Source organism: Paraburkholderia metrosideri, assembly GCF_904848625.1.
Taxonomy (GTDB): Bacteria; Pseudomonadota; Gammaproteobacteria; order Burkholderiales; family Burkholderiaceae; genus Paraburkholderia; species Paraburkholderia metrosideri.
This window is the reverse complement of the sequence record NZ_CAJHCP010000006.1, coordinates 402,935-459,268: the sequence shown is the minus strand read 5'-3', so window position 1 is coordinate 459,268 and position 56,334 is coordinate 402,935. Positions and strand designations below refer to the sequence as shown.

The following is a 56,334-nucleotide window of genomic DNA, read 5'->3' as shown; positions in this document are numbered from 1 at the left end:
GAAGCGAGAATCGATGCATTTCATCGTGCATTGATCAGTCAGGATGCGACCTCGTTCGATGTGTTGCATGCGCAGGACAGTATCAGCGGGAACGCGCTGGCGGAATTGAAAGCGCAAGCGCGTATTCAGGGTTTCGTGCGCACTGTGCATCATCTTGATCATTTCGATAATCCACGTCTGGCTGCATGGCAGCGGCGTGCGTATCAGGACGCCGATCAGGTGCTGTGCGTAAGCGATATCTGGACGTGTGAATTGCGATCGTTGTGCGGCATTCACGCGATCACGGTGCCGAACGGCGTGGACATCACACGCTTCTCTCCGCGCGCGGACCATCACGATGTGCCAATCAGACGACGTTTCGGTATCGGCGTCGGTCCGGTCGTTCTGGCAGTAGGCGGTGTCGAAGCGCGCAAGAACACCCTGGCGCTGCTCGAAGCTTTTGCGTCGATTCGCGACGTGAAGCCCAATGCGCAACTTGTGATCGCTGGCGGCGCGAGCCTGCTCGACCATGACGCTTACACCCGCAGCGTGCTCCAACGAGCCGCGGAACTGGATCTTTCTGTCGGCCCACACAACAACGTGATCGTGACCGGCCCACTGGAAGACGCCGCAATGCCGGCGCTATTTCGTGTCGCCGACGTGTTGTCGATGGTTTCGCTACGCGAAGGATTCGGCCTCGTCGTATTGGAGGCGCTCGCCAGCGGAACGCCGGTCGTAGCCTCGGCAATTGCGCCATTCACCGAATATCTCGATGACGCGACATGCTGCTGGGCCGATCCCACGGATATCGATTCGATCACGTCCGCGTTGCTCGACGCGCTCAACAAAAACACGCTCGATTTCGCTCACGCGGTCCCAGCGTTGCTCGCCCGATTTAGCTGGCATGCGAGTGCGCAGCGTCACGTCGATGCGTATCGCCATTTTCTGGCGAAGCATGCTTTGCCTATTAACTGATTTGAGGAATTGCGATGCCTGTCATGCACTTTCGAATTCAATGGCCGGACGGCGACGAAGCGAATTGTTATTCGCCGTCACTCGTCATTGGCGACTTTTTTAAGCCGGGCGAAGCCTATCAACTCGACGATTTCGTCACCCGCTCGCGACAGGCACTGAATATCGCATCCGAACGTGTGCGGGAGAAATACGGCTTCGCGTGTTCAGCGGCGATGGACCAGTTAGCGCAGATCGAGCACGACGCCGAGCGCTTTCGCGATCAACCGGATGCGACGGTCAAGGTTATCGAGTTCAGCTAGACAGTTATTTTTTTAGAGGACGCATCATGTCGAATCCAGCACATCACGCACACGCCGACGGGCACTACGGCGTGCTCGTTGTCGGCGGCGGACAAGCGGGTCTGTCGGTCAGCTATCACCTGAAACAGGCCGGTATCGACCATCTGGTTGTGGAAAGAAACACAGTGACGCACACGTGGCGCGAGCAACGCTGGGATGCGTTCTGTCTGGTCACGCCGAACTGGCAATGCGCGTTGCCGGGTTATCCGTATCAGGGCGACGACCCGCACGGTTTCATGAAGAAGGACGAGATCATCCAGTACCTCGACGGCTTTATCGCGCACGTCGATGCACCGGTGCTCGAGCGTACGGAAGTCAGGCGGGTGAAACAGCGTGACGACGGCGTGTACGCGATCTCGACAACGCGCGGAGATTTCACCGCTGATCAGGTCGTCGTAGCGTCAGGGGGATATCACACGCCGATCGTGCCGCGTCTTGCTGAACGTTTGCCGGCTCATATCGTGCAGTTGCAATCGTCCGCCTATCGGAATCCGCAGTCGTTGCCCGAAGGTGCGGTGATGGTGGTCGGGACCGGCCAATCCGGCGCGCAGATCGCGGAGGACCTGCATCTGGCAGGACGCAAAGTCGTGCTCGCCGTGGGCGAAGCGCCACGTTGCGCGCGTTTCTATCGGGGTCGCGACGTGGTCGACTGGCTCGCCGACATGCAATATTACGACATGCCGGTCGAAAAACACCCGTTGCGCGAAGGCGTGCGCGACAACACCAATCACTATGTGACAGGCCGCGACGGCGGACGCGATATCGATCTGCGCAAGTTCGCTGCCGAAGGCATGGAGCTATACGGTCGGCTCGACGATCTGCGCGAGGGGCAATTCTATTTCGCACCTACACTCGGGTCCAATCTCGATTCGGCCGACGACACGTATAACCGGATCAATGCCAGCATCGACGGCTTCATTGAGAAGCACGGCATTGCGGCGCCAGAGGGTGCCGCGTACGAACCGGCCTGGCGGCCAGCGGAAGAACGGACCACGCTGGATGTCGAGACGAGCGGCATTGCGGCGATCATCTGGTGCATCGGCTTTACGCCGGACTTTAGCTGGCTCGATGCACCCGTGTTCAACGGACGCGGCTATCCGGCGCATACGCGCGGTATCACGCCAATCGACGGTCTGTACTTCGTCGGCTTGCCGTGGCTGCATACGTGGGGTTCTGGACGCTTTTCCGGCGTTGCGCGCGATGCGGAGTTCATCGTGCACGCGATTCGTGAGAAGGCGCAGGAGCGCGCTTCGTTGACAGCCGCGGTTGCCGCATGAAAGGACATCGGCAAACGCTTGCAGAACAACAATAAAACGGCCGCGCGCAAAGCGTAGCGGCCGTTGTTATCTATCAAAACGCTTAACAGAATCTCAGCTACCCAACGCCGGATCGCTCACGCTGCTCCTGCCGGTTTCGACGTGCCCCGCCAGGCGCCGCATGAATGACGAATCCGTATCGACGGTAATAGTCAGGTCGTACCAGCCATGCGCATTTCGCAGATCGAGATAAAGCTGCCCGGTATCCCCGCCGCGTACCGAATTCCTGATCACGTTATTCGCGTCGTACGCATTCACGATGGTGAACTGGCAACGCGCACTGCCCACATTTTCCAGCCGCAATTGCAGATTGCCATTCGACACGTCATAGCCTTCGGCAACTTCCGGCCGGGCCGTTTCCGATCCGCCCCACCCGTTGTGCGCGACCACTTTGCCCGCAAAGCGGCGCAGAAAGCCGTTCGGTCCGTACACCGTGTAGTCGTAGCTGCCGTCCGCATTGAGCGGCAACTGATCCTGCAAGCGCTTGCCGGCTTCGACGGTATAAGTGAGCGGGGCGTTCAGACCTTGCGCGGCGTAGACGAGAAACACTGCACCGGCGCGACCCGTGTTGATGAAGCGCATCGTGAGCTTGCTGGCCGAGCCTTCGCCTTGCACGTGCACGAATAATTCATACGGGAGCGCGCGAGCGGGACGGACGCCCGGTTCCTGCTGCGGCACCGCTTGTACAGCAGGTGGAAGCGGCACGTAATCCGCGTGACGATTCTGATCGGGCGGCACGTAGCCGCTCGTGTCTGGCAATGTCGGCACAGCGTCGTTCGGGTTGCTGAAGTTGAACGCCGACATCAGATCGCCGCAAACTGCGCGACGCCACGGCGTGATGTTCGATTCGCCGAGGTTGTGCTGCTGGCCAAAGCGCTTTTCGATAAAGCGGATCACCGACGTATGGTCGAACAATTCCGAGCACACGTAGCCGCCTTTTGACCATGGCGACACGACGATCATCGGCACGCGAGGACCGAGGCCATAAGGCGCGGCAGGCGTGGTCGAATTGCCGGGAAAGATCTCGTTGCTGGTGTCGACGGTCGACAGACCGTTCGCGCTCGTGGACGGTGCGAACGGCGGCGGCATGTGATCGAAGAAGCCGTCGTTCTCGTCGTAGTTGACCAGCAGCACGGTCTTGCTCCACACATCGGGATTCGACGTCAGGATCTGCAACACCTGGTCGATGTACCACGCGCCGTAATTCGTCGGCCAGTTCGGATGCTCGGAATACGCTTCGGGCGCGACGATCCACGAGACTTGCGGCAGTGCATTGTTCTGCACGTCGCGTTTGAGTATGTCGAAGTAGCCGTCGCCCTTGGCGGCATTGGTACCGGTGCGCGCGTTGTCGTATAGCGGGTTGCCCGCTTGCGCGTTGCGATACTGATTGAAGTAGAGCAACGAGTTATCGCCGTAATTGCCGATGTACGGGTTTTGTGTCCAGCCCCATGAGCCATTTGCATCGAGACCGGTGCCCATGTCCTGGTAGATCTTCCACGTGATGCCCGCGTTTTGCAGCACTTCCGGATACGTGGACCAGCCATAGCCGAGTTCCGAGTTGTCGATCACCGGACCGCCGCCGCTGCCGTCGTTGCCGACCCAGCCGCTCCACATGTAGTAGCGGTTCGGGTCAGTCGGTCCCATCAGCGAACAATGGTAGGCGTCGCAGATGGTGAATGCGTCGGCGAGCTGGTAGTGAAACGGAATGTCGTCGCGCGTGAGGTAGGCCATCGTCGTGGTGCCTTTAGACGGCACCCATTGGTCGTAACGGCCGCCGTTCCATGCGGTATGCGTCGTGCCCCAGTCGTGCGCCAGGTCTTGCAGGAATTGCAGGCCCAGATTCGGCGCGGTGGGCCGAAACGGCAATACGTAGCCGGAATCCGCTGCGAGCGGTTGATACCAGACCGGCTTGCCGTTGGGCAGATTGATTGCGCGCGTGTCGCCAAAACCGCGCACGCCTTTGAGTGTGCCGAAGTAGTGATCGAATGAACGGTTTTCCTGCATCAGCACGACGATATGCTCGACGTCCCGAATCGTGCCGGTCTTGTTGTTGGCGGGCAGAGCCAGCGCGTTGCGAATGCCCAGCGGCAACATGCTCAACGCGGTGGCGGAACCTGCTGCGTGAGCGGCAGAGCGCAGAAAATCACGGCGATTTTTTGAAGTCATGGTGATGGCTCTCGATCTTCGGTGGAGGAGCAGCACGCCACGCACGCGAGCATGAGCGGCGCGACACTCAATCGGCAGTATGGATGATGGGTGTGGCGAGCGGCGTGGATGCAGCGGCGGACAACGCTGCGTCAGCGCCAGATGCGGGTAATGCGGGTAGTGCGGGAGACAGAATCGTGACGGCGGCAGGTACGGGTGATGCGGCTAGCGGATTGTCTTGCGCAGACATCTGCGCGCTGGGGTTGTCCGCGGGACTATTGGAAGAACTCGGATTCGCTGTGGTGGTGCCGGTGGGCTGGTCGTCGTTGCCGCATGCACCGATCAATGGGCAAACTGATGCGGCGATCATGACGGCAGCCAAACGTTTGCGCTTTCGCGCAGGAGCGGGCTTCGACACCACGGGCATAACACTGTCTCCGGCATGGGAAGGGCTTGCCAGGGCATGCGTGTGCCGAGGTCAGCGATGCAGCAGCTTAATCGCTGACCTGTGTAAGTTTTGTGAATAGGTCGTGAGGAATGGGAAGGCGGTCAGCCTTGGATCGGGACGATCGTCTTGATCCCGACGGTAGCATTGCCCGATAAGAAACCGGCACCGACGGCCGAACGCGTGGGGTGACTGGCGTCGCTGTTGGCGCTCGGTTTGTCGACGTTGCTCTGAGCGCAGGCCGCTAACGCAAAACAAATGCCGCAATCGCTTCGTTCAATTTTTCCGGGGCGTCGCGATGCGGTGAGTGTCCGCACGCGTCGAGCCTGACCAGACGTGCATGCGGTACGTGGGCGGCGATCGTGTCGATCTGGGCCATCGTGCCGTAGTTGTCGTCGTGTCCCTGTATCGCCAGCAGCGGCTGGCGAATGGACGATAGTTCTGCGGTCATCGTCCATTGCCGGAAGGCTGGATTCAGCCAGATGTCGTTCCAGCCGTAGAACGCGGAATCGACATCGGCGTGATAGCGCGCGAGCCTGCTGCGCAGGTCGGTGGTCTCGTATAGGTGCTTTGTTTGAGCAATACTTTCCACCGAAATATCTTCGACAAATACATGCGGTGCAATGACGACAACGCCGGCCAGCGCGTCGGGATACAGCGCCGAATACAGCAACGCGATCGAGCCGCCGTCGCTATGGCCGATCACCCACATCTGCTGGCGCCCGGACACGCTGATGTCGAGTGCGTCGAGCAATGCGGGGAGGATGTCGCGCGCTTGCGCTGTCATGAAATCGATCGGCCATTTCACTTCGTGCGGGCGTGGCGTAGAGCGCCCATAGCCGGGCCGCGAATAGACGAGCCCACGCATGCCGAGTCGCTCGCATAACGCTTGCGGCCAGTCGCGCCACATCTCAATCGAGCCGAGTCCTTCGTGCAGAAACACGGCAAGCGGCGCATTCGCCGCCGCTTCATTGAGCCAGCGGTATTCGATACGCAATGGGCCATGAGAAGCCGTAGCGGGCAATTCGACGAAACTGTTGGCTGATGAGGTATTGGCGCTAGCGGCAATGGTGCCGGCGGCTGGGTTGTGCATGAATCACCTTATGACTGTTCGCGCAGCTTGAAACGTTGAATCTTGCCGGCGGCGGTTTTTGGCAAATCGTCGGCGAATACGATGTCACGCGGATATTTGTGCGGCGCAAGCCGGTCTTTGACAAAGGCCTTCAACTCATCCGCGAGTATCTCAGACGGCGCGAACTCACGCTTCAAGACGACGAACGCGCGGGTCTTCACGAGACGCGCGGGGTCTCCTCATAAGATTTAACGTGAACGATCATCGTCATCGTCATTCCGCGAACGCAATGACGATGACGGCGACACCGCCCCGCACGCGCGAATCACCAGTTGGACCACTTCCTCGGTCGTGACTTCAAACGCTTTCTGCGTCAATGCACGCTTACCCTTTAGCGCGCGAATCTGCGCGTCGAAGTCAGCGTAATGCTGGGTTGTCGCCCAGATCATATACATCAGCGTCTGTGCATTCACCGGCGCAAGCAGACCGCGCGCAATCCAGTCGTCGATCACTTTCACGCGGCTATCGAGCCATGGCTTCACGCGCCCCGTGAGAATGTCTTCCATATGCTCTGCGCCGTGGATGATCTCGCTTGCCCACACCTTCGAGCCTAACGGGCGACGTCGCGACAATTCCATTTTCGCGCGCACATATCCGCCGATCGCTTCAACCGGATCGTCGCTGCACTCGAACGTATCCGCTGCTCGGTGCCAGTCCTCGAACAGGTCTTCCAGCACGCGCCGGTACAGCGCGAGCTTGGTCGGAAAGTAGTAGTGCACGTTAGCTTTCGGTAAGCCAGCACGTTCGGCGATCATGGCGGTGCTGGTGCCGTCGAGTCCCCGTTCGGCGAAAACCGCCTCCGCGCACGCCAGAAGATGCGCTTCATTCGACTCACGAATGTGCGCCTTGCGCCGCCGCAATGGCGCGCGCGTTTCGTCGTTTTCGATGATCTCGGCCGCCACGTCGTCGTCTCTCATGTTTGCCTTCGCCGGCATCTGCGCCGCGTCGCGCTTCATTCTAGTCGTTTGGCACGACGCTCACACGCGCAATCGTCGTCGGCAATGACGACGTGCTGCGGTGCAATGGCACGCTTCTCGCTATGTTTCTCACCGTACAAAAGGCATTGATTTGGCGGGCTTAATCGTCTACAACCTGTCCAACTGGACAGGATTGGAAGAGCGGCCGATGCACCAGGGTTTGCCCTTTGCAGTAAAGGCGATCCGGTGCATCGAGGGTGCACCGCCGCCGTGCGGCGACGCCCCAAAACCCGTCGCCGATGCACCAGTTTCATGTCGGTTCACCGAAAGGAGCGAGACGAATGAATGCGGTATCCGAAGCATTAAAGCGCGCAGAACTGACGACGTCGCTGAAGGTCGACGGCAAGCGGTTGTGGGATAGCCTGATGACGATGGCGAAGATCGGTGCGACGCCCAAAGGCGGCGTGTGCCGTCTTGCGCTCACCGACCTCGACAAGGAAGGACGCGATCTGATCGTGAGTTGGGCGAAGGAAGCCGGTTGCACGGTCACCGTCGATCAGATGGGTAATGTGTTCATGCGCCGTGCCGGACGCAATCCCGCTGCATTGCCAGTGATGACCGGTTCGCATGCGGATTCGCAACCTACAGGCGGCCGTTTTGACGGCATTTACGGGGTACTGGGTGGCCTCGAAGTGATCCGGAGTCTGAATGACCACGGCATTGAAACCGAGCACCCGGTTGAAGTGGTGATCTGGACCAACGAGGAAGGCTCGCGTTTTGCGCCGGCGATGGTCGCTTCAGGGGTATTCGCCGGCGTGTTTTCGCTGGAATACGGACTCTCGCGCAAGGATGTCGACGGCAAGACTATCGGCGAAGAACTCAAGCGGATTGGTTATGCGGGCGATCTTCCATGCGGTGGCCGGCCGTTGCATGCGGCGTTCGAATTGCATATCGAGCAAGGGCCGATTCTCGAAGCTGAACAGAAAACCATTGGTGTCGTCACCGACGCGCAAGGTCAGCGCTGGTATGAAATCACGCTGACGGGTCAGGAAGCGCATGCAGGTCCGACGCCAATGCCGCGCCGTCGCGATGCATTGCTCGGTGCTGCGCGCGTCGTCGATCTGGTCAATCGTATCGGACTCGATCACGCGCCGCTGGCCTGCGCGACGGTCGGCATGCTGCAGGTCTATCCGAACTCGCGCAACGTGATTCCGGGTCGCGTGTTCTTCACCGTCGATTTCCGTCATCCGGACGACGCGGTGCTCGCCAAAATGGATGCGGCGTTGCGTCAGGGCGTGGCCGAGATCGCAGGCGGCATCGGTCTGCAAACCGAACTCGAACAGATCTTCTATTACGCGCCGGTCGCATTCAACGAAGACTGCGTGAAGTCAGTGCGCGCGGCAGCCGAACGTTTCGGTTATCCGCATCGCAATATGGTGTCCGGCGCAGGGCATGACGCGTGTTATCTGTCGCAGGTCGCACCCACTTCGATGGTGTTCGTGCCGTGCGTCGACGGGATCAGCCACAACGAGATCGAGGACGCCACCTTCGAATGGATCGAAGCGGGCGCGAATGTATTGCTGCATGCAATGCTCGAACGGGCTTGCGAGCCGGTTTCATAACGCCGTAGCGGTCCAGGCCCCGGTCCGCATCATGGTCCAGGCAGGCAGTCAACGTAGTGCCCATAAAACATGCCGTCCCGGCTCCGCTTGCAGCGCAGCCGGCAGGTACGGCTACGTCCTCACATCGAAGAAGGAACGTGTATGGCCATCAAGCAAACTGGCGATATTGCGGCTCAGCGGCTGTCGCCCGACCAGCTTTCGTGCGAGTTCTCCGACATCGCGCCGTTGCTCGACGCAAGCGCGGCGGCGGCTGCAGCGAGCCGTTGTCACTACTGTTACGACGCGCCTTGCGTGAATGCGTGTCCGACGCAGATCGATATTCCCAGCTTTATTCGCAAGATCGGCAACGGCAATCTGAAGGGTGCCGCGGTGGATATTCTGTCGGCGAATCCGCTGGGCGGCATGTGCGCGCGCGTGTGCCCGACCGAGATTCTTTGCGAAGGCGCTTGCGTGCGCAATCACCAGGATGCGAAACCCGTCGCGATCGGCGCGTTGCAACGGCATGCAACCGATTGGGCGATGGCGCGCGGCGAGCCATTGTTCAAGCGCGCCGCTGAAACAGGCCGTCATGTCGCGGTGATTGGCGCGGGGCCGGCGGGACTTGCCTGTGCGCACCGGTTGGCACTGTCGGGTCATCGCGTGACGATTTACGACGCGCATGAGAAAGCCGGTGGACTGAACGAATACGGTATTGCCGCCTATAAAACTGTCGACGATTTTGCGCAGCGTGAAGTCGCATGGCTATGTTCTGTCGGCGGCATTGAAATTGAACATGGCGTCGCACTGGGGCGCGATATTCAGCTCGATACATTGCGTCAGCAATACGATGCGGTGTTTCTTGCCATTGGGCTGACGGGCGTACGGTCACTCGCGATGGAAGGCGAGGACCTGAGCGGCGTGATGAACGCGGTCGACTTCATTGAACAGATCCGTACCGCGAGCGATGTGGGTACTGTACCGGTGGGTCGTCGCGTCGTGGTGATCGGCGGTGGCAATACCGCGGTGGATGCCGCGGTGCAAAGCCGCAAGCTCGGTGCAACCTCGGTGACGATGGTGTATCGGCGCGGCGTCGAATCGATGAGCGCGACATGGGCCGAGCGCGATTTTGCGCAGACCAATGGCGTCACACTGGTCACCCATGCAACGCCATCGCGGTTGATGAGTGAAGAAAACGGGGTGACGGGTGTCGAATTCGAACGCACGTCGAGCGACGGCACCCAGGAACGCTTCGTGATCGCAGCGGACATGCTGCTCAAGGCGATTGGGCAAACGCTGGTAGCGGTGGGTCTCGAACGTGAGTTGTTGACGCTGGACGGCAGCCGCATCGAGGTCGATGCGAACGGACAAACGTCGCTGCCCGGCGTGTGGGCGGGCGGCGATTGCGCCGCTACGGGTGGCATCGATCTGACCGTGCAAGCGGTACAGGACGGCAAGATCGCGGCCGCCGCTATCGACGCGCAATTCGCCCGCACCGCAGTCAAGGCGGCATAGATAGCGCCGAGCCAAAAAGCACGAAACACGAAACACGAAACACGAAACACGAAACCCGCATCAGCAGGCATACAAAAAACAGCAGTCCCCAAGGAGCCGAACATGGCCGATCTGCGCTGTACGATTGCCGGCATCACTTCGCCGAATCCTTTCTGGCTCGCGTCTGCGCCGCCGACCGACAAAGCTTATAACGTGAACCGCGCGTTCGAGGCGGGCTGGGGCGGTGTGGTATGGAAGACGCTCGGTCTCGACCCCCATGTGGTGAACGTCAGCTCACGCTACGGGGCGGTGCAATGGAACGGCCAGCGGATCGCCGGCCTGAACAATATCGAACTGATCACCGACCGTCCGCTCGACGTCAACCTGCGCGAAATCGCGCAAGTCAAACGCGATTGGCCGGATCGCGCGATGATCGTCTCGCTGATGGTGCCGTGCAATGAGCGCGACTGGAAATGGATTCTGCCGCTCGTCGAAGACACCGGCGCCGATGCGGTCGAATTGAATTTCGGCTGTCCGCACGGGATGAGCGAACGCGGAATGGGCGCGGCAGTCGGTCAGGTGCCCGAGTACATTGAAATGGTCACGCGCTGGGTCAAGGAGGGCTCGAAGCTGCCTTGTCTGGTGAAGCTCACGCCGAACATTACCGACATCCGGGTCGGCTCGCGAGCGGCTTATCAAGGCGGCGCGGATGGCGTGTCGCTGATCAACACGATCAATTCGATCGTCGCGGTGGATCTCGATGCGATGGCGCCTTTACCGATGGTCGATGGCAAAGGCACGCACGGCGGCTATTGCGGACCCGCGGTCAAGCCGATTGCATTGAACATGGTGGCTGAAATTGCTCGTGACCCGGAAACGCCGAATTTGCCGATCTCCGGAATTGGCGGCATTTCCACGTGGCGCGACGCTGCCGAGTTCATGGTGCTCGGCGCGGGCAGCGTGCAGGTCTGCACGGCTGCGATGCACTACGGATTCCGTATCGTCTCCGATCTCGCCGACGGCCTGTCGAACTGGATGGACGAGAAAGGCTACGCGACGCTCGACGACATCCGCGGTCGTGCCGTGCCCAACGTGACCGACTGGAAGTATCTGAATCTCAAATACGACATCAAGGCGCGCATCGATCAGGACAAGTGCATTCAGTGCGGCCTGTGCCATATCGCATGCGAGGACACAGCCCACCAGGCCATCATGAAAGAAAAAGATGGCGTCCGGCATTTTGAAGTGGTGGACTCCGAGTGTGTCGGCTGCAATCTGTGCGTGCACGTGTGTCCGGTCGAGCAGTGCATCACGATGGAGCGCGTGGACAACGGTGAATATGCGAACTGGACCACGCATCCGAACAATCCGGCGCGCGTGGGTGCTGCGCCAGGCGTGTCGACGGCTGCCGAAGCTGAAACGGCGGCGCACGCACACGCAGATCCTCATCCGGCAAAAGCAGCCTGAAACACGCAACCGTTTAGCGAAGCGGCTGTACTGAACCTGTCGTTCTTAATAGCCCGACGCGCCACCAGAAGCGAGGCGGGCTTCAACGATCATGTGGAGATCTTTCGATGAAGCAGACAGCGCAATCCGTCGATCCGCAGTTCGCGGCCGGCGTGCAAGGCAGCGATCTATATAACGACGACCTTGCGCCGACCGGGCCCGCGCAGCGCACGTGGCGGTGGTATCACTTCGCCGCGTTGTGGGTGGGAATGGTGATGAACATCGCGTCGTACATGCTGGCCGCGGGCTTGACGGAGCAGGGCATGTCGCCCTGGCAGGCCGTCGCGACCGTGTTGCTCGGCAACCTCATCGTGCTGGTGCCGATGCTGTTGATCGGACACGCGGGCGCGAAGCACGGCATTCCGTACGCGGTGCTGGTGCGTTCATCGTTCGGCACGCGTGGCGCGAAACTGCCTGCGCTGTTAAGGGCGATTGTCGCTTGCGGCTGGTATGGGATTCAAACGTGGCTCGGCGGCAGCGCGATTTATACGTTGTTGAATATTCTCACCGGTAACGCGTTGCAAGCAGACGCGCTGCCGTTTCTCGGCATCTCGATTGCACAACTCGCGTGCTTCCTCGTCTTCTGGGCTCTGCAGATCTACTTCATCGTGCACGGTACCGAAGCCATTCGCCGACTCGAAAGCTGGTCCGCGCCGATCAAGATCGTGATGTGTATCGCGCTGGTCTGGTGGGCGACTTCGAAAGCGGGCGGACTTGGCTCGATGCTGTCGGCGCCGTCGCAATTCGTGCCGGGCGGCAAGAAGGAGGGCATGTTCTGGGTGACATTCTGGCCGAGTCTCACGGCAATGGTCGGTTTCTGGGCGACGCTCGCGCTGAACATTCCCGACTTCACGCGCTTCGCCAGAACCCAGCGCGATCAGATCATCGGCCAGACAATCGGCTTGCCGGTGCCGATGGCATTGCTGTCGGTTATCTCTGTCGTCGTGACGTCGGCAACCGTGGTGATTTACGGCAAGGCAATCTGGGACCCGATCGATCTGACCAGCCGCATGACCGGCATTGGCGTCGGCGTCGCGCTGATCATTCTCACGCTCGATACGATGTCATGCAATCTCGCTGCGAATCTCGTCGGTCCCGCCTATGACTTTTCGAGCCTGTGGCCGAAGGGTATTTCATATCGTGTTGGCGGCATGATTACCGCGACTATCGCGATCGTGATGATGCCGTGGAAGATTCTCGCGACCACGCAAGGGTATATTTTCACGTGGCTGGTCGGCTACTCGGCGCTACTCGGCCCGGTAGCGGGCATTCTGATGGTCGACTATTTCCTGATTCGCGGCACGCGGCTCGACACCCGCGAACTATTCGACGAGCAGGGTGAATATAGCTATACGGGCGGCTGGAACATCGGCGCCGTGGTCGCGTTGCTGATCGGCGTTCTGCCGAATCTGCCGGGCTTTCTGCATACCGCGTTTCCGGCTTCGTTTCCGAACGTGCCTGCGTTCTTCAACGTGCTTTATACGTATGCATGGTTCGTCGGACTCGCGTTAGCGTCGATCGTATATAGCGCATGGATGAGACTGAGCAAAGGACCGAGTGCGCGAGTGGCACGTGCATGATGCCTGGCGCAATCGCAGCAGCACTTGCAGCACGTAGCATCGAAACCAGTAGTTCATAAGGAGGCGGCAACATGACGACCCTGATTCGCGGCGGCACGATTATCGACGCGGAGAACACGTATCGTGCGGACGTGTTGTGTGCGGACCCGCAGGACGGCGGCACGATCCTGCAGATCGGCGTGGACCTGGACGCGCCAGCGGGTGCGACGATTGTCGATGCGGGCGGCCAATATGTGATGCCTGGCGGCATCGACCCGCATACGCATATGGAATTGCCGTTCATGGGCACCACGGCGAGCGACGATTTCTATACAGGCACCGCGGCAGGTTTGTCGGGCGGCACGACCAGCATCATCGACTTCGTGATTCCGAGTCCGAAGCAATCGCTGATGGAAGCGTTCAGGGAGTGGCGCGGCTGGGCGGAGAAGGCCTCGGCGGATTACGGGTTTCACGTGGCGGTGACGTGGTGGGACGATTCGGTCTATCGCGACATGGGCACGCTGGTGCACGAACATGGCGTGTCGAGCTTCAAGCATTTCATGGCCTACAAGAACGCGATCATGGCCGACGACGAAGTGCTCGTGAACAGTTTCTCGCGTTCACTCGAACTCGGTGCGCTGCCAACCGTGCATGCGGAAAATGGCGAACTGGTGTTCCAGTTGCAACGTCAGTTGCTGGCGAAAGGCTTTACAGGTCCGGAGGCGCATCCGTTGTCGCGGCCGCCTGAAGTGGAAGGGGAAGCGGCCAATCGCGCGATCCGTATTGCTCAGGTGCTGGGTGTGCCGGTGTATATCGTGCACGTGTCCGCGAAAGATGCGGTCGACGCAATTGCACGTGCCCGCAGCGAAGGTTTGCGGGTGTTTGGCGAAGTGTTGCCGGGGCACCTGGTCATCGACGAAGCGGTTTATCGCGACCCTGACTGGACTCGTGCCGCTGCGCACGTGATGAGTCCGCCATTCCGTTCCGCCGAGCATCGTGAGGCCTTATGGCGCGGATTGCAGGCAGGGCAGTTGCACACCACGGCAACCGATCACTGCGTGTTCTGCGCATCGCAGAAGGCCATGGGCCGCGAGGACTTCACGAAGATTCCAAACGGTTGTGGCGGGGTCGAAGACCGCATGGCAGTCCTCTGGCATCACGGCGTGAATTCAGGGCGTCTTACACCGAATGAGTTCGTGCGCATTACCTCGACGAACGCCGCGCAAATCTTCAATCTCTATCCGCGCAAGGGTGCGGTGCAGGTGGGCGCCGATGCCGACATCGTGGTGTGGGACCCGAACGCCAGTAAAACGATTTCAGTGAAGACGCATCATCAGAAAGTCGACTTCAACGTCTTTGAAGGAATGACCGTGCAGGGCGTCGCGATGCATACGCTCACACGCGGTGCACTTGCGTGGACGAAGGGCGAATTGCGCGCAGAGCGCGGCGCGGGACGTTATTTGAAGCGGCCGCCCAATCCGGCTTATTTCGATGCGATCCGTGTCGCCAACAAGCGTAAGGAGCCGCATCCGGTGGAGCGCTAGCGCGCGTCGCGCTGGTGGAGCCGCGGCTGTCGCGACGCCGCGGCTCGCCTTTATTCGTCTGGCCCTCTATCGATCCATCAGTCGGTTCTTTGTCAAAATCCGTCTGGTTTGCTACAGTCCGCCCATTTTGCCGGCCGTGCGTGTCGGCAGATTTTGCCTACGACATAGCAAACTGACGGAGCCTCCTGATGAAGTCGATTCGTTGCATTCTGCTGATCGCATTACTGCAGGCGGTGACGATCAGTCCGCTTTTCGCAGCCGACGACCTCGAGAGAGTCAAAACTTCCGGTGTGTTCAGAATCGGCACCGAAGGCACCTATGCGCCGTTCACGTATCACGACGAAGCCGGCGTGCTGACCGGGTTCGACGTGGAACTCGGCACGGCGATCGCGAAGCGTCTCGGCGTCAAGCCGCAATTCATCGAGAGTCAGTGGGACGGTCTGATCGCGGGCCTCGACGTGGATCGCTATGACGCGGTGATCAACGTGGTATCGATCACCGCCGCGCGCAAAGCCAAATACGATTACTCCGATCCGTACATCACATCGCATCCGGCGCTGATCGTCGCGTCGAACAACACCAGTATCAAATCGTTCGAGGATCTGAAAGGCACGAAGTCAGCCAACTCGCTGACCAGTCACTTCGGCACGGTCGCAACCGCTTACGGCGCCCAGGTGATTCCCGTGCAGGGTTTTAACGAAGCGCTCGATCTGTTGATGTCGGGCCGGGTCGATGCAACCGTCAACGACTCGCTGTCGTTTTACGACTTCATGAAGCGCCGTCCGGATGCGCGGGTGAAAATCGTCGCGTTCGATAACGCGCCCGGCAGCAGCGATGAATCCGCGGTGTTGATCCGCAAAGGGAGCCCGAAGCTACGCGCTGCGATCAATGCCGCGCTCGCCACGATGATGAAAGACGGTACCTACGAGAAGATCTCGCTAAAGTACTTCGGCAAAGATGTCCTTCATTAAGTGAATACGCTGAACGAAAAAGGGGGAGCGTCGGAACGCTCCCCCTTTTCAATGCACTGGATCGTCAGTGCATGCTTTAAGCCAATCGATACTGCAAATAGGCCTCGGTCTCATCAAAACCCGGATAAGGTCCAGATGAACCTCCGGTCAAAGCCCTGGTAGGGACTTAAACCGCCACACGTTCCGCTGCATCGTTCAATGCAACTTCAAAGAAGCTTTCTTTCGCACTGGCATTGGCGCGTGCATAAGCACGATTGACGCCGCTGATCACCGCGCGGATCGAAGCGGTCACCAGATTCGCATCGATACCGACGCCGAACGCGCTGCCCGTCACATCGGCGCCCGCCATTTCGGCGATCGCCACGGCGCGAGCGTCGGCACCTTGCGTCAGTGCGCGTTCTTCATAGTGCTGAATCCGCACCGGTGCGCCGATTGCATGCATCAACGCGTCGAGCGGGCCATTGCCGGCGCCGTTCAACACGCGCGGCGTGCCGTTGATTTCGACCGTGAGCTTGATGTGTTCGCGGCCGTCATGCTCGGACAGGCTGTGGCCGATATAACGAATCGGGTTGGTGTTCTGCACGTATTCCTGCTGGAACAATTCGAAAATCTGCGAAGGCGTGACTTCGCCACCGCTGTCGTCGGTGAAGTGCTGCACGGCCGAGCTGAAATCCACCTGCAAGCGGCGCGGCAACACGACGCCGTACGACTGTTCGAGCAGATACGCAATGCCGCCTTTGCCCGACTGGCTGTTCACGCGAATCACGGAGTCGTACGTGCGGCCGAGATCGTTCGGATCGATCGGCATGTACGGCACTTCCCAGACCGCGTCCGGCTTCTGCACGGCGAGGCCCTTCTTGATTGCGTCCTGATGCGAGCCGGAGAACGCCGTGAACACCAGATCGCCGACATACGGATGACGCGGATGCACCGGCAATTGCGTGCATTCTTCGGCGGTACGGGCGACTTCGTTGATGTTCGAGAAGTCGAGTTCAGGATCGACGCCCTGCGTGTACAGGTTCAACGCCAGCGTAACGAGGTCGACGTTGCCGGTGCGCTCGCCATTCCCAAACAGGCAGCCTTCGACGCGGTCCGCGCCGGCCATCACGGCGAGTTCCGCAGCGGCGACAGCAGTGCCACGGTCGTTATGCGGGTGCACGGAAACGATCAGCGAATCGCGGCGCGCGAGATTGCGGTGCATCCACTCGATCTGGTCTGCGTAGACATTCGGCGTCGCCATTTCGACGGTGGCCGGGAGGTTGACGATGGCCTTGTGTTGCGGCGTCGGTTCCCAGATGTCGAACACGGCGTCGCACACTTCCTTCGCGAAATCGAGTTCGGTGCCGCTGAACACTTCCGGGCTGTACTGCAACGTGAAATGCGTTTCCGGCGCGGCGTCGGCGAAACGCTTCATCGTGCGGGCAGCCTTTTGCGCGAGTTCTTTCACGCCGCTCTTTTCGAGGCCGAACACGATCTTGCGGAATTCCGGCGCGGTCGCGTTGTACAGGTGGACGATGGCGCGCGGTGCGCCCTTCAACGATTCAAAGGTGCGTTCGATCAGATCGTCGCGCGCCTGGGTCAACACTTCGATCGTGACGTCATCGGGGATATGGCCGCCTTCGATCAACTCACGTACGAAATTGAAATCGGTCTGCGACGCCGACGGAAACGCGACTTCGATTTCCTTGAAACCGATCTGTACCAGTGTCTTGAACATGCGCATCTTGCGTTGCGCGTCCATCGGCTCGAACAATGCCTGGTTGCCGTCGCGCAGGTCCGTGCTCATCCAGATCGGGGCACGCGTGATGACGCGCGATGGCCACTGGCGATCCGTCAAATTGATCGGCTTGAACGAACGGTATTTGGTAGCAGGGTTTTTCAACATTTTCATCATCCGTGAGTTGGACCAGGAGGCTGGTGTCGACCGGACGACGAAGAGGTGATGCTGTGCCGCCGGTCGGGAACCGGGGCTGGGTCAGTTACTGGGGAATCAAGCGATGCTTCGGTGTATCAGATGGAAGCGCGCAGCAGCAGACCTAGCCCGGAAGAGGGGGCTAGTAGTAGCGATAGGATGGTCTGGGCGCGGTACATAGGGCGCAATAGGAACATATTATCGAGACGGCGTCAAGCGCCGTCCTTGATCACTGCACGGGTTTGACAAAGCGCAAGGTCATGCGATCCGACTCGCCGATCGCCGCATACCGCGCCCGGTCAAGGTCTCCGCCTTCGTAGCTGGGCGGCAGCGACCACACGCCGTGCGGATAATTTTTCGTGTCGCGCGGATTGCTGTTCACCTCGCTTTTGCCGATCAGTTCGAAGCCTGCTGCCCTGGCGTGGGCGATCACGTAGTCTTCGGTGACGTAGCCGGTGTCGATGGTCTGCTGCAGCGACGTGCCCGGTGCCGCCCGATGCTCCTCGACACCAAGGATGCCGCCCGGTTTCAGCGCCGCATAGAACGCGCGCAGATTCGCGTCGATCTCGCCGTCCTTGATCCAGTTATGGATGTTGCGGAACGTCAGCACGCGGTCGACGCTGCCGTCGGCGGGAAAACCGGTGAACTGGCCGTCATGCAGCGTGCCGACCACCACGTTGCCGTAGACCGCTGGCGTGGCCGCCAGTTTGCGCGCAAACGCGGCCCGGCCAGCCTGGGCTTCCGCCGATGGCGCAGCGTGCGGACCGTCGTATTCGGCCTCGTAGAGCGTGCCGTGATCGTGCAGATACGGCGCGAGTATTTCCGTGTACCAGCCGCCGCCGGGCGCGATTTCAAGCACGGTGAGCGATGGCGTGAGCTCGAAGAACTGCAGCGTCTGCTGCGGATGGCGGTAGATGTCTCGCTCACGCGCTTTCTCACTGCGCTGGGGCCCGGAAATTGCGGCATCGAGTGAGGCCGGATTGGGGGCGCCCGAGGACGACGGGACGGTCGATGCTGTCGGGCTCGCGCACGCGGCCAGTAGCAGTGCCGCGGCCAGGGCCGCGAACCTCGTACGCAGTGCGCCGGGGCTGGATTTGGATTGAGCGTTCATGGCACCCATTATCGGGCGCGATCGGGACGGACGGAAGCCGCCGATTGGCATAAAGATAGATGGCGGAAGAATTTGCTTTCCGTGCTTTCTGATGAAGCCCGTGAGGTCGGCGTCCGTGGGCAAGCGTCTGGTTTGTTGTGCCGGTCGCGGGACTTGCCGAAACCGAAGGGCCGTGTCGTGCGTATAACTGAGGTGATCAGCGTTTGCCACGCTTCGGCGCATTGGCACCAGGTTGCGTGGCCGTGGTCCCTTCATTTCACTTTGCCGGAGGCAGGTATGAAACGAATATCGAGGACATCGGGAGCGGTGCGGATCCTGCTCTGCGCGGCTGCTGTGTGCGGGCTCGCCGCGCAGGCCGATGCGCAGGGCTTGAATCCGCAGGACGACATGAACGCGCCGCAGAACAGCACGCGGTTAATGCCCAATGCGGCACGCGGCAGCGAATATCCGACCCATGGCAATCAGCAGGCGGGCGAGATGAATCTGAATCCCACCGATCCACGGGCGCAGCTGGTCAACGGCTTGCCGAATCACACCAATGCGGGCGGCTATGGCGCGCCGCTGGCCGGCGTGCGCACTTACGTGCAGCCGCAGACACCGGCGCCGTCAAACTGACGGTTCGCAGCGTCGACGGTCGTGACTGCATCGCTCGCCGAACGGCGGCGCATCCTGGCACGAACCGTGGGGTTTTCAGGCGATCCTCAGCTTTTTGTACCGGTTCAAAGCCCAAAAACGATTCGCAACGTATCGTTCTGCGTGATCACCGACACGCCGATCACCAGCAGGATCAGCGGCAGTAGGGCCGTGCCGTAACGCCGGATCGGCGCGCCCAGCAGCGGATGTTCCACGAGCTGCACTGCCACGGCGCACCACAGCCCGGTCATCACCACGAACACCAGCGAGATGAACGCGCGCTCGCTGTGTGAGTGACTCGCATACAGCGGCACATAGACGGCGACGTTGTCCGAACCGTTGGCGAGCGCCACGCACGCCACGGTCCACCACGAAGAACCCCGGCCGCCTGGCGCGGCGCGGTCTTGCTGGACCGGTCCGGCGGATGCTGGCTTGCTGCCAGCTTCATGCGCCGCGCTTTGCCTGACCCGCGTATTGCCGGGACCAAAGCGCTCCCACGCCTGGCTCAAGCCCACGCCGATCGGCAGGATACCTAGCAGCCCGACATAACCGGCGGGCAGCTGCGTCAGCAACGCCGCGAGCACCAGCGACCCCGCCATCAGGATCAATGAGCCGACATACTGCCCGACGATCACCCGACGCCGGCCGGCCCCCGCTTGCGCCAGAAAGGCGAGCAGGACGAACAGGTTGTCGATGTTGGTAGCGGCATAGGCCGCGATGGCGAGCAGGGCAACGCTAAGCATGCAGGGGAAACCGGTCGATGCAAAAGGGAACACGGCGGCGCGTCATCAACATCGCCGCGGCGGGAAGTACGACGGGGGCCAAGCCCGCGTCGCCGGCCAACACGATGCCGACGCAAGCCGCCGAGGTCAAGCGATGTGCTGCCTTACGTTCGAAAGGTTGGGACAGCGAGTCTGGCGCGTTCCGCAAACCGCGTGCGGGGACGAAGCCGGCGCCGCCCGTTATGCGGATAGCCGATCCGGCGCCCGATGGCGACCCCGTAAGCTACAATTCCCGACGGCCTGAAAAATGGAACATCAATGAAGATCCGGATTCTCTCCATCGCCTGCGTCATGGCTTCTGTTGCGTTGCTCGCGGCCTGCACGGCTGGCTTCAGAAATTCGGATGCGTGCGAGCAGTTGATGCGAAGCAAGCTGGCCGACACGTCGTCGGATACGTTGCGGGTCGACCATCGCGGCGCTGCCATCCACGGCTCGCGGGTGGTGATCGAAGGTTCGATCGAGCATGTGATCACGGCGTCGGAAGCAGCGGCCACGGCAGCTTCTTCCGCTCAGGTTGCGGCTGCGGCGCAGGCGGCTTCGGCGTCGTCGTCGTCGTCGTCGTCGGGGGTTGGCTCGGCGTCAGCGGCGTCAGCGGCTTCGGCCACGTCGCCGGCCTCGGCGGCATCGGTGGACGGTGTGGACGCCGAGGGTGCGTCGGAAGCAGCGGCAACCCTGGCGGCGTCAGAGGCCGCGCCTGTCCCTGCGAAACCAGCGAAACCAAAGACCGTTGTCACGGCAGCGGCCGCCGAATGCACGTTTCACGGCGAGGAGCTGGATGTTTTCCGTTGGTTGGCGCCGGCGAAGTTCGCGACACCGGCTGACGAAACGGCTAGCGCGCCGATCAATTAACGAGCGTCGTTGCCGCGTGAAGGTGCCGGCATCATCGCTGACGTAGTCGATCTCGGCGGAATGTGAAGTGGCCGGTGGGTCCGCGCGGATCACTATCACGTGTGACGTGGTCCGCATGACCGGTGCGGCGGCGGGAAAACCGGGCTGATCCATTCATGCAGTGGTTTAAGTGGATCGGCCCGGGATTAAAGATATGCATCACTAACCGGTTAAAAAAGATGAGCCGAAAAACTGCCGATTAGCGCCGCCGGTAATGATCCGATTTTCCCGCGCCAACAAATGTGCGAATTTCCCGCAGCAAAAGAAATGGCTCGCCTAGAACGCGTAATAAGGCCCCGGCCCTGCCGAGGTGTCGCGCCCGGAAATCGCGGTGTAGACACGTCGTCCGAAGAAGAACGGCAGGCCCCAGCCAAAGCTTCCGGTGGCAACGCCGGCGAGATCGTTGAACGCGTTATTCGACGACGCAAACAGTGAACTCGAGTTGCCGACCGCAAACGAGATCGCGGCCGATGCGCCGTCCGTGCCCAGAATCGTCGCGCTCTCCATCGTCATCGAACTGGGGCAGTACCAGTAGCCGCACTGCGGCAACTGGGCCGTGCGAAAGAAGATGCCGTTCGAGCCGCTGTCGATATAACTGCGCGAATTGGTATAGGTGGCCGTCTTCGTACTCACATAGCCCGTCGCCGCATTTGCCTTGATCACGCTCGCGGCGCCAAGCATGTTGTTTGGCTGGGTGTCGATACCGAAAATCATCGAGCCAGACACGCTGGCGGCGCCGTCGTCTGCAATGGCTGGCAGGTCGATCACGACACCGTTGTTATCGAGCGGGAAGCGGCTGACCGGGTTGGTTACCTGCTGCGCAACCGCCTGCGTGCTGGACGCGCAGGCGCCGCTGGCGTCGCAACCGTAGTACCAGCGCGGCGCGGCGGTGCTGGCGCAGGCGCTGCCGCAGTCGGCCGCAAACAGGCCGACCCCGAGAATGCCGTTGGAGCGCAGACTGGCGACCGTTTGCATCGCCGAAGCCGCACTGGCGCAGTCGTCGGGTACGTTGGGCACGGCAGGGTCGGCGATCACCTGGATCGGGAGCGACGCGGCCAGCTGACCCGCCATGCGCACGTCGGCCGTGCGCACGGCACCCCACGTATAGCCACCGCCGAACACCGCGCATTCGCCTGCGACGCCGCTGCCCGAGGCGGTTGCCGGAAGCCCGAGGCTCGCCGGCAACGCCGAGGCCAGAATCCGCAAGCCGTGCGAGCCGGTGTCGACCTGAATGTTGTCGATCGTCGCGCAGTTGCTGGTGCCGGACTGGCAAACAGTGACGCTCGTCGTCAGCATATTGCGGGTCAGGCCGGGTGCGAGGCCAACCGCAATTGCGTGAACGTTGGGCGTAGTCGACTTTGGCACACCCGCGCTCGGGCTGGCGTCGCCGCCCGTTGGCGCGTCGGCTAATGGGGTGCTCGCGGCGCCGGCCGGGGTGGACGCATTCGGTGTGCTGGCGCTGCTGGCCGGCGCCGCAGGCGAGGCCGGGGTAGCACGTGAGGAACTGGCGGAGGCGCTGTCGTCGCCGCCTCCGCCGCCGCCGCAACCGGCGAGAGTGGCGAGAGTGGCGCAGAGGAGCAGCAGGGTACGGTGTCGGCAGGACAGGGAAAAGGGCTTCATTTTTTGATCGACCGAAGAAGGTTGTCCGGAGCGGCGCGCATTATTGGAAATCGTCGGCTGTGACGCCGGGCGGCAACGCCTCGGGCAACCAGGCGCGACCCACGTAGCCGCGCATCGGGCCGCCGGATTCCACGATCAGGTCGGGACGCACGATTCGCGAGTCGTGCAGATTGCTGTCCCGGGTCGCAGTCGCCACGCCCGTCTGGTAAGACGCGATGTATTTGCCGAGCAAAGCGCGCAGGTTCGGCATGGTAGGGCCCGACCACGAATACGCGACGATCCGGCCGGTGCTCGTCGCGTACTCGTTGATGGTGGTGCCGCCGGCGTCGGTGAGCGTGCGCATGCGCAGTGCGCCGTTCAGCAGCGTGCGCTGGACGTCAGCGGCGCCCGACGCGGCCGCCGGCGTGGCCTGACTGGCGGCCGCCGGCATCGCACCGTCCAGTTCCGCATGCACGTCGGGGCTATGACCCAGCACGGCGAGCGCGATCGATATAGCGGCGAAAGCCGGCGAAAAATGGGACTTGCTGAAGGCGATGGGTTTCATCGGTAGGGCACTCACGTGGTCTTGAAAAGGGCCAATTCAAGATAACACTCAGGGTTCCTGATCGTTATCTGAAGCGCTTTTCCGGGCGATGTGATATATCAAAATTGACAGGCGAAGCGCCCCGGAAGTCTCTTTTAAAACAAAGCTCTGTCAGATTTTTCCGACTAGTCCTATTGACGATTGGGAAATGTTGTCAAGTGTTAAATGGGCGTCGCCGGCAACGCGCGGAAGCGAACCGCGCGGGACTTTTCCGCCTCGAAAAATGTGTCGAAAGAATCCGGCTGGCACGACTCCCGACGCCCCGCCACGGCGCGTTTGCGCCGCCTCAGGCGCTGCTCATTTCCCGGGCAAACCCCAGTTTTTGCACATGACTCGCCGGGATCGGTAAAATGTTGGGTTGATCCACGGAAACTTGCCGTGGCGTACGTAGCGGAAGGATTCCCCGAACATGACTGATCTTCGTCTTACCAAGCGGTTCGCAGTAATGCTGATGGCGGGCGGGCTGGTCGCCGGCTGCGGTACTTCGTCGCCGACCAAAGTTGACTACAAGAGCGACTCGAAATCCAAGCAGGTCTCGCTTGCCGTTCCGCCGAACATGATCGACGAGACGGCCGATCAGCGTTCGCTGCCCCCGCAAGGCGGCGAAACCTCGTTGTCCGCGCTCAAGCAGGTTCAGGCGCAAGCGCCGGCCGGCAGCAACACGCTCACCGTGGTCCCGCAGGTCAGCAACATGCACATTCAGCGTGACGGCACGGAAAGCTGGCTCGTCATCGACAATAAATCGCCGGAGCAGGCGTGGGCGCAGATCCGCCGTTTCTGGCAGGAACAAGGCTTCCTGCTGGTGGTCGACCAGCGCGACAAGGGCGTGATGGAAACCGACTGGAACGAGTCGCACGCGCAGATCAACGACGGTCTGATCCGCAACACGCTGTCCAAAACCATGGGCACGAGCTACGTGACGTCGGAGCGCAACAAGTACCGCACGCGTCTCGAAGCCGCGCCGAGCGGCGGTACCTACGTGTTCATCAGCCAGAAGGGCATGCGCGAAGCGCTGACCGGCACGAACAACGATTCGAGCAAGTGGGAACCGAAGCCGAACGATCCGGGCCTCGAACAGGAATACCTGAAGCGGCTGATGGCGTCGCTGGCATTGGCCGATCAGCGCTCGTCGGGCGATACGCAGAACGCCGAGCTGTCGCCGGCTGGTGCGCAAGTCGCGCCGAACTCGGCTACCGCCGGTGCGAACTCGGCGGCGGCTGCGAACGCGGCGCGCAACGTGTCGCTGTCGGCGCAGCAACCCATTCCGGATCTGGACGCCGGGAACTCGCCGGCGCAGGTTACGTCGACGGAACTTACGCTCGGCGAGCCTTATGATCGCGCGTGGTTGCGTGTAGGCGTCGCGCTCGACCGCAGCAATTTCACGGTCGACGACCGCGATCTGAGCCGTGGCCTGTATTTCATCCGCTACGTCGATCCGAAAGATCTGTCGTCGGCTGAACAGGGCTTCTGGAGCCAGGTGTTCCACGGCAAGAAGGAAAAAATTGCCAAGCAGTATCGCGTGAACGTGCGCGCGATCACGCCTGACCAGACGCGCGTGGCAGTGGTCGACGATAAAGGTGCGGTCGACGAAAGCCAGCAGGCCAAACAGATCATGAGTCTGGTGGTCGACCAGTTGCACTGAGCGAGGCCTTTGGCAGCACGGCTTCGGCGCCAGCCGTCTGGTAACGATGCTCGTGTAGCTACGCCGCCGTTGAAAGAAAAGCCGCCCGGGAGATTTTTCCGGGCGGCTTTTTTTATCGGCGCTCGTCGGGACACCGCAGCGGTTCAACCGGCTTAGAGCGCCCCGCGAAGAGCGTGCCAACCGCGCACACGTTTTGCTTGAATTCCGCTGAGCGGTACTAACCTGACCTTCGGCGGAGTCGGCTATGTTCGATGTGACCCCCTACTGGATGTGGGCTGCAAGCCTGCTCATCCTCGCGCTCGTGTGCGGCGCAGCATTGAATCCGCGTGACTCGCGGAAGCGGGCGGGATGGGTGGCCCGGCAGACCCACGGCGCACACCAGCGCGCGAAGTGGCCGGTTCATTGAGCGCGCCCTTGCAAGCGGGGCGATTCATACAACGCGTACGGTCGCCCCATGCGGCCGTACGTAACGTGACGTTACGCCGGTGACGTAACTTTCAAAGCCCTTCCAGTAGCCTCAATTAGCGGTGCTCGAGCTCCCGCCATCAAGTTAAATTCTGATAATAATCAACGGTTTGCGAAAAATTACCTGAATTTTTTCGAAACTGGCATACAAGCTGCTTTTATAAGCTCATGGGGCCGGATTAAATCACCCGACCTGAGTTTGCAGCGAGTCCTCGATCAAACGTCCCCAACCGTTCCGGCACCGGCTGACAAGCCTGTGCGTCGCTGAATGTCGGCCTGCGCGCGCAGCACGCGCGCGGCCCCGGTGGCCCCGTCGCCTATCCTCGTAGGGCGACGGTTTCGCCCGCGCTCCAATAGGAGCGCGGGCTATTTTTTTGTCCGGAGTGTGAGTGGGGGCGGAAGCGGGCAGGAACGCCGCGGGGGCCAATCGACCAGCAGAGCGCTGAAGCTGGCGATGCCCGGGAAGGCATCGCACGAGAACGCGTATCGGCTTAGGTATCTGCGTGACGTGTGCCGATCCACGGCAGACGCTTGATGACACCGGTAGCGAGCGCGGTGCCGACCAGAATCACTCCGCAACCCAGCAGCATGCCGGGCGAGACCCCTTCGCCGAGGAACAGCGCGCCCCACAGGATGCCGAAGATCGGGATCACGAAGGTCACGGTGATGGTGCGCGCCGGGCCGATGATCGCGACCAGGTGGAAGAACAGCATATAGGCGACGCCGGTGCAGGCGACGCCGAGCGCGATCACTGCGCCCCACGCATGCAGCGAAATCGGTGTAGACGGCCAGTAGATGACGGCGAGCGGCAGCAACACGATGGTTGCGCCGGTCATCGTGCCGGCGGCGACGGTCAGCGCATCGACGCCGGTCAGGTGACGTTTGGTGTAGTTCGCGGCGATGCCGTACAACAGCGTCGCGCCGAGCGCTGCGCCTGCCGCGAGCGCCGTGGTCATCGGCGTGGCGGCAGAGCCGTTCGGGGTGGCGATCTGGTCCCACACCAGCATCAGGACGCCAAGGAAACCGATCACCAGACCGAGTGTGCGCAACGCACTCAGCCGGTCACGCAGCCACAGGAAAGCGACCAGTCCGCCCCACAGCGGCGTGCTCGCGTTGATCACGGACGTGACGCCCGCCGACAGCGTCAACTCGGCATATGCAAACAGGCAGAACGGTGCCGCCGAATTCAGAATGCCGACCACCAGCAGCGGGAACGCGCGCGTGCGCAGGATCGTTGCCGATTGTCGGAGCGGACGTCGCGCGACCAGCACGATCAGCAGAAAGATGGCGCCGATGCCGACTCGCAGCGCCATCAGCGGGGCGACACCGAAGTCGGGTACGCCGACGCGAATAAACAGAAACGACGCGCCCCATAGAGCGGCGAGGATCAATAACTGAACGAGATTTGCAGGTTTCATGGGGGTGGCGCCGCGCACGGTTGAGTCGAGACGCCCGCGCATCGTAACAGCGCGATTGCGCGAGACGTTTCAGTCCGGAATGAAACGGCAAGTTTCGGGAGAGGGGGACGTCTGGTAGATGCAATCGTAAGCGCCGCTGACGCGACTGCAAAGCGAACAATTCTCACGCTTATGTGAAAAAAAGTACGATCGGAGGCGCAGCGGGGGTGCAACGCGCCCATGCCCCGTGGGCGCATTGTTGAAAAGCGTGAATTATTCTGCGGTGGTGCAAGTGGTGCAAGTGGTGCAAGTGGTGCAAGTTGTGCCGCGGTGCCAGCGGTGCCAGCGGTGCATGTGGCGCAAGCGATGCCAGCGGTGCCAGCGGTGCAAGCGGTGCAAGCGGTGCATGCGGCGCAGCGGGCGGGCCGGATGCGACCCGCCCAAAATCACACGTTCAATGCGGAATCATCCATTGCAGATAATTCTGCTGCAGCCAGACCAGCACACCGAGCAACACCGTCAACAGAATCGAGTGCTTGAAGGTTTTCGCGAACACCACGCCTTCCTTGCCTTTGAGTTCGGTCGTCGCCACGCCGGTCGAAATGTTTTGCGGCGAGATCATCTTGCCCATCACGCCGCCCGACGAGTTGGTCGCTGCCATCAGCACCGGGTTGAGATTCAGCTGATTGGCCGCGACCACCTGCAGATTGCCGAACAGCGCGTTACCCGACGTGTCGCTGCCGGACAGGAACACCGCGATCCAGCCGAGGAACGCCGACACCAGCGGAAAGAACGGTCCGACCGACGCGACGCCGAGCCCCAGCGTGTAGGTCAGCCCCGAGTAGTTCATCAGGTAGGCGAGGCCAACGATCGTTGCCACCGTCAGAATGGCGATGCGCGTCTGTACCCACGTATCGCCAATGGCCTTGACGAACTCACTGGCGCTCAGGCCGACCACGAACGTCGTGATGAGCGCCGCAACCAGAATCGCGGTCCCCGTGGCGAGCGGCTGGAAGTCCCAGATCGCGCCATACGGCGTGTTGTACAGCGTGATGAACACAGCCTTGTCGAGGCCTGGCCACGGCACCTTGACGTCGCCGATCGTGAACACTTTCGCAACGGTCCAGATGATCACCACGACCGATACGATGATCCACGGATACCAGCCCTGCGCGCCGCCGATCTTGCCGCGCACTTCACCCACCCGGTCGATGTTGATCGCGAACTTCGGATCGACTGCGGGTCTCCAGATGCGCAGGAACGCGATGGTGAGAATCAGCGACACCATCGACGACAGCACGTCGGTCAGACTGTAGTTCACATAATTCGACGCGACGAACTGGGTCAGCGCGAAGCTTGCCCCCGACACCAGCAGCACCGGCCACACGCGCAGCATGTTGCGAAAGCCCGCGTACACGCCGATCACATAGAACGGCAGCAGGAACGCGAAGAACGGCAACTGGCGGCCGACCATCTTGGCGAGTTGGTCGGACGGCAGATGCGTGACCGCGCCGAGCACGGTGATTGGAACGCCGAGCGCGCCGAAGGCAACCGGCGCGGTGTTGAAGATCAGCGTAAAGGTCAGGGCTTCCAGGGTTGGGAAGCCGAGCAGGATCAGCAGCGAACTGGTGATGGCAACCGGCGTGCCGAAACCGGAAATGCCCTCGAGCAGCGCGCCGAACGAAAAGCCGATCACGACCAGCACAACGCGCCGGTCGTTCGGCAGGTTGTCGATCATCCACATGCGGAAGGCCGCGAAGCGACCCGAGCGCTGCGCGATGTTGTAAAGCAGGATCGCCGTGAACACGATCCACATGACGGGCCAGCACGCGAACACCGCGCCCGCGAAGACCGAATTGATCGCGAGTCCGACCGGGAACTGCCACACGAAAATCGCCACCACCAGGCCGACGATCAGCCCCGCCAGCGACGCTTGCCAGGCCGGTCGACGCGCCCAGCCGAGGAGCAGCAATACGACGAGGATCGGCAGCGCGGCAACCAGGAACGACGGCAATAGCGAGTTGCCGACGGGAGTGAGTAGTTGGTGAAACATCACGTCTCCTTCGTTGTTGTTCGTTGTAGTTCGTTGTGGTCCGAAACGACGCGAACTACGCAGGCAGCGCGTCGGTATGGCAGCGCGGATGAAAACAGGCGGCGCCCGCGGGCATGCCGCGTTGCTTATTTAAACAGGTACTTTGTGTGGCTTTCCCAAGCATAAGACGCTGGAACAGCGCGTCAAGAAGGGAAAGTACCGGCGCGTGCAGGCGCGAGACGATGAGGACACGCGCATAGGCAGACGCGGCGGAAAGAACCGGCACTGTGCGTGATGCAGGGCGGCACCGGTAAAACGAACCGCATTGACCAGGGGATGGCGGCGCGCGGGCGTTCTATGTTCGATGACGTAAGCTCGCCGCCCGGTGCAATGAATGATCGACGCGTGATGTACGACGGGTGCCGCGATACGAAAGAAATGCGAAAGAAATACGAAAGATCGCGAAGCGAATGACGGATTGGATTGAGCGCGGATTGAGCGGCGCTTCAGCGTGAGCGAAGTGCGGACCGGATCCGCCTCAGGCCGGACGCTCAAGGTCGATGTTCAATGCCAATGATGTCCCCAGCCCCCGCCCCAGTAACCGCCGATGCCGATCGAAACCGACGGTCCATAGTACGGATAGCCGTAATAGGCCGGATAAGCCGGATAAGGTGCATACACCGGTGGCGGCGGATAGTACGCCGGATAAACCGGCGCCGCATAAACCGGCGGCGGGGCGGCGACGGCGTAAGTGGCATTCGGGTCTTGCACAGGCATCTGCGGCGGAGCTTGCCTCTGCATCTGAGCTTGTGCAGCCTGCTGCTGCGTATCGGCCGAATCGGCCTGATCGGCGGGCACACCCTGCTGGGTCATCGCGGCTGGCGGGGTCGCATAGGCTGGCGCGTAATAGCCCGACGGATAGTAACCATACGGGTAATAGCAGCCCGCCAACGTCAACACGGAAATCGCGCCGCCGAGCGCAACGCCTGCTCGGGAAAAACGTGAGAAGTCGCGCGATGGCCAAGGGCTCATCGCGCGAAACGAATGGATGATGCGGGACTTCATGACGCGCTCCTGGTTGTACCGGACGCCTGCATGCATGGCGCCATTCAAAGGAGCTTACGCTTACGCCGCGCGAGCACGGTTGCAAAACCGTAACGGCGTATTTCGCGTCATTGCAAAGCACTTAACTAAATAGAAGTGCTTTGCGCATGGTTCCGACGATGAGCACGGTAGTCACCGCATCACGAGCCTACTTGCCGACCTGATTCCCAATGATGCCACCAGCAGCCGCGCCACCCACCGTCGACAATGCACTGCCGCCAAGCGCCGCGCCCGCTGCGCCGCCCAAGCCTGCGCCGATTGCCGTATCGCGACCTTGCCGGCTCATCCCGTCACACGCGGACAGGCTCCCGACGAGAGCAACGAGAGCCGCAAGCGTGCCGATAGTTCGAATCGATTTCATGATGGTGACCCCATTGGTGTAATTGGAAACAGTCGTCGAAATGGACAGATACCCGTGTCCCCTGTGCATTTGATGTTAGCGGCGCAACCCGTATCAGGATGTGTGCGCTTGTCAGCGGACTGACGGTTTCGTAATCAAATGTTTCCCTTCCCCAAGCATGTGACGTGCCCGGCCGGCCACAAACGAAAAAGCCCGCCGGTGGCGGGCTTTGATGCTGCAACGTAGAGGGTTGGCGGGTCGGATGGCGTAAAAAGATAGCCGCCCCGCGATCCCGGTCTTACTGCCGCTGATAGATCTCAGCGCCTTTCTTCATGAACTCGATCGACTTCACTTCCATGCCTTTCTGCAACGCTTCGTCGTCGGTCACACCTTGTTGCGCGGCGAATTCGCGCACGTCCTGCGTGATCTTCATCGAGCAGAAATGCGGGCCGCACATCGAGCAGAAATGCGCGACTTTCGCCGAGTCCTTCGGCAGCGTTTCGTCGTGGAATTCGCGCGCCTTGTCCGGGTCGAGGCCGAGGTTGAACTGGTCTTCCCAGCGGAATTCGAAGCGCGCCTTGCTCAATGCGTTGTCGCGCACCTGGGCGCCCGGATGACCCTTGGCCAGATCGGCGGCATGCGCGGCGAGCTTGTACGTGATGATGCCGGTCTTCACGTCGTCCTTGTTCGGCAAGCCCAGGTGTTCCTTCGGCGTGACGTAGCAGAGCATCGCTGTGCCGAACCAGCCGATCATCGCCGCGCCGATGCCCGACGTGATGTGGTCGTAGCCCGGTGCGATGTCGGTCGTCAGCGGTCCAAGCGTGTAGAACGGCGCTTCGTCGCACCATTCCAGTTGCAGGTCCATGTTCTCCTTGATCAACTGCATCGGCACGTGGCCGGGGCCTTCGATCATCGTCTGCACGTCGTGCTTCCACGCGATCTGCGTGAGTTCGCCGAGCGTCTTCAGTTCGCCGAGTTGCGCTTCGTCGTTAGCGTCGTAGATCGAGCCGGGACGCAGGCCGTCGCCGAGCGAGAAGGCCACGTCATACGCCTTCATGATTTCGCAGATATCTTCGAAATGCTCGTACAGGAAGCTTTCCTTGTGATGCGCGAGGCACCACTTCGCCATGATCGAGCCGCCGCGCGACACGATGCCGGTCATGCGTTTGGCTGTCAGCGGCACGTATTGCAGCCGCACGCCCGCATGAATCGTGAAGTAGTCGACGCCTTGCTCGGCCTGTTCGATCAGCGTGTCGCGGAAAATTTCCCACGTCAGGTCTTCGGCTTTGCCGTTGACCTTTTCGAGCGCCTGATAGATCGGCACCGTGCCGATCGGCACCGGCGAATTACGGATGATCCACTCGCGGGTTTCGTGAATGTGCTTGCCGGTGGACAGATCCATCACCGTGTCGCCGCCCCAGCGGATCGCCCACGTCATCTTGTCGACTTCCTCGCCGATCGAGGAGGTCACCGCCGAGTTGCCGATATTCGCGTTCACCTTCACGAGGAAGTTGCGGCCGATGATCATCGGCTCGCTTTCCGGGTGGTTGATGTTGTTCGGGATGATCGCGCGGCCGCGTGCGATTTCTTCGCGCACGAACTCCGGCGTGATCGCGGTGAGACCGTTGGGACCGAACGCGCTCGCACCGAACGCCTGGCCCGGGTGCTGACGACCCATCATCGCAGCGAGCTTTTCGCCGTTCGGGCCGCTCGTCTTCAGACTCTCCAGATACTCCGCGCGGCGCTGGTTCTCGCGAATCGCGATGTATTCCATTTCCGGCGTGATGATGCCTTTACGCGCGTAGTGCATCTGCGACACGTTCTTGCCGGCGATCGCGCGGCGCGGCGTGCGGTGCAGGCCCTGGAAGCGCAGGTCGGCGGTGGCAGTGTCGGCGGCGCGCTCGCGGCTGAAATCGCTCGACAGACCGGTCAGCGCTTCGGTGTCGCCGCGCTCCTCGATCCACGCCTGACGCAGCGCGGGCAGACCCGCGCGAATGTCGATCTTCGCTTCCGGATCCGAGTACGGACCCGACGTATCGTAGACATAGACCGGCGGATTCTTCTCGCCGCCGAAGCTGTCAGGGGTGTCGGCCTGCGAGATCTCGCGCATCGGTACACGAATGTCGGCACGCGAGCCGGTCACGTAGATCTTGCGGGAATTGGGCAGCGGCGCGACGGCGGCTTCATCGACGTGGGCGTCGGCGGACAGAAACTTCGGGTTGGCGTTCATGCGTATCTCCGTGTGTCGGCCGGAGTTGACGCGTTGACGTCTCACTCTGGCCGCTTGCAAATGCAATGTGGGGCGGCTAAGCAGGAGACGAGACGGAAGTTGTCGGAAATCGCGAGGAATGAGGCAATAAAGCTTGGGTGCGAAATCCGTACGCTTCCCTGCGCTGGCATTATCCAGATCAGGTTCAAAGGGTATTTCTCACCCGCGCGGCACGGACCTCCAACCTCCGTGCGACGCAGGACCCCCGCGTTAGCAGCGCACACGATACACCGGCTGCCGGTGGCTTGGCAACCTGTGCTGAGAAAGTCAGCGCGTTGTTAGCTGAAGCTCGAACGAGCTTTCATGCGTGTTGTGGAAAGGGGCTCGACGATACGCGACGCGGCATTTCCGGCGCCGCGGCCCCGCTTGGCTGAGTGCGGATTCGCAGCGGCCCCGAGCCGAATTTGTCGCTTATCCGCGATTTATTCGCCGCGAACTACAGCGAAAAGTTATCGGCGGCTTCGGGCTGGAAAAGAATCTTGTCGAGCTTCAGCACTTTCTCCGTGCCACTCGGCGGCGTGAAGCGGATGCGTTCGCCGCGTTTCGCGCCGAGCAACGCGAGACCGACCGGAGAGAACACATTCAGACGACCCTGACCGAAATCCGCGTTCGGCGGATAGACAACGGTCCACGTCATCTGCTCGCCGCTGGTTTCGTCGATCAAGGTGGCCTGCGAATTCATCGTGACGACGTTGGCCGGAATCTCGCGCGCGTCGACGATCACAGCGCGTTCGAGAACGTCGTCGAGCATGTCTTGCAGACGGGCGTCGGCACCAGGCGCGGCCGCGTGCTTCTCAAGACGGGCGACGTCGAGTTCGGTGAGGTAACAGGTTTTCGTCTTTTTCACGAGAGGACTCCAATTCGATCTGCATATAAAGGAACTGCGTGCGGATGAGATCGGCCCGGCGCCTGACAAACGCGGCTCGGGTGATGGAGCGGACAGCGTTAGATCAGGCGCCGGGCGGCGGGAAGCGGGAGCGTTCGGGACGGTTCGCCGACGCGACGCGGTGCGAGATCCGCACGCGCGCAACCGGTTGCGCGACGCAGGCGCAAGCGGCTGAAAGCACGGGAGGTCGGAAAGCGCATCGGGATAGCCGGAGTGTCGAAAAGAAGAGGGTGGGACGGGCGCAGGCGAAAGACGGGGCGGCGCGGTCGAAAGGTGAATGTTAGCACGGGCTCAAATCTTTATATGGGGATGGCGGTGGCCGCCTCAATGGTCATTGGTTCGACCCGTGCTCCGGAAAGTGACGGCGAATTCAAGCCTGTCGTGGCGATGCCGTTAAAGCCGTTCAGGGTAGGCCGTCATTGAGCGTCACGAGCTGGCGCTGGACGGCGTGTCAGACGACCCTCAGGCCTTCGCTTTGCACGGAGCCCGTCGACATCGGAGATACGCATGACAAACGGAAACTGGCACGGGCGGGCGCCCGCTCGGACTATCGCAGCGGTCGCGGTGGCGTTGTTTGTGGCGCCATTGACGGCATCGGCGGCTAGTGGCGGGACGATTACGTTTATAGGCGCGATCACCGCGCCGCCGTTGCAGATAAGCGCGGCGCCCATGGTTTCCGCGATGCGGCTGGCAGCGACTAATGCGCAGGCTGCGAGTCAAGGGGCGGGCGTCGCCGTAAGTTTCAACGCCGCGCCGGGGGTGTTGTCTGGCGCGGACGTCGCGTTGCAGCCAGCGCGCGCCGCGCCGTCACGCGATGCCGTGGCGGCGCGTTTTGTCGATAGCGGCGGCCGGGTGGTCGCGGCGCACGATGGGCACTATCGGGTTGGCCGCGACGGCGGGGTGTTGTCGCTGTCGCCCAAAGCGAGCAGGGCGGATACGCCGGTAATTGTCGTCGTCAGCTACGACTGAACTCGCCGACCGCTGCAGCCGGCCGGGCGGCCCGCTCAACGTGAAGCCAACGAACGGCGCACGTTCGGCGGACCGCTGTCCATCGACATCTACAACTTCAACGGCAGACGAGCCCGGCACAAGCCGATCGCTCGAAAAGCGCGGACCGGCACTCGCCGGGCCCCGATAATAGCCGGCCCCTCTCCGTTGGCTTATGCGGCCCGAATAGCCAAAAAACGAGCCCTCGCCACCCCTGCAAAAAGCGCCGCAACACGCGCCCCAATAAGCTGTTGCAAGTACACCAAAAAGTTACGATTCTTTCGCTCGACGCGGTGGGCGCTTACTGCATAATGCCGTGCGCGCCAACCTTTGGGCGCGTGTTCGCCGAGGCCCGATTTCTGTCGTTGGCCGCGGCGTTGTGGCCCCATTGGCCATCTATCGTCCTTCCGTTCCACCGACATGTCCGCCAGCCTCGCCCGTCAGACCGCATCGCCGATGCGGTGTCCGCCATCCCGCCACCGGGTTTTCAGCGGGGGCGCAGCACCTCGAGCGGCATGGGCGGTTTAATCCATGTCGCTGCAACTCCCCAGCCGTTTTTCGCGTGGTTTCCCGATCCGTTTGCCGCAGTCGCGTAACGGTCAGATTGCGCTCGCGCTCGCCGTCGTTTATCTCGTCTGGGGTTCGACGTATCTCGCCGTGCATGTCGCGCTTGGTTCATTCCCGCCGCTGCTGATGTCCGGGCTGCGTAACCTGTTCGCCGGCGTCGGACTTTTCGTCTTCGCCGCGCGCCGCAATCCGGTCTGGCCGAGCGCCGCCGAAATTCGCAATGCCGGCATCGTCGGCACGATGCTGGTGGGGTTGTCGAGCGGCATGCTGGCCTATGGGATGCGCACCGTCGGCACCGGCACGGCTGCCGTGATGGTCGCGACCGTGCCGCTGTTCGCCACGGTGATCGCGGCGGTCGCGGGGCGCAAGATCGGCCGGGGCGAGTGGTTCGCGGTCGGGCTGGGGCTGGTTGGCATCGCCATTCTGAGCCACGGCGACAGCGCGCCCGGTTCGGCCGGCGGCAGTCTCGCGATTCTGTGCGGCGCGCTGTTCTGGGCGGGCGGCGCGCATCTGGCGGGGCGTCTGAAGTTGCCGTCGGACCTGTTTCTGTCGACGGCGTTGCAGATCGGCCTGGGCGGCGCGATGTCGACGCTGGTCGCGTGGGTGTCGGGCGAGCGCATGCTCGATATCCATTTCCTGCCCGTGGTGGCGTTTCTCTACCTGATGCTGATCGGCACGATGGCCGCGTATGTCGCGTATGGTTTTCTGATCCGCCATACGAGTCCGATCATTGCCAGCAGTTGCATGTACGTGAACCCGGTGGTCGCCGTGGCGCTTGGCGCGTTGTTGCTGGGTGAGCCGGTCACGCACTCCACGGTGATTGCGACGATCGTGATTCTGGCGAGCGTGGGTTTGTCGTTCTGGTTCGATTACCGGAAGAAGGGGCTGGCCTGACCATCGGGTCCGGCCGGGTCGCGCTGACGATCAGGACAATCCAGACCTTAAGCGCGCCCCGCCGCCTTCAAAGTGCCGCCGCCAGCTCCGCGCCTTCGCGGATCGCGCGTTTCGCATCCAGCTCGGTCGCGACCTTTGCGCCGCCGATCAGGTGATACCGCGGCGCGCCAGCTTGCCCGCCACCGTTCGCCACATTCTGCGGATGCAGATTCCGCAACGACTCCTGCCCCGCGCAGACCACGATCGTATCCACGTCGAGCCATTCCTCGGCGCCGTCGCGCGCGATCTTCAACCCGCGCGCGGCGATCTCCAGATACGACACGCCGGCGAGCATCTTGACACCGTTTTTCGCGAGCGTCGCGCGATGCACCCAGCCCGACGTCTTGCCAAGGCCCATGCCGAGCTTGCCCGGCTTGCGTTGCAACAACCAGATTTCCCGCGCGGGTTGCGCCGCGACAGGAGGCTTCAGACCGCCACGTTCACGCACCGTAAGATCGACGCCCCATTCGTCGAGCCACGCATCGCGTGGCATGGGCAGCGGTTCGTCCGCGCGATGCAGCAAAAACTCGCTGACGTCGAAACCGATACCGCCCGCGCCGATCACCGCCACCCGGCGTCCCACGGGTGCACCGCGCAGCACGTCCACATACGACAGCACGTTAGGCCCGTCGATGCCGGCAATCGATGGCCGTCGCGGCACGATGCCGGTGGCGACGATCACATCGTCATAGCCGCCCGCAGCAAGCAACGCCGGATCGACGCGCGTATTGAGCCGCACGTCGACCTGGTGGCGCTGCAACTGGCTCTGAAAATAGCGGATCGTTTCACTGAACTCTTCCTTGCCCGGCACGCGCATCGCCAGATTGAACTGTCCGCCGACCTGCGCATTTGCATCGAACAACGTCACGCGATGCCCGCGCCACGCAGCCACCGTCGCCGCCGACAAGCCCGCCGGCCCCGCGCCGACCACCGCAATCGAACGCACGGCCTGGGGCGTTGAAACGGGCCGGTAGACCAGTTCGGTTTCACGTCCCGCACGCGGATTCACGAGACAGGTTGCGCGCTGATTCCTGAACGTGTGGTCGAGGCAAGCCTGGTTGCACGCGATACAGGTGTTGATTTCCTGTGTGCGCCCCTCGGCGGTTTTCACGACGAAGTCGGGATCGGCGAGCAGGGGCCTTGCCATCGACACCAGATCGCCGGCACCTTGCGCGAGCAGGTCTTCGGCGACTTCCGGCGTATTGATCCGGTTCGACACGATCACCGGGACCTTCACCGCCGCCTTCAACCGCGCGCTCAGTTCGGCGAAGGCCGCGCGTGGCACCGAGGTCACGATGGTCGGCACACGCGCTTCATGCCAGCCGATGCCCGTGTTGAAGATCGTGACGCCGGCGGCTTCCAGCGCCTGCGCGACCTGCACGGTCTCGTCCCACGTGTTGCCGCCTTCCACCAGATCGATCAGCGAAATCCGGTACACGACGATGAAGCGTTCGCCGCACACCGCCCGCACCCGTTCGACGATCTCGCGCGCGAGCCGCATGCGGTTCTCGATGCTGCCGCCGTACTGGTCGCTGCGCCGATTCGTGCGCGGACACAGGAACTGGTTGAGCAGATAGCCTTCGCTGCCCATGATCTCGACGCCGTCGTAGCCGGCGCGCTGGGCGAGGCGTGCACAGCGCGCATAGTCGCGCACGGTCTTCGCGATGCCGGCCACGCTCAATGCGCGTGGCTTGAACTTCGAGATCGGCGATTTGAGCGCCGACGCCGACACGACCAACGGCTGATAGCCATAACGGCCGGCATGCAGGATCTGCAGCGCGATCTTGCCGCCTTCGGCATGCACGGCCTGGGTCAGCAGCCGATGATTGCGCAGATCGAACACGGAGTTCAGCGTGCCGCCGAACGGCAACAGCCAGCCTTGCCGATTCGGCGAGATCCCGCCGGTGACGATCAGACCCACGCCGCCTTTCGCGCGCTCGCGGAAATACGCGGCCAGCTTTGGGTAATTCCAGAAGCGGTCTTCCATGCCGGTATGCATCGAACCCATCACGACGCGATTGCGCAAGCGGGTGAAGCCCAGATCGAGTTCGGCGAGTAAGTGTTGGTAAGACATGCAGGGAGCCGTGTAATTATTGGGTGCGCACGAACAATACACTGCCCACCCGTGCCAATCTGCCGAAGAAAAATTCTAAATGTCGCAGTTCTTTACTCCGTAAGACATTCATCAGCCGTCGTCAGCCATATCGACCCCCCGCGGCACAGCCATTGCTTATAGCGAGCGTCCGTCGACACGGACAGCACCACCCGGCAAGCCGGCGCGGTGTGCGGGAGGGATAGGAGGGAGTGTCTGTTTGGGAGAGCCGTTTGAAACCGCTGTCCGAAGCAGACCGCTCACAAAAACCAATTGGGTTGAGAGCCCAGTATCGATATAGGTGAACACAATGAAAATGATCCGAACCATGGCGGCTGTTGTGGCGGTGGCATCTGTTCTGAGCGCATGCGGCGGCGGCTCCGATGATGCGGCCAAGGAACTGGGGCTGACCGATCCCGAGATCCACTTCGTCAACGCGATTCCGAGCGGCCCGGCAGTCGATTTTCTCGTGAACGGCAGTGCGCCGTCGGGACAGACGAACATCGCCTACAAGGGCGTGACGAACCTCACCAATATCAAATCGGGTAACACCACCGTGGCCTATGCGCCAACGGGCACTACGACCGCGTTGGCCAGCGGCAATTTTCCGAATGCCGCGAACGGCCACGAATACACGGTGATCGGCTTGCCGGCTCTGACCGGTTCGGGAATCGGCCTGATCGACGATCCGTTCGACAAGGGCCTGCTGTCCAATAGCGCACGCGTGCGCGGCTTCAACGCGTCGGCGAACGCGACCAACCTCGACCTGTATCTGGTCCAGGCCAGCGCGACCGACATCACCAACGTGTCGCCGACGATGGCCGGTCTCGCGTTCAATAACGCCGTGCCGGCAAGCGGCGCGGATTCGCTCTACGTGTCCGGCGGACAGTATGTGCTGATCGCGACCGTGGCCGGCAGCAAGACGCCGATCTTCCAGTCCGCCTCGTTCGCGCTGGGCAATAACGCCGACTGGATCGTGACGTCGGTGCCGATTGCCGGCGCGCTGTCACAGCTTGCGGTGGGGCAGATCCATCTGCTGGTCGTGCAGAACGGCAATACGAATACACCGAGTATCGAACTCACGAATACGTTGACGGGCGTATAAGCTCGCGGCGCAATGCGCTGAACAGCGCGTTGATGGTGTGATGCGGATGCAGTACACCTGTACTACTCGTGCACTACCCTTGCACTACCCGTGCGATAGGCACGGATAAAAAGAGCGGTAAGTCCTGGGGAGGACGGGGCGGCGATCCACGTGAGTGGATCGCCGTTTTTGTGTTTGTGCCGATTTTGTGCCGAATTTGTGCGAATCAACCCATGAAAAAAACCCGCCGCGGTTTCCCGCGACGGGTTCTTCAGATTCGCCCAATCGGCAGCGCGCCGTCTGGCAGCTGCGATCAGGTTTGACGACGCACTTACTTGGCCTTGTCCGCCGAGTTAGTCAGCGCGTCGCCGCCCTTCGAAATATCCTGGCCGGCGCCTGCCATCGTGTTGCAACCGGCAAGCATGGCCGTCCCTGCAATGAGAAGCAAAGCGATCAGTCGAGTCATGAAAGTTCTCCTTGTCGAGAGTGCATCGGTTGACGTGTCCGTGTTCAGCGGCACGCGCTATCTGTCGTTCGACCGGGGCCTTCAGCCTGTACACCAGTCGATCCGGTCTGATTGCATGTTAAAAAAAGGGCGGAGGCAGCGCTGTCAGTTGCGCTGCGATTTTCTTGTAGGCGCACGCCGGTGTTTGCGTCGGCGCAGTCCTACACGCGCTTTTCCCGGCTGCGGCCGATCAGCCGCCAGCGCTTGCTACACGGGCGTTCGGGATGGCGTCGAGGGCGGCAGGTCGACCGACGGCGTCGCTGTGCTGACACTCGGCATCATCACGTCGATGTCGGTGCCGTTCGGCACGCCGCGCCGGATATCGAACTGTCCGCCATGAGCGGCGACCCGCTGACGCATGCCGAGCAAGCCATGCGTGTGCGTGCGTTTCAGATCGGCGGGCATGATGCCGACGCCGTTATCGGCGATATGCAGCGCCACCTGGCCGTCGCCGACCTGCAACGCGATCGATACCTTCGACGCCCGCGCGTACTTGGCCGCATTCGTCAACGATTCCTGCGCGACGCGAAATAGCGCGATCTCGGTCTGTTCGTCGAGCTGGATGTCGTCGGCGGGAAGATGCAGGTCGAGCGTCCAGTTGTTGCGTTGCGCGGCTTCGTCGGCGAGCGTGCGCAGCGCGGTAACCAGGCCGAAATTGGCCAGCACCGTCGGCCGCATGTCTTCGATGATGCGCCGCTTCAGCGCAATACCCTGGTCGAGATTGGCGAGCGCGCGTTTCAGTTTGTCGGAGATGTCGGGCTCGCTGTCCTTCAGTTTGCGATTGGCCCACGCCACGTCCATCTTGCTGGCAGTGAGAATTGCGCCGAGTTCGTCGTGCAGTTCGCGTGCGAGCTGCGTCTTCTCGTTTTCGCTGACTGCCTGCAAATGCCAGCCGAGCGCTTCGAGCTGACGTGTGCGTTCGTTGACGAGCTGGTCGAGTTCTTCCTGCTGCGTGATCAACTGACGTTGCACGCGTGCCTGCCGGTCGATCTGAATCCCGAGATTGCGGAACAGCAGAATGAACAACACGATGTTCAGCGCGGATAGTCCCGCTGCGCAGAGGGTGGAAATGCGCTGATCGGCGCGGCTCGCAGCCAGCGCATGTTGCGCGCGGCGCTCCTCGTTATCGCGCAGCAGCGTGAGGGTGCTGTCGATCAACGCTGCATCGGCGGCATTCACCTCGCTCGTGCTGCCGCATGCGCCGAGATCGAGCGGATGCGGCGCCGCGCGTTGCAGCGCGACAGCGCCCGCGCCAATGCGTCCTTCGATCAGCGCGAGAATCTGCGTGAAGCTCGCGAGTTCGGCACTGTCCGCGTTGCGGCTGCGGTAGAACTGATTTAACTGCTGCGTGCTGTGGCGAATCTGCATAGCGCTCGCGCAGAAGTCCTGGGCCGAGGCGTCGTCCTTTGTCAGAAGAAAATGATTTTGCTGTGCGCTCAGCCGCGATAACAGACTCGCGAGCGTGCTCAGTTGCACGGTGACGTCGCGCGCTTCGAGCGCGGTTTCGTACTCGGCGGCGATCCGTTCGCGCGCGGTTTCGAGAATTACCAGGCCGCCCACGGTAATGACGATGGCCACCGTCATCGCGATCGCCCAGCTGCGATTGCGCATCCAGTCGCTCAGACGCGCCGCGGCCCCCGGACGCTGCGTGGTCGACACGTTCTGAACATTCGGCACATTCGGCTCCTGAGATGGGGCACCAGTGTAACGTCCACGGCTTCATTGCAGTTCAGCGCCACCTCGAGGCACGCGCGAATGCGCTGCTGCGTGATGACCCGGCGTAACGTTGCCGTAATCCAATGTAAGCGGATTCTCACACGAAAACCGGCCTGCGCCGGAATGCGCGCCGTGGCGACGATCGATACGATGGGCCTGATTGCTAAAACATCGTTTCGGAGGAAGCCATCATGTTGAAGTGGGCATTGTTCTTCGCCATCGTGGCGGTGATTGCTGGCCTTCTGGGCTTTACTGGCGTGGCGGCCGGCGCAGCGGCGATTGCGAAATTCCTGTTCATCGTGTTCGTCATTCTGTGCGTGGTATTCCTCGTGCTGGGGTTCGTGGTGACGAAGAAAATCGTCGATTAGCGCAGGCCCGGCAGCTTGCGCGCCGCGCCGATGCGCGTCCCCTCAGATAGATCACAACAGCAAGGAGAGTCGCCATGCTTCATTACGCCATTGTCTTTTTCGTGATTGCCATCATTGCCGCGGTGTTCGGTTTTACCGGGATTGCGGCGGGGGCGGCAGAAATTGCGAAGATCCTGTTCTACATTTTCCTCGTCGTATTCGTGGTCACGTTGCTGCTGGGTGTTTTCAGAACATAGCGGCGCGAACGTAGGCGCTGGCGCGAGCGCAGGTGCGCGAACGCAAACGCCGTGATTCCCTCTACCGGCGCATCAGGCGCGATTCGTGCGGGATGCGCAATTCCCCCCATACCGGTTAAAGGAGAAGTTCAATGTCGACTCAGACCAAAGATCCGTTCGTGATGGACCTTAAAAAGATTCGCGAAGACGCCCGCAAGCATATGTCGGACGGTCCAGTGACGCAGAGCTACGGCGCGGATCGCGACACGGTACTGAAGTTGCTCAACGACTCGCTGGCGACGGAAATCGTCTGCGTGTTGCGCTATAAACGGCATCACTTCATGGCGAAGGGCATCAATTCCGAGGCAGTGGCAGCGGAGTTCCTCGAACACGCGAACGAGGAACAGGGTCACGCCGACAGCATCGCCGAACGCATCGTGCAACTCGGCGGCGAGCCGGATTTCGCGCCGGACAGTCTGGTGGCCCGCTCGCATTCCGAGTATCAGGAAGGCGAGAATCTGACGGACATGATCAAGGAAAACCTGATCGCCGAACGTATCGCCATCGACACCTACCGCGAGATCATTCGCTATATCGGCGAGAAGGATGTGACGACGCGTCGTCTGTTCGAAGAAATTCTCGCGGTCGAAGAAGAGCATGCCGACGACATGGCGGATCTGCTCGAAGGCCGCGAGTGACGACGATAGTCCGGACGGCGCGGCCAGTGCGGGCGGGTGTTGAAATTGATTCGCCTACCCTGGCATGCGTCGTCCGGTTCCGGGCTTTCCGGCTAACTCCAGGCCGGAGGTCATTACAATGTCTGCGCGGGAGCAATTCCTATCCTGAATCCATTGCACGGACACCAAACCGATGATTCGAGTGTTGATAGCTGACGACCATGCGATCGTCCGAGGCGGGTTCAAACAGTTCGTCGCCGACGAAGCGGATATGTGCGTCGCCGCTGAAGCCGCAACCGGCGACGAAACCATCAGCCTCGTGCGCGAGCAGGCGTTCGACGTGGTGTTGCTCGATATCGCGATGCCAGACAAGAACGGTATCGACACGTTGCGTGTGATCAAGCAGGTGCGTCCCGAACAAGGGGTGCTGATTCTGTCGGGTTATCCGGAGAGTCAGTATGCAATCAACCTGTTGCGCGCGGGCGCGAACGGCTATCTGAACAAGGATTGCGAGCCGGATGAAATCGTGCGGGCAATTCGCGCAGTGGCGCGCGGTCATCGGTATCTGTCCGAGGCGGTGGCCGACACGCTCGCCGACAATCTCGACAAACCTGCAGCGGGACGTCCGCATGAAGCGCTATCCGAACGCGAGTTCCAGATTTTCTGCAAGCTCGCGGCCGGCCAGATTCCCACCGACATTGCGGAGGAGTTGCATTTGTCCGTGAAGACGGTGAGTACTTACCGGGCTCGCGTACTTGAAAAGATGCGGTTGGCGAACAATGCCGATCTGACTTATTACGCGATCAAGAACGGCTTGATCGAATAATGAACGATCGAGAAATCCTGATGAACAGCGAATCGAGCACCGTTGACGAGCGAGCCAGCCATGCGCCGTTGCGCGTGCTGCTGATCGAGGATTCGCCGCTGATCCGCCGCAGCCTGGTGGAGGCGATCGATTCTTCCGGCTTGCTGCGGGTGGCCGCCTACGCGGATTCCGCCGAGCAGGCCATTGCGCTGTTGAACGACGAAGCGTTCGACGCCGTGATCGTCGATCTGCAACTGAAGGAAGGGTCTGGCGTGCCGGTGCTCGCTTATCTGCAGCGGGAAGGGCTGATCGATTCGGTGTTTGCCGCGGTGCTGACCAATCATGCGTTGCCCGCGTATCGCGAACGCTGCGAACAGTATGGCGTGCGCCACTTTTACGATAAATCGTTCGAATTCGACCGGGTGCTCGACGCGCTGCACGAGTATGCGTCAGCGCGAAGCGCACGCTGAGCGCTGCGCGGGCAGCGTCTGAGTGTCGTTCTCATTGTTCTCGTTGTGCCCGGCGCTCTACTGCGCGGCAACACGCGCCGGAAGCCGCAGATGATTCCACGCGGCCAATCCCGCGAACACCACACCCGCTGCACTCACACCCAGCCATCCGAACATCGGCCACACTACCGCGCCGACTCCCGAACCCAGCGCACCGCCGATGAAATACGCGACCATGTACACCGTATTCACGCGGCTGCGGGCGTCGGGCTTGAGTGCGTAAATGCGTGACTGATTGGAAATCTGCGCAGCCTGCACGCCGATATCGAGAATGATCACGCCGACCACCAGGCCCGCGATACTTTTCGCCGACACGCCGAACACGACAAACGAAACGGCCACTAGCGCGATCGACAGCGTGATGATCGCGCGCGGCCCGCGCTTGTCGGAAAACTTGCCGGCGAGCGGCGCGGCCATCGCGCCCGCTGCACCGACAATGCCGAACAACCCGGCGGCTTGCGGGCCGAGATGAAACGGGGCGCCTGCCAGCAACAACGCGAGCACCGACCAGAAAATGCTGAATGCGGCGAACATTGCCGCGCCGGTCAGCGACGCTTCACGCAGCGCGCGATGTTCGACAATCAGATGCCACATCGACACCATCAGCTTGCCGTAGGGCAGCGTCGAGGTCGGCTGGCTTTTCGGCAGACGCAGGATGATGACGACGGCCAGCACCAGCAACGCAATCACCGACGCGCCGAACACCGCGCGCCAGCCAAAATATTCAGCGATCACGCCCGACGCGGTCCGTGCCAGCAAAATGCCCAGCAGCAAACCGCTCATCACCATGCCGACCGCATGACCCCGTTCGGACGGCGGCGCGAGTTCGGCGGCGAACGGCACGGCCTGTTGCGCGATGGTGGCAAGCACGCCGATCGCGAGACTGGCCACGATCAGCACCACCAGCGTCGGCGCGGAGGCCGCGACGATCAGCGCGATGCACATGCCGACGATCTGCAGCAGGATCAGACGCCGCCGGTCGAAGCGGTCGCCCAGCGGAGCGAGCAGCAGCATGCCGGCCGCGTAGCCAAGCTGGGTGACGGCCGGCACCGCGCCGACCCACGACGCGCTGCTGGGAAACGACGAGCGGAAGTTATCCAGCAGCGGCTGGTTGTAATAAATGTTTGCGACCGACACACCGGCGATGGTGGCAAGCAGAAACAGCAGGCCGCGCAACGACCGGTCGGCGGAAGCGGGTGTGGAAGCGTCGGGAGTGGCCATGAGAAAGGGAGGATCGGTGGACCGGCCCATGCGCGGTCTCAAGCGTGCCGATCATACCGGAGCGGGGCGGTTCCTGCTGACGGTGGCCACGCCGGTGAGAAAGGGCACGTCATTATCAAATTGAGATATAGATTCGGCGTTAGTTCGTAGAATCGGCGCCCCCAACAGCACCGATCACGCGACCGACTTCATGAAATCGACTCCTCAAGGCGAATCACCGCCGATAGCCGGCGGCTTGCTGTTTGCGTTGCTCTGCGTGGCCGCATGGGCCGTGTTCACCGCGTTCACGGTACGCGAGCCGCTGAAGCTGATGCTCGAATGGGAGTTGCTGACGGTGTTCGTGCGTCCCGACACCCATGGCTGGTATCGCACGGTGATGACGCTGGTGGGGCTCGACGTCATGATCAGCGGGTTCATTGTGACGGGCGCAGGCTGGCTATCGCTGCTCGCGTCGCGCAAGGCGGCGTGCTTTATCGCGCAGGTGCAGGCATGGCTCCTGACGATCCTGGCAATGCGTGCCGGCGCGTATTGGCTCGGTGGTTATATGGCCGGCGTTATCGGCATCGGGATTTCTATACCGCTCGACAATCTCGTTCAGGCCGCGCTTGCCGCCGCGCTCGGGATACCGTATTTCCGCTGGTCCCGGCGCGTGCATCAGACGTTTGTGAACGCGTGATCAGGCACACCCGCGCTTCAGTCGATCAGATTGCCCTCGGGTTCGTAGAACGGGTAAGGACCATCTGCTGCGTCCACATACGCGTGATGCGTGACGATGCCGGTTACCGGATCGTAGCGATGCAGCGCATAAGCAGGCGGTTCCATCACGAATGCCGACGGCGCATCGTCGCGCAGATCGAGCCCCACCTGGTGCGCGGGCGACGGCACCGCAGACGCGATGGTGCCGCCAAAGCGGACGAACATCGGCCGATGCACGTGTCCGCAGATCACGCGTTCCACATTCGGATATCGGGCGATCAACGCGGCGAGTCGGTCGGCAGCGGCGGGGTCGAGCCGCAATTCGTCCATGTGTCCGATGCCGCATGCAAACGGCGGGTGATGCAAAGCGACGACCGTCGGCTTGCCTCGAGCCGCATCGAGTTGGGACGCGAGCCATGCGAGCCGCGTGTCGCACAGCGTGCCGGCGCTTTGGCCCGGCACCATCGAATCGAGCGCGATCACGCGTAGCGCGCCGACATCGACCGCGTATTGCACGAACTCACCGCCGCTGCGCAATTCCGCGCGATTGGGAAAAGCCGCGCGCAACGCGTGGCGTTCATCGTGATTGCCCACTAGCAAAAAGTACGGAATCTCGAGCGGTGCGAGCAGCGCTTTGAGATGCTCGTATTGCTCGGGATCGCCCTGATCGACGAGATCCCCGGTGATGATCACCGCGTCGGGGCGCGGTTCGAGCGCGTTGAGCGCAGCGACACAACGCGCGAGATACGGAGCGGTGTCGACGCGGCGATACGCGAGCGCGCCCGGCCGCTTGATATGCAGGTCGCTAATTTGAGCCAGCAGCATGGAGAGAATCCTTTTTATTGCGCGCTAAAACGCAGCGCAGCGTTTTTACAATAGCGCAATCAGCCCGTCCTGCACGATTGAAATGCCAACCAGTGTGCCGCGCGCCAGTTCGACACGGCCCGCCACGTCGATCAGCAACGCGTCGGGTGCGGCGCCGCCAATCGTCAGGCGGGTGCGCTCACCGAGAAACGCCGTGCTTTCAACCCAGCCGCGCAATTGCGCGCTAGCCGGATCGGCGAGCCATGCATCTTCGGGCCGGAAGAAAATTTCGTGTGACGATTGAGCGTGCGCGTCGGCACCGCGCGAGGGCAGCGGCACGGCGCCACCAGTGGTTTTCAGCAGGCCGTCGTGCAGGTCGCCCGCGAGCCGGTTGATCGTGCCGACGAACTGCGCGACGCTCCGGTTGGCGGGACGGTAATAGATGTCGCGCGGCGAACCGATCTGTTCGATACGACCCGCGCTCATCACGACGATGCGGTCACCCAGTTCCATCGCCTCGGCCTGATCGTGCGTGACGTACACCGTCGTAATGCCCAACTCGCGCAACAGCGCATTCATTTCGCTGCGTAACGTGTCGCGCAAACGTGCGTCGAGGGCTGTGAGGGGTTCATCGAGCAGCAACACGCGCGGCTGCACGGCAAGCGCGCGCGCCAACGCGACCCGTTGACGTTGACCACCGGAGAGTTGATCGACCGGTTTGTCGGCATGGGCGGTCAGACGCATCATGTCGAGCAATTCGTCGACACGTTGACGGGCGGTGTCAGCCGGCACGCGTTTGATCTTCAATCCATAACCGATGTTGCCGCGTACCGTCAGATTCGGAAACAGCGCGTAGCTTTGAAACACCATGCCGACCTGACGCTTTTCGATCGGCAACGCGGTGACATCGTCGTCACCGAAGGCGATGCGGCCGCCTGCGTCGGGTGTTTCGAGTCCGGCGATCATGCGCAGCGTCGTGGTCTTGCCGCAGCCGGACGGCCCGAGCAGGACCAGCGTTTCACCTGCATCGATCTTCAGATCGAGCGGTTCGAGCACCCGGGTGCCGCGAAACGTCTTCGCGCATTGCGTCAGCGTGATGGGAACAGAGGCGGGTTTCATGGCGTGTCGATGGAATTCGAAGAGGGCTTTTGCTTCGACGAAGCAGCCGCGGCGGCCGCACGCTTTTTCGTGGCGCTCCGCTGGCCGGTTGCATCGACGCCAAGCCACTGCATGGCGACGAGCAGGGGCATCGTCATGATGAAGAACAGGATCGTGTACGCACTGCCGATTTCAATGCGCAACGATGCGTACGTGTCGGCGAGACCGACTGGCAATGTCTTCGTGTCGGGCGTATGCAGCATCCACGTGAGATTGAATTCGCCGATGGAAAGCGTCACCACCGCCAACGCTCCGGCGACGATCCCCGGCCTGGCATTCGGCAGCACGATCGTCACGAAGCGCTGGAAGAAACTCGCGCCGAGACTCGCCGCGCCTTCTTCGAGCGTACGCAGATCGCTGCTTGCGCAAACCGCGGCGACCGCACGCACCATGAACGGCAACGTGAACACAACATGGCCGACGACGATGAACCACAGGCTCATCCGGAACCTCGTGAAGCCGCCGTACACCACCAGCAGCGCGAGCGCCGACGCCAGACCCGGCAGCGCGATCGGCAGCACCAGAAATTCTTCGATGATGCGCGACACGCGCGTCTTGCTGCGCGCGAGCACATAACCCGCGGGCACGCCGGTGAGCAGCGTGATCAACAGCGTCGCCGCCGCGACGTCGAGCGACAGAAACACCGAATCGTGATACTGCGTCCACACTTCGACGAGCCAGCGCAGTGTCAGTCCGCTGGACACGCCCTTGAAGTAGTTGACGGTCAGCCCGGCCATGATCGACATGATGACCGGCACGATCAGGAATGCGCACAGCAGCAACGTGACCAGCCATTGACCGGCAGCGAGCCATGCCCGCGTATCGGGCAGGCGGGAACGGGTGCGCGGTTTCATCGTTTCATGCAAGGAGGTGGGAATGGAATTCATCGTGTTGCTGTCATCCGGTGTGGACAGGCCGGGTGCCGGATTGCCAGACCGCCGGCCGCCGGTTCGTGAAGCATCGCTCATGCACTGGCCGCCACCGCCGAACCGCTCACACTGCGCGCGAATGCGAGGACGGCCCACGTGACGATGCCGAGCACGATCGACAAACCCGCAGCGGTTGCCATATTCGCGTTGAGGGTGAACTCGGTGTAGATGGTCATCGGCAGCACGTCGATGTCGGTGGCGAGCGTGAATGCGGTGCCGAATGCGCCCATCGCCGTCGCGAAGCACACCGCGCCCGCCGCGATCAGACCGGGCGAAAGCGCGGGCAACACGATGTCGCGCGTGATACGCCACGGCGATGCGCCGAGCGAACGCGCGGCTTCTTCGAGCGACGCATCGAGTTTGGTTGCCGACGCCATCACGGTGACGATCACGCGAGGAATCGAGAAGTACAGATAGCCGAGAAAGAGCCCGCTCATCGAATACGCGAACACCCAACGATCCCCGGTGAGTTTCAGCGACAACGCGCCGATCAACCCCTGCCGTCCCGCCAGCATGATCACCATGAAGCCGACCACGACACCGGGAAACGCGAGTGGAAAGGTCAGCAACGCGAGCAGCGTGCGCTTGAGCGGGAACTCGCGGCGTGCAAGCAGCAAGCCGGCGATGACCGAGAGCACTAAGGTCGTCGCCGTGACCGCCGCGGACAACACGACCGTCGCGCCAAGACTCGACATGTAGCGGGGATTCGTCAGCAGCGCGCGATAGGTGGCAAAGCCGTGGCCAGCGCCGCTGATCTGCGCGAGCGCGCCCATCGGCAGCAGCCAGAACGCGATGAAAACCACTAGCGCCGGTGCGATCAACGCAATGCGCCAGCGCAGTGGGAACGTGATGTCGTTCAATGCATCACCTGTAGATAACGCTCGCCGAAGCTCGACTGCTTCTCGGCCATCTTGCCGAAGTCGACCGGTTTCGCGCGTGCATAGTCGCTGGCTGGCAGGAATTTCGCGGCGGTGGCGGCGCTCATCGCATTCGCCCGCACGGGACGCAAGTACGCTTCGGCCCACAGTTTCTGACCTGCGTCGGACAGCACGAAGTCGAGTACCTTCTTGCCGTTCGCTTCATGCGGCGCGCCCTTCACGAGGCTCATCACGTACGGCACCGAGATCGTGCCTTCCTGCGGAATCACGAATTCCACATTTGCGTGATCGTTGTATTTCGCGCGATAGGCGTCGAAGTCGTAATCGAGCAAAATCGGAATTTCACCGGACATCACGCGCGCGTACGCAGTCTGTTTCGGCACGATCGGTGCATTGGCCTTCAGCTTGCGAAACCAGTCGAGGCCCGGCGCGAAGTTATCGAGCGTGCCGCCCAGCGCCTGATTCACGGCGACCGCGCCCGCATAGCCGACAAACGCGCTGGACGGATCCAGATAACCGATCATGCCTTTGTATTCAGGCTTCAGCAGATCCGCCCATGAACGCGGCACCGGCTTGCCTTCGAGCGCATCCTTGTTGACGAAAAAACCCAGCGTGCCCGAGTGGATCGTGAACCAGTAGCCTTGCGGGTCCTTCATGTTCGCGGGAATGTCGTCCCAATGAGCGGGCTTGTACGGCTGGATCACACCCTTGTCTTTCGCCTGGAACGCCGACGACACACCGAGGTACACCACGTCCGCGACCGGGCTCTTCTGCTCGGCCATCAGTTGCGCAATCGACTGCCCGGAGTTCTTGTTGTCGAACGGCACGCGAATGCCGGTCTTCTGCTGAATGGCCTTGATCTGGCTCGCCCAGTCGGCCCACTCGGGCGGGCAGTTGTAGCAGATCGCGGTTTCGTCGGCGTGTGCTGCTTGCGGTGTGATGACCGTTAGCGCGGCCGTCACGAGTATGCCTGCCGATAGCGCCGCGCGGGTGGCGCGGACGAGCCGTTGCCATAACGGTCGGGATGACGAATCGAAGCGTGAAGAGGAGCGGATCACTGCAGGTCTCCTGAAGAGGAAGAGAGCGGGTGGTTCGAAGGGTGGGGTCACCTGATGGCCGATTGCACGCGGGACTTCCATTCGCGGCCAGCGTGGCCGGCGCGAGTCACGCCACATTGCGCGCGTACGGCTCCGCGGCGCTGACGTGGGTCGGCGATACCGACGTTTCACCGCGATTCGACATCGCCGCGATGGTGGCGCCCTCGCGCACGCTGTGCGGCAGCGTCAGGGCGAGCGAGGTTTCACCGAGCGCCTCGTAATTGCCGCTGACGCGCGCCAGCAGACGCCGCCATGCCGCGCAGCCAATCTCGCGATTCGGCGCGCAGATGCTCGCGAGTGGCGGCGACAGAAGCTCGCCCATGGCGAGACCGTCGAAGCCGAGAATCGACATGTCGTGCGGAATCTGCAGACGCGCGCGACGCAGGCCGCGCATCACGACCATCGCTAGCAGGTCGTTGCTGCAGAAAAGGGCGGTAGGGCGATTCGGGCCGCTGGTCAGATGCGCGAGTACCGCGGGCGACAGTTCCGCCGCGTTGAAATCGACTTCGAGCGCCGGCGCGGGCGTGAGGCCGGCTTGCTGCATGGCCTGCGTATAGCCCAGATGCCGCTGGCGGGCGCGGTCCGACGCGGCCAGCGTGCCGGCGAGCATCAGAATGCGGCGATGGCCATGGGCGATCAACTGACGTACCCCGTCGTAGGCGGCGAGCCGGTTGTCCACGGAGACCGACGGACGACGCACCGTGTCGTTGTGCATCAGCACGTAGAGCAGACCGGCGCGATCGAGATCGTCGAGTAGCGGATGCGTGTCGGCATCGGCAACGGTCAGGATCAGACCTTCGACGCGTTGTTCGCGCAGCGTCTCGATGGCATGGCGCTCGCGCTCCGCGTCGTACTGGGTGGTCATCAGCATCAGCCGGTAGCCTTGCGCGGACGCGAGTTCGTCGATGCCCTGCAGGCATTCCGCGAACACCGGGTTGGCCAGCGTCGGCAGGATCACGCCGATCAGACGCGTGCGCTCGCCGCGCAACTGCCGGCCGAGCGGGCTGGGGCGGAAATTCAGCGCGTCGATGGACTGGCGCACCTTGTCGAGCGTGACAGGGTTCACGGTGTGCGGGGCGTTGATCGCGCGCGACACCGTGGCGATGGAAAAGCCCGCATGGGCGGCGACATCTTTGATCGTCGGGATCATGGTTTCCGCTCCGGCTGTGAAAGTCGTTGTAAACGTTTTCGTGAGCGGATTATCGGGAAGCTCTGTGACTTCCAGATGACTCCTGGGCGGGTCTTGTTTGTGTCGTGAGAAACGGCAGGAAGGAGAGGAACTGGCGGTGGGCCACACCAGTTTGGTGCGTCCGCCGGGCAGTGGTAGAATTCGCGACCACGCGCAATTGCGACCCCTGCCGGGGTGATGAAATTGGTAAACATAGCGGACTTAAAATCCGCCGCCTTACGGCTTGCCGGTTCAAGTCCGGTCCCCGGCACCAGGTTCCCGTTGCCTACTGGATGGCGGTGCATGGCGTTGCATGGCGTCGGAACCACAGCGAAAACCCGCATCAGACGCGTCTGAGCGGGTTTTTTATTGGCGGATCGGCTCGCGCGCCACGCCAGTCCCGGGCTGCAAACGGGCTGCAAACGGCCGGCGTCGGGCCGCCCGGATCAGTGTATAAATCCCTTATCTGCCTGTCGCAAACCCATCCCACGGAGAACTCATGCCCACCGAAAAATCGAAGCGCGCACGCCTTGCCGCTGAAAGCCTGTTCGGGGATCCACCCGGCGCGACGACGGGCAGCACGGGTAGCAGGGGCAACCGAACCAGCACGTCGGCCAGCCGTCCGTCGAACCCGTTCGGTGACGATCCGTTCAAAGGGTCGACCAGCCATTCCCCATTCGACGACGAACTCGTCAAGCTGCCGCCGGAAATCGAACTGCCGCCAGGCTATGAAGATGCCGCAGCCATGCGCGACGCATTGGCCCGCATCTGGCGCATGGACTGGATCAAGATCGGCAGCAACGAGTGCGTGGTGAGACTGCCGGTCGGCTGGCGCGCGGACAAGTCGGTGGACGGCGTGCTGCGCATCGAGCGCGGCGGCGTGGTGCGGGCGGAAGGGCGGCTCGTTGAAGGCGCCGCGTTGCAGATCCTGCCGCGCTACTATCTGAAGGCCGAATTTCACGATTCGGACGATCACTGCCGGATCGTCGTCCGCGATCGCGCGAGTAAAAATGCGGTGCTCAAGGACTCGTTCTGGGACACCCGCAGCGGCCCGAATCATCCGCAGTGGAAGCTCGTTTCCGACTGGCTCGACAAGAAATTTCCCGACCACCGCGATCCGCTGCGGTATTGGGAAGATTGCCTCGTTTAATCATGTCGCACCTGAAATACCTGACCGGCTATCCGGCGCCTTTGCAGGAGAAGGTGAGGAAACTCATCGCCGACGAGCAACTGGGTTCTTACCTGTCTTCGAAATATCCGCGCACGCATGACGTGCAAACGGATCGTGCGCTGTACACGTATTGCGCGGAGTTGAAGCGCGAACACCTTCGCAGCGCGGAGCAGATCGACAAGGTCACATACGACAGCAAGCTCGACGTAGTTCGCCATGCGCTAGGGCTGCACACGAGTATTTCCCGCGTACAGGGCGGCAAGCTGAAGGCGAAGAAGGAAATCCGCATTGCGTCGCTATTCAAAGGCGCGGCGCCGGAGTTTCTGAAGATGATCGTGGTGCACGAACTCGCGCATCTGAAGGAAAGCGATCACAACAAGGCTTTCTACCGGCTCTGCGAGTTCATGCAGCCGGGCTACCATCAGATTGAATTCGATCTGCGTCTTTATCTGACGCATCGCGATTTGACGAAGAGTCAGGGTTGAACGTCATGCGCGTCAGGTTTGCGATGCGACGCGCATGACCGAAAAAACCGCTATATGTCAGGCCGCCATCGCCTGAACCGCCGACGCTTTCAACAACACCGGAATCGATTTGGACGTCGGCGTGCCCGCGCCGTCGGCGACCGAAGAGAGCGGCACCAGCGGATTCGTTTCCGGATAATAAGCCCCCAGACAACCGCGCGGAATGTCGTATTCGACCAGCAGAAAACCATCGGCGCGACGCTCGACACCGTCGGCCCATACGCTGGTGATATCCACCCACTGTCCGGCGGCAAAACCCAGCATGGCCAGATCGTCCTTATTCGCGAACAGCACCCGGCGTTGACCGTAGACGCCGCGATAACGGTCGTCGAGCCCATAAATCGTCGTGTTGTACTGATCGTGTGAGCGCGTGGTCATCAGCGTCATCAGCCGCTCGCCATGTTCCTTGCGCGCCTGATGAATCGGCGTGTCGACAGCAATCGCGTGAACCATGAATTGCGCTTTGCCGGTCGGCGTTTTCCAGACCCGATCGCGCGACGCGACGCCGAGATGAAAACCGCCAGGATTTTTCAACCGTTCGTTGTAGTTCTGGAAGCCGTCGAGTACTTTTTCGATGCCGTCGCGAATCAGCGAATAATCCGCAGCCTGAGCGAGCCAGTCCACTTTTGCGCTGCCGAGCGTCGCGTGCGCCATGCGCGCGACGATAGCGATTTCCGACAACAGGTTCTCCGACGCCGGCTTGTTCATCCCGTACGAGATATGCACCATGCTCATCGAATCCTCGACGGTCACGCCTTGCGCGACGCCGTTCTGCAAATCGATTTCGGTGCGGCCGAGGGTCGGCAGGATCAGCGCGTCGCGGCCATGAATCAGGTGGCTGCGGTTCAGCTTGGTCGTGATATGCACGGTCAGATCGCATGACCGCATGGCTTCCCACGTGCGCGGCGTGTCAGGCGTCGCAATCGAAAAATTGCCGCCCAGACCGATGAACACCTTCACCTTGCCTTCGAGCATCGCGTGAATCGTTTCGACCACGTCGAATCCGTGTTCGCGCGGCGGCTCGAAATCGTAGGCCTGGCCGAGGCGGTCGAGAAACGCCTGGGTCGGCTTTTCCTCGATACCGACGGTGCGGTCGCCCTGCACGTTCGAGTGTCCGCGCACCGGGCACAGACCGGCGCCACGGCGGCCGATATTGCCGCGCATCATCATCAGGTTCGACAGCAGTTGCACGGTGGCCACCGAATTCTTGTGCTGGGTGATGCCCATGCCCCACGTCGAAATCACGGCGCGGCCTTTCACGTAGATGTCGGCGAGCTTCAGCACCTCGTCGAACGGCACACCGGCTTCGGCGACGATGGTGTCCCAGTTCTCGGCGCGCAGGTCGTCGGCGAACGCGTCGAAGCCGACCGTGTGTTCGGCGATGAAGCCGACGTCGAGCACGCGCTCGAGCCCGGAGGCGAGCGCTTCGTCATCGAGCTCGATCACGCGTTTGGCGACGCCTTTGATCAACGCGAAATCGCCGCCGATCTTCGGGCGGATAAACACGGAGCTGATTTTCGTGCTGCCCATCGTCAGCATTTCGACCGGATGCTGCGGGCTCGCAAAGCGCTCGAGGCCGCGCTCTTTCAGCGGATTGATCGACACGATAGTCGCGCCACGCTTCGCGCATTCGCGCAATTCACCCAGCATCCGCGGATGATTGGTGGCGGGATTCTGCCCGAAGATCAGCAGCGTATCGGCGTGTTCGAAGTCGTCGAGCGTCACCGTGCCCTTGCCGATGCCGACCGTGCCCGGCAAGCCGCGGCTGGTGGCTTCATGGCACATGTTCGAGCAGTCGGGGAAGTTGTTGGTGCCGTACATGCGCACGAACAACTGGTACAGGAACGCGGCTTCGTTGCTGGCGCGGCCGGACGTGTAGAACGCGGCGCGGTCGGGGTCGTCCAGTTGTTTCAGATGGCGTGCAATCAGATCGAATGCTTCGTCCCAGCCGATCGGCACATAGCGGTCACGCAACGCGTCATAGACCAGCGGGTCGGTCAGGCGGCCGTGCTGTTCCAGCTCGAAGTCCGACTGCGCCATCAGTTGTTCGACCGTGTGCTGCTCGAAGAACGCGGGGGTCACGCGCTTGCTGGTCGCTTCGGCGGCGACGGCCTTGACGCCGTTCTCGCAGAACTCGAAGGTCGACGCATGCTCGCGGTCCGGCCACGCGCAGCCGGGGCAGTCGAAGCCGTTCGGCTGGTTCTGCTTGAGCAGCGTGCGGTAGTTGCCGCCCGTGACCTTTTCCTTGATCAGGTTGATGGCGACGTACTTCAGCGCCCCCCAGCCCGCAGCAGGGTGTGTGTACGGTTCGATACGAGCGTCAGGTTTCTTCATGATGATGCCGCCGGAGACGGTCTGGACGAGGCTTGATAGCCAATACCTGCCAGCCTACTGTGTTCCAATTGTTGCGCTGCATACAGAAAACTGGAAAACGGAGGGGTACAGTTGTTCGATTTGGGCATACACTGGCACTCCAAACCACGCGCTGCCCGAGCCAGGTCCTTGAAACTGTACGAAAAACTCGCCGACGAGATGACCGAAGCCGTGCGCCGCGGCGTGTTCGCGTCGGGCGAGCGGATTCCTTCGGTGCGCCAGGCAAGCCAGCAGTACGGCGTCAGCATCAAGACGGTGCTGCACGCGTACGCGT

51 protein-coding genes, 1 tRNA gene, 1 pseudogene and 1 riboswitch (2 of these 54 only partly in view) are annotated in these 56,334 nt (G+C 61.8%); of the genes and pseudogenes, 26 read left to right on the top strand and 27 right to left on the bottom strand.

Going from position 1 to position 56,334, the window contains the following annotated elements; genetic code table 11:
- The 3 genes in view from LMG28727_RS15715 to LMG28727_RS15705 are tightly spaced (at most 26 nt apart) and all read left to right on the top strand, a layout consistent with a single transcriptional unit that may run on beyond the window.
- Positions 1-954, top strand: partial view of an MSMEG_0565 family glycosyltransferase gene (locus LMG28727_RS15715; protein ID WP_201643246.1) — the 3' portion only. Its footprint begins 216 nt before the window's first position; the window shows 954 of its 1,170 coding nt (coding positions 217-1,170); its start codon lies off the left edge, out of view; the stop codon is at positions 952-954.
- Positions 955-968: 14 nt separating this feature from the next.
- Entirely contained in the window at positions 969-1,253 is a 285-nt protein-coding gene (locus LMG28727_RS15710; protein ID WP_201643245.1) for an MSMEG_0570 family nitrogen starvation response protein, read from the top strand.
- A gap of 26 nt (positions 1,254-1,279) precedes the next feature.
- A complete protein-coding gene (locus LMG28727_RS15705; RefSeq protein WP_201643244.1) occupies positions 1,280-2,569 on the top strand; it encodes an MSMEG_0569 family flavin-dependent oxidoreductase in 1,290 nt (429 codons plus the stop codon).
- Between the two features lie 93 nt (positions 2,570-2,662).
- Here LMG28727_RS15705 and LMG28727_RS15700 read toward each other — a convergent pair whose 3' ends face one another.
- The 5 genes and pseudogenes from LMG28727_RS15700 to LMG28727_RS15680 form a co-directional block, all read right to left on the bottom strand.
- Complete coding sequence (locus tag LMG28727_RS15700) at positions 2,663-4,774, bottom strand: phosphocholine-specific phospholipase C (RefSeq protein ID WP_201643243.1); 2,112 nt, start codon at positions 4,772-4,774, stop codon at positions 2,663-2,665.
- Positions 4,775-4,841: 67 nt separating this feature from the next.
- Entirely contained in the window at positions 4,842-5,123 is a 282-nt protein-coding gene (locus LMG28727_RS15695; protein ID WP_236591934.1) for a hypothetical protein, read from the bottom strand.
- A gap of 319 nt (positions 5,124-5,442) precedes the next feature.
- Positions 5,443-6,291 (bottom strand): alpha/beta fold hydrolase, encoded by an 849-nt coding sequence (locus LMG28727_RS15690; protein ID WP_201643241.1) that lies wholly within the window; start codon positions 6,289-6,291, stop codon positions 5,443-5,445.
- Positions 6,292-6,299: 8 nt separating this feature from the next.
- Positions 6,300-6,506, bottom strand: a pseudogene (locus LMG28727_RS15685) (AMP-binding enzyme); the annotation flags it as partial.
- Between the two features lie 12 nt (positions 6,507-6,518).
- Entirely contained in the window at positions 6,519-7,247 is a 729-nt protein-coding gene (locus LMG28727_RS15680) for a TetR/AcrR family transcriptional regulator (protein ID WP_236591932.1), read from the bottom strand.
- A 341-nt stretch (positions 7,248-7,588) separates the two neighbouring features.
- Between LMG28727_RS15680 and LMG28727_RS15675 the strand changes: the two genes are divergently transcribed.
- From LMG28727_RS15675 to LMG28727_RS15650, 6 genes are all read left to right on the top strand, one after another.
- Positions 7,589-8,869, top strand: coding sequence for a Zn-dependent hydrolase (locus LMG28727_RS15675; protein ID WP_201643239.1), 1,281 nt, complete (start codon positions 7,589-7,591; stop codon positions 8,867-8,869).
- A gap of 141 nt (positions 8,870-9,010) precedes the next feature.
- A complete protein-coding gene (locus LMG28727_RS15670) occupies positions 9,011-10,360 on the top strand; it encodes an NAD(P)-dependent oxidoreductase (RefSeq protein WP_201643238.1) in 1,350 nt (449 codons plus the stop codon).
- Between the two features lie 102 nt (positions 10,361-10,462).
- Entirely contained in the window at positions 10,463-11,806 is a 1,344-nt protein-coding gene (preA, locus tag LMG28727_RS15665) for an NAD-dependent dihydropyrimidine dehydrogenase subunit PreA (RefSeq protein WP_201643237.1), read from the top strand.
- Between the two features lie 107 nt (positions 11,807-11,913).
- Positions 11,914-13,425, top strand: a complete 1,512-nt coding sequence (locus LMG28727_RS15660) for an NCS1 family nucleobase:cation symporter-1 (RefSeq protein ID WP_201643236.1) — start codon at positions 11,914-11,916, stop codon at positions 13,423-13,425.
- A gap of 71 nt (positions 13,426-13,496) precedes the next feature.
- Complete coding sequence (gene hydA / locus LMG28727_RS15655; RefSeq protein WP_201643235.1) at positions 13,497-14,948, top strand: dihydropyrimidinase; 1,452 nt, start codon at positions 13,497-13,499, stop codon at positions 14,946-14,948.
- A gap of 188 nt (positions 14,949-15,136) precedes the next feature.
- Positions 15,137-15,919 carry an amino acid ABC transporter substrate-binding protein gene (locus LMG28727_RS15650; protein ID WP_201643234.1) on the top strand — a complete coding sequence of 261 codons (783 nt, stop codon included), beginning with the start codon at positions 15,137-15,139 and terminating at the stop codon, positions 15,917-15,919.
- 166 nt (positions 15,920-16,085) lie between these two features.
- On the opposite strand, the gene leuA is transcribed toward LMG28727_RS15650, so the two are convergent.
- Together leuA and LMG28727_RS15640 are read right to left on the bottom strand one after the other, a co-directional pair.
- Positions 16,086-17,804 carry a 2-isopropylmalate synthase gene (leuA, locus tag LMG28727_RS15645; protein WP_201643233.1) on the bottom strand — a complete coding sequence of 573 codons (1,719 nt, stop codon included), beginning with the start codon at positions 17,802-17,804 and terminating at the stop codon, positions 16,086-16,088.
- Between the two features lie 256 nt (positions 17,805-18,060).
- A complete protein-coding gene (locus tag LMG28727_RS15640; RefSeq protein ID WP_407945847.1) occupies positions 18,061-18,951 on the bottom strand; it encodes a class I SAM-dependent methyltransferase in 891 nt (296 codons plus the stop codon).
- Between the two features lie 267 nt (positions 18,952-19,218).
- Between LMG28727_RS15640 and LMG28727_RS15635 the strand changes: the two genes are divergently transcribed.
- A complete protein-coding gene (locus LMG28727_RS15635) occupies positions 19,219-19,557 on the top strand; it encodes a hypothetical protein (protein WP_201643231.1) in 339 nt (112 codons plus the stop codon).
- A 104-nt stretch (positions 19,558-19,661) separates the two neighbouring features.
- Here the strand turns inward: LMG28727_RS15635 and LMG28727_RS15630 are convergent, their stop codons facing one another.
- The gene (locus LMG28727_RS15630; protein WP_201643230.1) at positions 19,662-20,318 is read right to left on the bottom strand and encodes a cadmium resistance transporter; all 657 of its coding nucleotides are present in this window, start codon (positions 20,316-20,318) and stop codon (positions 19,662-19,664) included.
- A 297-nt stretch (positions 20,319-20,615) separates the two neighbouring features.
- Here LMG28727_RS15630 and LMG28727_RS15625 point away from each other — a divergent pair, with 297 nt between their 5' ends.
- Complete coding sequence (locus LMG28727_RS15625; protein WP_201643229.1) at positions 20,616-21,206, top strand: hypothetical protein; 591 nt, start codon at positions 20,616-20,618, stop codon at positions 21,204-21,206.
- 315 nt (positions 21,207-21,521) lie between these two features.
- On the opposite strand, the gene LMG28727_RS15620 is transcribed toward LMG28727_RS15625, so the two are convergent.
- The gene (locus LMG28727_RS15620) at positions 21,522-22,865 is read right to left on the bottom strand and encodes a DUF3443 domain-containing protein (RefSeq protein WP_201643228.1); all 1,344 of its coding nucleotides are present in this window, start codon (positions 22,863-22,865) and stop codon (positions 21,522-21,524) included.
- 40 nt (positions 22,866-22,905) lie between these two features.
- Positions 22,906-23,409 carry a DUF2844 domain-containing protein gene (locus tag LMG28727_RS15615; RefSeq protein WP_201643227.1) on the bottom strand — a complete coding sequence of 168 codons (504 nt, stop codon included), beginning with the start codon at positions 23,407-23,409 and terminating at the stop codon, positions 22,906-22,908.
- 448 nt (positions 23,410-23,857) lie between these two features.
- Between LMG28727_RS15615 and bamC the strand changes: the two genes are divergently transcribed.
- The gene (gene bamC / locus LMG28727_RS15610; protein ID WP_201643226.1) at positions 23,858-25,090 is read left to right on the top strand and encodes an outer membrane protein assembly factor BamC; all 1,233 of its coding nucleotides are present in this window, start codon (positions 23,858-23,860) and stop codon (positions 25,088-25,090) included.
- Positions 25,091-25,334: 244 nt separating this feature from the next.
- Positions 25,335-25,496 carry a hypothetical protein gene (locus LMG28727_RS15605; RefSeq protein WP_201643225.1) on the top strand — a complete coding sequence of 54 codons (162 nt, stop codon included), beginning with the start codon at positions 25,335-25,337 and terminating at the stop codon, positions 25,494-25,496.
- Positions 25,497-26,046: 550 nt separating this feature from the next.
- On the opposite strand, the gene LMG28727_RS15600 is transcribed toward LMG28727_RS15605, so the two are convergent.
- The 6 genes from LMG28727_RS15600 to LMG28727_RS15575 all read right to left on the bottom strand — a co-directional run bounded on the left by LMG28727_RS15600 (position 26,047) and on the right by LMG28727_RS15575 (position 33,544).
- On the bottom strand, positions 26,047-26,973 hold the full coding sequence (locus LMG28727_RS15600; RefSeq protein ID WP_236591929.1) for a DMT family transporter: 927 nt from the start codon (positions 26,971-26,973) through the stop codon (positions 26,047-26,049).
- Between the two features lie 433 nt (positions 26,974-27,406).
- The gene (locus LMG28727_RS15595; protein WP_201643223.1) at positions 27,407-29,005 is read right to left on the bottom strand and encodes an L-lactate permease; all 1,599 of its coding nucleotides are present in this window, start codon (positions 29,003-29,005) and stop codon (positions 27,407-27,409) included.
- A 543-nt stretch (positions 29,006-29,548) separates the two neighbouring features.
- The gene (locus tag LMG28727_RS15590; RefSeq protein ID WP_201643222.1) at positions 29,549-30,049 is read right to left on the bottom strand and encodes a hypothetical protein; all 501 of its coding nucleotides are present in this window, start codon (positions 30,047-30,049) and stop codon (positions 29,549-29,551) included.
- 187 nt (positions 30,050-30,236) lie between these two features.
- Complete coding sequence (locus LMG28727_RS15585) at positions 30,237-30,449, bottom strand: glycine zipper 2TM domain-containing protein (protein ID WP_201643221.1); 213 nt, start codon at positions 30,447-30,449, stop codon at positions 30,237-30,239.
- A 277-nt stretch (positions 30,450-30,726) separates the two neighbouring features.
- Positions 30,727-32,658: a phosphomethylpyrimidine synthase ThiC gene (gene thiC / locus LMG28727_RS15580; RefSeq protein ID WP_201643220.1), complete on the bottom strand. Its 1,932-nt coding sequence runs from the start codon at positions 32,656-32,658 to the stop codon at positions 30,727-30,729.
- A gap of 137 nt (positions 32,659-32,795) precedes the next feature.
- Positions 32,796-32,914: riboswitch (TPP riboswitch) on the bottom strand.
- A 219-nt stretch (positions 32,915-33,133) separates the two neighbouring features.
- Positions 33,134-33,544: a GreA/GreB family elongation factor gene (locus LMG28727_RS15575; RefSeq protein ID WP_201643219.1), complete on the bottom strand. Its 411-nt coding sequence runs from the start codon at positions 33,542-33,544 to the stop codon at positions 33,134-33,136.
- Between the two features lie 546 nt (positions 33,545-34,090).
- On the opposite strand from LMG28727_RS15575, the gene LMG28727_RS15570 reads away from it, so the two are divergent.
- Positions 34,091-34,552: a hypothetical protein gene (locus tag LMG28727_RS15570; RefSeq protein WP_201643218.1), complete on the top strand. Its 462-nt coding sequence runs from the start codon at positions 34,091-34,093 to the stop codon at positions 34,550-34,552.
- Positions 34,553-35,101: 549 nt separating this feature from the next.
- Entirely contained in the window at positions 35,102-36,031 is a 930-nt protein-coding gene (locus LMG28727_RS15565; RefSeq protein WP_201643217.1) for an EamA family transporter, read from the top strand.
- Between the two features lie 67 nt (positions 36,032-36,098).
- Here LMG28727_RS15565 and LMG28727_RS15560 read toward each other — a convergent pair whose 3' ends face one another.
- The gene (locus LMG28727_RS15560; protein WP_201643216.1) at positions 36,099-38,144 is read right to left on the bottom strand and encodes an NADPH-dependent 2,4-dienoyl-CoA reductase; all 2,046 of its coding nucleotides are present in this window, start codon (positions 38,142-38,144) and stop codon (positions 36,099-36,101) included.
- Between the two features lie 328 nt (positions 38,145-38,472).
- Here LMG28727_RS15560 and LMG28727_RS15555 point away from each other — a divergent pair, with 328 nt between their 5' ends.
- Positions 38,473-39,267 (top strand): DUF4397 domain-containing protein, encoded by a 795-nt coding sequence (locus tag LMG28727_RS15555; protein WP_201643215.1) that lies wholly within the window; start codon positions 38,473-38,475, stop codon positions 39,265-39,267.
- A gap of 310 nt (positions 39,268-39,577) precedes the next feature.
- On the opposite strand, the gene LMG28727_RS15550 is transcribed toward LMG28727_RS15555, so the two are convergent.
- Together LMG28727_RS15550 and LMG28727_RS15545 are read right to left on the bottom strand one after the other, a co-directional pair.
- The gene (locus LMG28727_RS15550) at positions 39,578-39,712 is read right to left on the bottom strand and encodes an entericidin A/B family lipoprotein (protein ID WP_074764551.1); all 135 of its coding nucleotides are present in this window, start codon (positions 39,710-39,712) and stop codon (positions 39,578-39,580) included.
- A 246-nt stretch (positions 39,713-39,958) separates the two neighbouring features.
- A complete protein-coding gene (locus LMG28727_RS15545) occupies positions 39,959-41,428 on the bottom strand; it encodes a sensor histidine kinase (protein WP_201643214.1) in 1,470 nt (489 codons plus the stop codon).
- Between the two features lie 230 nt (positions 41,429-41,658).
- On the opposite strand from LMG28727_RS15545, the gene LMG28727_RS15540 reads away from it, so the two are divergent.
- The 5 genes from LMG28727_RS15540 (at position 41,659) to LMG28727_RS15520 (ending at position 44,002) form a co-directional block, all read left to right on the top strand.
- Positions 41,659-41,835 (top strand): DUF1328 domain-containing protein, encoded by a 177-nt coding sequence (locus LMG28727_RS15540; RefSeq protein ID WP_201643213.1) that lies wholly within the window; start codon positions 41,659-41,661, stop codon positions 41,833-41,835.
- Between the two features lie 74 nt (positions 41,836-41,909).
- On the top strand, positions 41,910-42,071 hold the full coding sequence (locus LMG28727_RS15535) for a DUF1328 domain-containing protein (RefSeq protein WP_006052455.1): 162 nt from the start codon (positions 41,910-41,912) through the stop codon (positions 42,069-42,071).
- Positions 42,072-42,202: 131 nt separating this feature from the next.
- Positions 42,203-42,748, top strand: coding sequence for a ferritin-like domain-containing protein (locus LMG28727_RS15530; RefSeq protein ID WP_201643212.1), 546 nt, complete (start codon positions 42,203-42,205; stop codon positions 42,746-42,748).
- A 172-nt stretch (positions 42,749-42,920) separates the two neighbouring features.
- Positions 42,921-43,553: a response regulator gene (locus LMG28727_RS15525; RefSeq protein ID WP_201643211.1), complete on the top strand. Its 633-nt coding sequence runs from the start codon at positions 42,921-42,923 to the stop codon at positions 43,551-43,553.
- On the top strand, positions 43,553-44,002 hold the full coding sequence (locus LMG28727_RS15520) for a response regulator (protein ID WP_236591923.1): 450 nt from the start codon (positions 43,553-43,555) through the stop codon (positions 44,000-44,002). Before LMG28727_RS15525 ends, LMG28727_RS15520 begins: the two co-directional genes overlap by 1 nt.
- A gap of 57 nt (positions 44,003-44,059) precedes the next feature.
- Here LMG28727_RS15520 and LMG28727_RS15515 read toward each other — a convergent pair whose 3' ends face one another.
- Positions 44,060-45,262: an MFS transporter gene (locus LMG28727_RS15515; RefSeq protein ID WP_201643210.1), complete on the bottom strand. Its 1,203-nt coding sequence runs from the start codon at positions 45,260-45,262 to the stop codon at positions 44,060-44,062.
- Positions 45,263-45,452: 190 nt separating this feature from the next.
- Here LMG28727_RS15515 and LMG28727_RS15510 point away from each other — a divergent pair, with 190 nt between their 5' ends.
- Positions 45,453-45,938 (top strand): DUF2569 family protein, encoded by a 486-nt coding sequence (locus tag LMG28727_RS15510; RefSeq protein WP_201643209.1) that lies wholly within the window; start codon positions 45,453-45,455, stop codon positions 45,936-45,938.
- Between the two features lie 17 nt (positions 45,939-45,955).
- Here LMG28727_RS15510 and LMG28727_RS15505 read toward each other — a convergent pair whose 3' ends face one another.
- From LMG28727_RS15505 to LMG28727_RS15480, 6 genes are all read right to left on the bottom strand, one after another.
- Positions 45,956-46,783 carry a phosphodiesterase gene (locus LMG28727_RS15505; RefSeq protein ID WP_201643208.1) on the bottom strand — a complete coding sequence of 276 codons (828 nt, stop codon included), beginning with the start codon at positions 46,781-46,783 and terminating at the stop codon, positions 45,956-45,958.
- Between the two features lie 45 nt (positions 46,784-46,828).
- Positions 46,829-47,881 carry an ABC transporter ATP-binding protein gene (locus LMG28727_RS15500; protein ID WP_201643207.1) on the bottom strand — a complete coding sequence of 351 codons (1,053 nt, stop codon included), beginning with the start codon at positions 47,879-47,881 and terminating at the stop codon, positions 46,829-46,831.
- On the bottom strand, positions 47,878-48,807 hold the full coding sequence (locus LMG28727_RS15495) for an ABC transporter permease (RefSeq protein WP_201643313.1): 930 nt from the start codon (positions 48,805-48,807) through the stop codon (positions 47,878-47,880). Before LMG28727_RS15495 ends, LMG28727_RS15500 begins: the two co-directional genes overlap by 4 nt.
- A 77-nt stretch (positions 48,808-48,884) precedes the next feature.
- Positions 48,885-49,709, bottom strand: a complete 825-nt coding sequence (locus tag LMG28727_RS15490) for an ABC transporter permease (protein WP_201643206.1) — start codon at positions 49,707-49,709, stop codon at positions 48,885-48,887.
- Positions 49,706-50,785, bottom strand: coding sequence for an ABC transporter substrate-binding protein (locus LMG28727_RS15485; protein ID WP_201643205.1), 1,080 nt, complete (start codon positions 50,783-50,785; stop codon positions 49,706-49,708). The genes LMG28727_RS15490 and LMG28727_RS15485 overlap by 4 nt, the downstream gene beginning before the upstream one ends.
- Positions 50,786-50,891: 106 nt before the next feature.
- A complete protein-coding gene (locus LMG28727_RS15480; protein WP_201643204.1) occupies positions 50,892-51,974 on the bottom strand; it encodes a LacI family DNA-binding transcriptional regulator in 1,083 nt (360 codons plus the stop codon).
- A gap of 207 nt (positions 51,975-52,181) precedes the next feature.
- On the opposite strand from LMG28727_RS15480, the gene LMG28727_RS15475 reads away from it, so the two are divergent.
- The 3 genes from LMG28727_RS15475 to LMG28727_RS15465 all read left to right on the top strand — a co-directional run bounded on the left by LMG28727_RS15475 (position 52,182) and on the right by LMG28727_RS15465 (position 53,648).
- Positions 52,182-52,266 (top strand) — tRNA-Leu (locus tag LMG28727_RS15475).
- 225 nt (positions 52,267-52,491) lie between these two features.
- Positions 52,492-53,142: a hypothetical protein gene (locus LMG28727_RS15470; RefSeq protein ID WP_201643203.1), complete on the top strand. Its 651-nt coding sequence runs from the start codon at positions 52,492-52,494 to the stop codon at positions 53,140-53,142.
- A gap of 2 nt (positions 53,143-53,144) precedes the next feature.
- A complete protein-coding gene (locus LMG28727_RS15465) occupies positions 53,145-53,648 on the top strand; it encodes a M48 metallopeptidase family protein (RefSeq protein ID WP_201643202.1) in 504 nt (167 codons plus the stop codon).
- 57 nt (positions 53,649-53,705) lie between these two features.
- Here LMG28727_RS15465 and LMG28727_RS15460 read toward each other — a convergent pair whose 3' ends face one another.
- The gene (locus tag LMG28727_RS15460) at positions 53,706-56,021 is read right to left on the bottom strand and encodes an FdhF/YdeP family oxidoreductase (RefSeq protein ID WP_201643201.1); all 2,316 of its coding nucleotides are present in this window, start codon (positions 56,019-56,021) and stop codon (positions 53,706-53,708) included.
- A 168-nt stretch (positions 56,022-56,189) separates the two neighbouring features.
- On the opposite strand from LMG28727_RS15460, the gene LMG28727_RS15455 reads away from it, so the two are divergent.
- A protein-coding gene (locus tag LMG28727_RS15455; RefSeq protein WP_201643200.1) for an aminotransferase-like domain-containing protein crosses the window boundary here: on the top strand, positions 56,190-56,334 show its beginning. The gene runs 1,292 nt beyond the window's last position; the window shows 145 of its 1,437 coding nt (coding positions 1-145); it begins with the start codon at positions 56,190-56,192; its stop codon lies off the right edge, out of view.

What these genes read in the sequence shown, in the direction of transcription:
- preA (WP_201643237.1), top strand. Translation starts at nt 10,463, where the DNA reads ATGGCCGATCTGCGCTGTACGATTGCCGGCATCACTTCGCCGAATCCT.
- LMG28727_RS15495 (WP_201643313.1), bottom strand. Translation starts at nt 48,807, where the DNA reads ATGAATTCCATTCCCACCTCCTTGCATGAAACGATGAAACCGCGCACC.
- LMG28727_RS15680 (WP_236591932.1), bottom strand. Translation starts at nt 7,247, where the DNA reads ATGAGAGACGACGACGTGGCGGCCGAGATCATCGAAAACGACGAAACG.
- LMG28727_RS15585 (WP_201643221.1), bottom strand. Translation starts at nt 30,449, where the DNA reads ATGAAATCGATTCGAACTATCGGCACGCTTGCGGCTCTCGTTGCTCTC.
- LMG28727_RS15670 (WP_201643238.1), top strand. Translation starts at nt 9,011, where the DNA reads ATGGCCATCAAGCAAACTGGCGATATTGCGGCTCAGCGGCTGTCGCCC.
- LMG28727_RS15615 (WP_201643227.1), bottom strand. Translation starts at nt 23,409, where the DNA reads ATGAAACCCATCGCCTTCAGCAAGTCCCATTTTTCGCCGGCTTTCGCC.
- LMG28727_RS15510 (WP_201643209.1), top strand. Translation starts at nt 45,453, where the DNA reads ATGAAATCGACTCCTCAAGGCGAATCACCGCCGATAGCCGGCGGCTTG.
- LMG28727_RS15500 (WP_201643207.1), bottom strand. Translation starts at nt 47,881, where the DNA reads ATGAAACCCGCCTCTGTTCCCATCACGCTGACGCAATGCGCGAAGACG.
- thiC (WP_201643220.1), bottom strand. Translation starts at nt 32,658, where the DNA reads ATGAACGCCAACCCGAAGTTTCTGTCCGCCGACGCCCACGTCGATGAA.
- LMG28727_RS15465 (WP_201643202.1), top strand. Translation starts at nt 53,145, where the DNA reads ATGTCGCACCTGAAATACCTGACCGGCTATCCGGCGCCTTTGCAGGAG.
- LMG28727_RS15635 (WP_201643231.1), top strand. Translation starts at nt 19,219, where the DNA reads ATGAAACGAATATCGAGGACATCGGGAGCGGTGCGGATCCTGCTCTGC.
- LMG28727_RS15480 (WP_201643204.1), bottom strand. Translation starts at nt 51,974, where the DNA reads ATGATCCCGACGATCAAAGATGTCGCCGCCCATGCGGGCTTTTCCATC.
- LMG28727_RS15690 (WP_201643241.1), bottom strand. Translation starts at nt 6,291, where the DNA reads ATGCACAACCCAGCCGCCGGCACCATTGCCGCTAGCGCCAATACCTCA.
- LMG28727_RS15695 (WP_236591934.1), bottom strand. Translation starts at nt 5,123, where the DNA reads ATGATCGCCGCATCAGTTTGCCCATTGATCGGTGCATGCGGCAACGAC.
- LMG28727_RS15640 (WP_407945847.1), bottom strand. Translation starts at nt 18,951, where the DNA reads ATGGGTGCCATGAACGCTCAATCCAAATCCAGCCCCGGCGCACTGCGT.
- leuA (WP_201643233.1), bottom strand. Translation starts at nt 17,804, where the DNA reads ATGTTGAAAAACCCTGCTACCAAATACCGTTCGTTCAAGCCGATCAAT.
- LMG28727_RS15535 (WP_006052455.1), top strand. Translation starts at nt 41,910, where the DNA reads ATGCTTCATTACGCCATTGTCTTTTTCGTGATTGCCATCATTGCCGCG.
- LMG28727_RS15505 (WP_201643208.1), bottom strand. Translation starts at nt 46,783, where the DNA reads ATGCTGCTGGCTCAAATTAGCGACCTGCATATCAAGCGGCCGGGCGCG.
- hydA (WP_201643235.1), top strand. Translation starts at nt 13,497, where the DNA reads ATGACGACCCTGATTCGCGGCGGCACGATTATCGACGCGGAGAACACG.
- LMG28727_RS15595 (WP_201643223.1), bottom strand. Translation starts at nt 29,005, where the DNA reads ATGTTTCACCAACTACTCACTCCCGTCGGCAACTCGCTATTGCCGTCG.
- LMG28727_RS15600 (WP_236591929.1), bottom strand. Translation starts at nt 26,973, where the DNA reads ATGAAACCTGCAAATCTCGTTCAGTTATTGATCCTCGCCGCTCTATGG.
- LMG28727_RS15630 (WP_201643230.1), bottom strand. Translation starts at nt 20,318, where the DNA reads ATGCTTAGCGTTGCCCTGCTCGCCATCGCGGCCTATGCCGCTACCAAC.
- LMG28727_RS15515 (WP_201643210.1), bottom strand. Translation starts at nt 45,262, where the DNA reads ATGGCCACTCCCGACGCTTCCACACCCGCTTCCGCCGACCGGTCGTTG.
- LMG28727_RS15625 (WP_201643229.1), top strand. Translation starts at nt 20,616, where the DNA reads ATGAAGATCCGGATTCTCTCCATCGCCTGCGTCATGGCTTCTGTTGCG.
- LMG28727_RS15675 (WP_201643239.1), top strand. Translation starts at nt 7,589, where the DNA reads ATGAATGCGGTATCCGAAGCATTAAAGCGCGCAGAACTGACGACGTCG.
- LMG28727_RS15460 (WP_201643201.1), bottom strand. Translation starts at nt 56,021, where the DNA reads ATGAAGAAACCTGACGCTCGTATCGAACCGTACACACACCCTGCTGCG.
- LMG28727_RS15700 (WP_201643243.1), bottom strand. Translation starts at nt 4,774, where the DNA reads ATGACTTCAAAAAATCGCCGTGATTTTCTGCGCTCTGCCGCTCACGCA.
- LMG28727_RS15560 (WP_201643216.1), bottom strand. Translation starts at nt 38,144, where the DNA reads ATGTCTTACCAACACTTACTCGCCGAACTCGATCTGGGCTTCACCCGC.
- LMG28727_RS15650 (WP_201643234.1), top strand. Translation starts at nt 15,137, where the DNA reads ATGAAGTCGATTCGTTGCATTCTGCTGATCGCATTACTGCAGGCGGTG.
- LMG28727_RS15605 (WP_201643225.1), top strand. Translation starts at nt 25,335, where the DNA reads ATGTTCGATGTGACCCCCTACTGGATGTGGGCTGCAAGCCTGCTCATC.
- LMG28727_RS15710 (WP_201643245.1), top strand. Translation starts at nt 969, where the DNA reads ATGCCTGTCATGCACTTTCGAATTCAATGGCCGGACGGCGACGAAGCG.
- LMG28727_RS15520 (WP_236591923.1), top strand. Translation starts at nt 43,553, where the DNA reads ATGAACGATCGAGAAATCCTGATGAACAGCGAATCGAGCACCGTTGAC.
- LMG28727_RS15620 (WP_201643228.1), bottom strand. Translation starts at nt 22,865, where the DNA reads ATGAAGCCCTTTTCCCTGTCCTGCCGACACCGTACCCTGCTGCTCCTC.
- LMG28727_RS15530 (WP_201643212.1), top strand. Translation starts at nt 42,203, where the DNA reads ATGTCGACTCAGACCAAAGATCCGTTCGTGATGGACCTTAAAAAGATT.
- LMG28727_RS15550 (WP_074764551.1), bottom strand. Translation starts at nt 39,712, where the DNA reads ATGACTCGACTGATCGCTTTGCTTCTCATTGCAGGGACGGCCATGCTT.
- LMG28727_RS15705 (WP_201643244.1), top strand. Translation starts at nt 1,280, where the DNA reads ATGTCGAATCCAGCACATCACGCACACGCCGACGGGCACTACGGCGTG.
- LMG28727_RS15540 (WP_201643213.1), top strand. Translation starts at nt 41,659, where the DNA reads ATGTTGAAGTGGGCATTGTTCTTCGCCATCGTGGCGGTGATTGCTGGC.
- LMG28727_RS15570 (WP_201643218.1), top strand. Translation starts at nt 34,091, where the DNA reads ATGACAAACGGAAACTGGCACGGGCGGGCGCCCGCTCGGACTATCGCA.
- LMG28727_RS15660 (WP_201643236.1), top strand. Translation starts at nt 11,914, where the DNA reads ATGAAGCAGACAGCGCAATCCGTCGATCCGCAGTTCGCGGCCGGCGTG.
- LMG28727_RS15525 (WP_201643211.1), top strand. Translation starts at nt 42,921, where the DNA reads ATGATTCGAGTGTTGATAGCTGACGACCATGCGATCGTCCGAGGCGGG.
- LMG28727_RS15470 (WP_201643203.1), top strand. Translation starts at nt 52,492, where the DNA reads ATGCCCACCGAAAAATCGAAGCGCGCACGCCTTGCCGCTGAAAGCCTG.
- bamC (WP_201643226.1), top strand. Translation starts at nt 23,858, where the DNA reads ATGACTGATCTTCGTCTTACCAAGCGGTTCGCAGTAATGCTGATGGCG.
- LMG28727_RS15565 (WP_201643217.1), top strand. Translation starts at nt 35,102, where the DNA reads ATGTCGCTGCAACTCCCCAGCCGTTTTTCGCGTGGTTTCCCGATCCGT.
- LMG28727_RS15555 (WP_201643215.1), top strand. Translation starts at nt 38,473, where the DNA reads ATGAAAATGATCCGAACCATGGCGGCTGTTGTGGCGGTGGCATCTGTT.
- LMG28727_RS15590 (WP_201643222.1), bottom strand. Translation starts at nt 30,049, where the DNA reads ATGAAGTCCCGCATCATCCATTCGTTTCGCGCGATGAGCCCTTGGCCA.